This window comes from Variovorax nitratireducens, from assembly GCF_051216545.1.
In the GTDB taxonomy this organism is placed as follows: domain Bacteria; phylum Pseudomonadota; class Gammaproteobacteria; order Burkholderiales; family Burkholderiaceae_C; genus Variovorax.
Genome location: NZ_JBPJZO010000018.1, coordinates 1 through 49,674 on the forward strand (window position 1 = coordinate 1; position 49,674 = coordinate 49,674).

Consider the following 49,674-nt stretch of genomic DNA (forward strand, 5'->3'; position numbering starts at 1 on the left):
GGGCTTCTACAACCGCGTGCGCATGCACACGGCCATCGGATACCTTGCCCCTGTCGAAAGGGAACGCAGCCTCCTGGCTGCGTGACTTGGTGTACGTGGAAACGAGGCAGGGTCAGTTCGATGCTCCTCAGCGTGCGCAGGGCCGTGGCAGTCATCCGAAAATGGCGTGCACTCCTTGATCGCGCAAAAGCTGGTCAATCACGATCAGCTCCTTGGGCGGCTTCGTGCCGCCAGCAGGGACTTCCGCTGCGCCGCACGGCTCAGCTCCATGGGGCACCGCCCTCCCCTGCACTCACCAATGCAATGGTTTGCTGGCCGGTTTCTTTTTTGTCTGCACGTTGGCAGGTAGCTGGCTCTGCGCCAGTTCCTCGTCCCGAATGTGATGACGCACACAACTCGCCTGGGTCGTCAGCCGCTTGTTCGAGATCATGCCGTGCCCTTTGGCGCCTTCGCGCAGCGGCATGACCAGGCCAATCTTCAACTAGCGCCGCCTATTTGCATTGCTCGTGCATCGTCTGCATTCGCTGGCGCATCTCCGGTGTCATGGACTTCATGTGCTCCCGCATCATCGCTTGCTGCTCTGCGGAGGGCTTGCCGCTTATCATCTTCTTGTGCTCCTCGCACATAGCCTGCATGTCCATGGTGCCCATGCCCGAGTGAGCATGGGCGTCTCGCTTCTGAGGGCCGGCGGCGCAGCCGGCCAATACGCCGGCCAGGGCCAGGGGGAGCAAATGTTGAATCAGTTTCATGGAATTTCCTCAAGGATTGGCACTGATGTGCCGAGTCACCCAGTTGCAGACTACGCCGCGGCCGGCGCGACTGCGTTGACATACATCAAGCGGCTACTTGTCGGGCCTTCGCAGCGACCAGCGCTGAAAAACCGGACAAGCACACCAACGCCCAACAGCGTCGGCGAAACGCCGCGCCAGCCTCAGTTCAGTCCACCTTCACCGTGCGCAGTCTCAGTGCGTTGGCAATGACGCTCACCGAGGACAGCGCCATCGCGGCCGCCGCAACCACGGGCGAAAGCAACAGCCCGAAGAACGGGTAGAGCACGCCCGCCGCGAGCGGGATGCCGGCCACGTTGTAGGCAAAGCTCAAGAACAGGTTTTGCCGGATGTTCTTCATGGTCGCTTGCGAGAGCTTGCGCGCGCGGACGATGCCCATGAGGTCTCCTTTCAGGAGAGTGATGCCAGCGCTCTCCATAGCCACATCGGTGCCGGTTCCCATAGCGATGCCTACGTCGGCACTCGAAAGGGCAGGGGCATCGTTTACGCCGTCACCGGCCATGGCCACGACTCGCCCTTCGCTGCGCAGCCGCTGAACGATGGTGGCCTTGTCCTCAGGAAAGATCTCTGCCACCACCTCGTCGATGCCCAGCTCCTTGCCCACTGTTTCGGCAGTCGTCCTGCCATCGCCAGTCAGCATGACGATGCGGATACCGGCATCGCGCAGGCCCTTCAGGGCAGCCGGCGTGGTCTGCTTGATGGGGTCTGCGATGGCCACGAAGCCGGCCAGCTTCCGGTCAAGGGCGACGAAGATAACGGTGGCCGACTTCGCGCGCTGCTGTTCTGCGGCGGCATTCAGGGGCGCGACGTCAATGCCTCGCTCGGCCAGGAACTTGGCACGGACGACACGCTGGGTCTGGAACGGCTGGCGGTGATCGCGATAGAGGCCGAGAAGCAACAGGAGCGCGCTGATTTTTCTTACCTCGCGCAGCCGTCCCTGAAAAGCGAAGTGGTCCGGCGCGCCGCGACGGCGCCGGGCGAGCAGTTGTTCCGCGACGCCGGGTTCGCGGAGTACGCCACGCGCGGTGTGCAGCCGGCAGCGCCCTCGGCTCGCACCGGCATGCAGGTGTTCTCTTGGCAGATCACCAAGGCGCCGTGAGCGCTGCCTGCGGCGTGGCCATGAATTCGCGATGAAGGCGCGCAGATCGACGCCGCACCCGCTCGTCGTAGCCATCGGGTGGTGGGAGTGCAGCACGTTGTCGCCGCAGGTGATCCGCACGGTGCCCGCAGGCTTGTCGCGCAGCTCGGTCAACGCCTCGAGTTCGGTCTCGATCTCGTTGAAGCGGTGGCCGATGGCTTTCAGGATTGAAGGAGCGCTCACAGAACCGTGACGCTTCAGGCGCTCAGCGCATGGGGCCAGAAGAAACTTGCCCACCTCTCGGTCCAGCGCTTCGAGCGCCACCTGGTGGCGCGTTCACTGGATCGAACCCGCGGCCATGCGCACGCCGCTTCCAGAGCGTCAACCCGATCGTGACTCCACAGCCGACGACGGATGCGACAAACGACAGCGCCATCGCCACGTCGCCCAATGCGACGCCGGTGTACAGCGCGCCGAGCAAGTTGTTGGCTGCCCACATCCACCACGTGCACAACGCGATGTCGCGCGCACCGTCGGTGCTTCGCGCGACCGCGACGATCTGCGGCAGGTGGAACAGCGCGCGGATGGCATTCGCGGCAGTGAATGCCAATGCGAGCCACTGATGTGCGAGCTCCATCGAAATGCCTCCTTGCTGGATTCCGTCAATCACACAGGGCGGCCTCGATCACGCTGAAGTCGGCATCCGCAGGCACCACCCGCACGATGCACACTGCCGTTGCGCGGGACGAAGTTGCGATCACGGCCAACCCGGCGGCGTCGGTCTCGCCACCGCCGCCGCCGCTGCACTCGCACAGGCCGACGTCGGTCAACATCAGCGTGAATGCCGTTCGTTGCCCTCGCGTGGAGTGCCTTGTGATCGTCATGACGGTCTCCTTGGATGACAGGAACGGGACATCGGTTGCGGTGCGCTCATCGTGCGACCTGCTGCCCACGCGCGGAAGCCCCATTGCGTGCGACAAGCGCACCGGCGGCAGAAGCGTTTCGCCTCGGCTGTCGCAAATCCTTGCGACAGCGCGACGGTGGACATGCACAAATAGTCCGCTCGCGCGTGCCGCGGGCCGCGCCGCGGGGCTACGCTCGCCGCATGGCCGCCGACCCCTTGCTCGCATCCCGCCAGCCTGGCATGCCGATCACCGTCGCGGTGATCGAGGACGAGCACGAGGTGCGCGCGCGCTTCGAGCTGGCGGTGCGCTCGAACGAACGCCTCAGCCTGGCCTTCAGCGCCGACACCGCGGCCCGCGCGATCGCACTCGCCGCGGTGCGGCCGGCGCAGGTCTACCTGGTCGACCTGGGCCTGCCCGACCGCGACGGCCGCGAGGTGATCCGCTGGATCTGCGCCCAGCAGCCGCAGGCCAGCGTGATGGTGGTGACGGTGTTCGGCGACGACACGCACGTCGTCAGCAGCTTCGAGGCCGGCGCGGTAGGCTACCTGCTGAAGGACACGCCGGCCGACCACATCGCGCGCTGCATCGTCGAGCTGCATGAGGGCGGCTCGCCGATCAGCCCGTCGGTGGCCCGGCATCTGCTGCGCCGCTTCGTCGGCCGCGACGTGGAGCCTCCACCGGCCGCAGCGAGCGTCGTCGACGACCCCTTGAGCGAGCGCGAACGCGAGGTGCTGAAGCTGATCGAGAAGGGCATGACCTACGACGAGGTGGCCGAGGAGCTGCAAATCAGCTGGCACACCGTCACCACCTTCCTACGCAGGGTGTATATCAAGCTGCAGGTCAACTCGCGCGCCAAGGCCGTGCACGAAGCGCGGCAGCGCGGCAGCGCGGCATTCTCTGAAGAGGCTGCACGTGCGGTGGTCGTTGGCTGGACTGTGCTTGGCGACGTGGGCGTGGCTCGCCCCGGCTGCGTTGGCCACGCAGCCGCTGCATGCGCCGACCGGGTTGATCGAACTGCGCGAAGCCGAGCTGCACACCGCCGGCCAGCCGCCGCAGCGCATCGCCCTGCCCTACCGCGTGTACCGGCCGCAGCGCGTGTTCGAGAGCTACCGCATGGAGATGCGCTTCGACGCACCGGCGGCGCTGCTGTCGACACGCGCGATGCTGGCGCTGGACAGCTGGCCCGATGGCGGGCGCATCACGCTCAACGGTGCCGAGGTGGTCGACCTCGCCACCTCCACCGAGACCCGCGTCGTGCGCTACCTGCGGCCGTTTGCCTTCAACCTGCCGCCCAGCGCGCTGCGCGAACGCGGCAACTTGCTGAGCGTCGAGTGGGGCTCGCGCGAAACGCTGGTGCTGGTGCCGCGGCCGTACATCGGCGCGCGCACGCTGATCGAGCCGCTGCTCGAGCGCAAGCTGTTCTGGGAGCACACGCTGGTGCCGGCGTCGACCATCTTCGCGCTGATCGTCGGGCTGATCGCGGGGGCCATCTGGTGGCAGCTTAGAAACCGCCAGCTGCGCCCCGACTACCTGCAGCTGAGCCTGAGCGCGCTCGGCTGGGTGGTCTTCAACACGATGCTGCTGTGGTCGCCGTTGCCGGCCTCCTGGTTCCTCTGGCGGCGTGCCATCGGCATCGTCGGCATCGGCGTGTTCGCGATGGGCATGTGGGTCAGCCTGGCGCGGCTCTCGGGCCGGCCGTCGCCGCGCTTCGAACGGTTGTGCCTGGGCTGGATGGCGCTCGGTCCGGCGCTGCTGATCGGCGGCTTCGCACTCACCGGCGCCACCCACCTGCCGCGCGCCGAGGCGTTGTGGGCGGGGGGTGCCGCGCTGCTGGGCATCGTGCCGCTGTGGGCGCTGCTGCGGCAGGCGCGGCAGCAGCCGGGCGCGCGGGCGATCGCGCTGCTCGGCTTCGTGCTGGTCGGCCTGGCGCTGACGGTGCGCGAAGCCCTGGTCTACATCGTGCGTGATCCGGTCGGCACCGTGCACCTGGGGCTGCAGTTGCTGGCCCCGCTGTGGCTGATCACCGCCTCGGGCATTCTGGTGCAGGACTTCGTCGCCTCGCTGCGCCTGGCCAGCCAGCAGCGCGCCGAGGTCGACCGTCAGTTGGCCGAACGCGAGGCGGAACTGGCGCGGCTGCATGCGCGCGAGCGCGGACTCGCGACGCTGGAAGAGCGCCAACGCATCATGCAGGACATGCACGACGGGCTGGGCTCGCAGCTGGTGTCGTCGCTGGCGCAGGCCGAGCGCGGCTTGATCTCGCCGGCGCAGACGGCCGAACTGCTGCGCGCCTGCATCGACGACCTGCGGCTGGCCATCGACACCTTGACCGGAGCCGACGTCGACCTGGCGCTGACCGCCGGCAACCTGCGCTTTCGCATGGAGCCGCGCCTGCGCGCCGCCGGCCTGCGCGTGCGCTGGGACATGCAAGGCCTGCCCGATGCGCTGAGCCTGCCTGGCACCACCGCGCTGCCGGTGCTGCGTGTGCTGCAGGAAGCGCTGGCGAATGCGGTCAAGCATGCCGGCGCGCAGACCATCCGGGTGCGCCTGACGGCCGACGCGCAAGCGCTGCTGCTGGAGATCGCCGACGACGGCCGCGGCTTCGACCTGCACCGCCACGCGCCCGGCAAGGGCCTGGCGAGCATGCACAAGCGGGCACACGCGCTGGGCGCGTCGCTGCACGTGGACAGCGGTGCAGAGGGCACGCAGGTGAGCCTGCGCGTGCCGATGCCGGTCTGACGGCCCCCACAGATCCTGGATGTCCAGCCAAGGAGTACTGGCCGGCCCTACAGGTAGATCACTGGGAAACGCCACTTGCGGAAGTCCGCCAGGTGATCCTACGATCGCAGTGGCCGGGTGAGCCGCCTGCTCAGCACCTCGTCGAACGGCAATGCAAGCACGCGGTCGTGCTGCGGTACGACGCGGCTGGCCGAATTCGACAAGATCAAGCCTGATTGCCTTCGATCGGCAGAGGTGCTGCCTGGACATTGTTGCGACCAGCCCTCTTGGCTTTTCTTCGATTGACTCACCACTTCGACGGCAACTTTCTGAGCAGAACGATGCGCTCGCGCGAGACTTCGATATAGCCACCCTTGGCCAGGTCGGTCAGCAGCCGGTTGACCATCGCCTTCGAAGCGCCTACGCGCTCTGCGATGCGCTGCTGGCTCAACGGCCCGGGCACCACGCGCAGGCCTTTGTCGTCGACCGCCAAGGCGTCGAAGAGCCCCACGAGCCGGCCGTAGACGTCCACCGAAGCCAGGCGGCCCACCGTGCGCGTAAGGGTGCGCACGCGCTGCACCAGGCGCTGGATCAACTGAAACGCAAGCTCGGGCCGCTGCGCCAGCACACTCTCAGCCTTGGCCCGTGTCACGCGCGTCAGCCGCGCTCGCGTGGTGACCTGCACCGTGGCGGAGCGCAGTTCGCCACTGAGCATCAGCTCGCCGAAGAGCTCACCCGCGTGTAGCGTATTGAGCTCCACCACTCGCCCGCCGTCCCCGGCCACGAACGCGCGCAGCTCGCCTTCGTGGATGAGGTACATGCAGTCGGCAATGTCGCCCTCGGTCACGACCAAGGCACCAGGCTCCCAGGTACGCGTGTCGCCCAGCCGCGCCAACTCGGCCAGGAAGTCGCCGGAATTCTCTGCCCTCGACCCTTCAAACATGCCTGCTCCTAGCTTGCACCTGACGCCGAGACTGTAACGGCACGGCACGGCCCGTCGGTCGCTCTCTTTGGTCGAACGCTCCGAACTCTCGGGCCCTGCGGGCAACGCGCCAGAGACCGCGCAGGTGAGGGCGGGCCGGCACTGTCTTTTAAAACCACGCGAATGTCCACGGAGCCGTTACGCTTGCGCACTGCGCCTGTCAAACCGTCTTGCGGACCCGGAGAACCACTCATGCCAGCGATGAACGTATCCATTCCCACCTTGCCGGATAAATCCGACACGCCGCAATCGAAGGCGCGCGCGTTGCAGCTGTCGCTCGCCCGCACGGCCTACAACTACGTTCGAAGCTACCCGAATCTCGATGCGGTGCCGATGTGCGCGGGCGTGCCGCCTGGCGAGGAGTTCAGCGCCGCCTACAGCGCGCTGGTCGCGCAGACCAGCGCGGAGATCGCCGAGAACTTCGCCGTGAATGCGCGCTGGTTCCTGACGCAGGAGATCGAGAAGGACATAGACAGCATCCAAAACGCCCATTTCTGGCAACTCAGTACCGATTTGCGCCAACTCGAGCAGGATGTTGAAAAGCTGGTCAACGGCATGTTTGCTGCCGCTGCCGAGGCGGTTCAACAAGGACCTACGGCAATTCTGAAGTCGACCTTGTTCGACCTGGTGCGGTCGTCCTTCCTCGAGGCCAAGGAAGAGTCGGACTACGAAAAATTGATCGACACGCTGCCCAAGCCCCAGATGATGGCGATCGAGGAAAAGGATTGGATGCGGGGGAAAGACAAGCGATGCGAGCAGGATTGGTTTTTCGGTTATCTGCAACTGGCCGGCTTCAACACGACCAATTTGCGCCGCGTCGATCATGAAAAGGTGACGGGCAGCAAGGCCCTGCTCTGGAGCGAGCTGAACGCGAAAATGGCGATCGATGATAAGGTGACAGTCTTGAGCCGAGGCGGCACCACCACCTTCTCGCTGGCCAAGATGATCAACGAAGGCAAGATCTACGCCTGCGACTATGCCGCGCTGATCGGCGACGGGAAGCTGGAACCCAAGGAGAGCGAGCTGCACGGCAAGAAGCGCTACCTGCCGTCGCCCATCGCACTGTTCTATTGGAACGAGGCACCGCCCGAGGGCTATCCGCCGGCCTACGGGAAAGGCCAAGCCGGCGTGTTGCAGCCCATTGCGATCCAGTTGGGGCAGACCCCGGACTCTGCCATCTTCAGCCCAAACGATGCCTTTGGTGCGAACGATTCCCATCAACTGAAGTGGAAGATCGCCAAGTACTTCGTCAACGTGGCCTGTGCGATTCAACACGAATCGGTCGCCCATCTCGGGGACTGCCACTTGATCATGGAGGCCGTCGCGGTGGCCACGCACCGCCAATTGGCAAAGGAACACCCGCTGTTCTGTCTGCTTGAACCGCATCTGCGGTTCACCATCAGCATCAACGATGGGGCCGCACACAACCTCATCGTCCCCGGTGGCGTGGTGGCCGCCAACGTCGGCGCCAACATCGCTTGGACGCTGCAGATGGTGAACGAAGCGCGCATGGCCTGGCGCTGGGGCGAGAACAGCCCCGACGAGATCTTTTCCCTGCGCGGCGTACACGAGCTGGCGGCCTACCCGTTTCGCGACGACACGCTGCTGCTGTGGCGGGCCATCAAGGATTTCGTCACAGACTACGTGGCGATCTATTACCCCGACGACCACGCCGTCAGCACCGACCCGGAACTAAAGGCGTGGGTGGACGAGCTTGGCTCCGCCCAGTACGGCAATCTCCCGGGGTTTCCGACGGCGCTGAACACCCGGCCCCAACTGGTTGAAGTCGTCTCGCAGATGATCTACACCGCAGGCCCTCTGCATGCGTCGGTCAACTACGGTCAGTATCCCTTCGCGGGCTTTGCGCCCAGCGTGGCCGCGGCGATCTACAAGGCCGCGCCGACGCGCGACGACCGGATCGACACAGAAGCGCAATATCTGGATTGGCTCCCGCCGCTGGACGTCGCGCTGTACACCCTGTCGTTCGTGTACCTGCTCAGCAGCATCCAGTTCGACGCGCTCGGGCACTACGCCAGCAACCCGCAATATCCGCACTTCGCGCACCGCCCGGCCCAGAAAGCCCTCGAGGCTTTTCAGGCTGCGTTGGCGCAGGCCGAGATCACGATCTACCAGCGCAACCTCGAACGGCCCATTCCCTATCTTTTCCAGTTACCGTCCAGGGTACCCAACAGCATCAGCATCTAGCGGCGGCCGCGCGTCGCTGGCGCGGCCCGAGGGTGCTCAGCGGGCTCCGGGCTGGCATCCCGGTGCCAGCATCTCGGTCGTCGCTTCGACGTCGATCACGCCTTGGCTGTGCATGACGGCCTCTGCAGCGATCACCAGCGCACGGCCTGCCTCGCCGGCCATCAACTGCCCCTGCCTGCGCCGCGCGGCGGCGCTATACAGCTTTAATCCCGTGGCGTCGAAGGTAGTTGTCGCAGCCTGCAGCAACTCTGCCGCCCGAGCCGGTTGCCGCTTTTCGCACGCGAGGCCAGCTTCAAGCACCGCGGCCCAACCGGGCAGGTGGGGCAGGCGGGTATTGTTCAGCTGCCGGGCGGTCGTTCTGGCAATGGCCAGACCTTCGGTGACGTCCGTCGACCGTTGCCGCGCGGCAGCCAGGGCGCAAGCGGCTCGGTAATAACTCATCAAGCCGAACGCAGTCTTCATGCGCAAGAGCTGCGATTTTTCAAGCGCCGACCACTGTTGCGCGGCCAGCAAGACGCCTCGCGCCGGCTGCCCCTCGTAAAGCGCCAGGTTCAGGTCGGCCAAGAGGATCAGGTAGTCCGCCCATTGATAGATGCTTTGAACTTGATAGCTGGCCTTGGCCTGGCCGATCCGCGTGCCCGCGTCGGCGAGACCACGGTGCGCCAGCAAGGCAGGCGCCGCAAAACCGACCACGCCGCAAGCCAGATACTGGTCGCCCCGTCGCAAGGCGTTCTCGACAATGCCAGGCGCCGTGGTCGAGGTCTGGGCATAGTCACCAAGATGATTCGCCGCATTCACGCAGTAGAGTTGGGTGCCGGCCAACTCGAATGGCACCTCCGTGCATTGAGAGCCCAGCCACTCCAGGGCGTCTTGCAGTACCGGCTGGGCTTCGGCAAACCGACCTTCATGAGCCAGCACACAGCCGCGAATTTGGCGCACCCAACCCGTCAATTCGTTCTGCGACACCTCGCTGGCCAACCGCTCGGCTTGCAGCATGATCGGGTCCGTCTTTGCGCGCGTGCCCGGGCCATCGAGGCTGACCATGTAGGCCTCCATGGTCAGGGCCCGCGCAGCATGCGCACGTGAGCCCTTGTTCAGGGCCAGTCGCGCATAGCGGGCCGCCATGTCGACCATCACGAATGCATTGTTGCCGACCGAGCCTTGGACCACCGACCACATCGCGCCCAGCCGGGCTTGATCGCCTGGTTCGGGTGCCGCGGTTGGGTCGATCTTCAGCCCTCTGCACATCAGCAGAAAGCGCGAAGCCAGCGCCGCGACGATTGCTGCCCGTGGTGACCGCGGCATGGACAAGCCGATGGCGGAAAGCACCTCGCCCAACAGAACTCGCGCCTCGTCGGTAAAGCCACTGGTGCTGAGCAAATGCGCCGCTGCGCGCTTGTGTTCGAGCGCTTCCTGCGGCGGAGCACCGATGCTCGCCGCGCGATAAACCTCTGCGGCCTCGCGGCTGTTGCCCATCGATGCCAGCATCGCGGCGAGTTTGACTTGCACATGCCGGAAGCGCGCAGGGTCGGCGCCGATGAGGTCCAGGCACTGTCGATACTGGCGGGAAGCGAACTCGAACGCCAGCGCAGCTGCAAAGACATCGCCCGCCTTCTCGTAGTATTCGCTGGCACGCTGGCTGTCCCCGGCGCCATGAAAGTGCAATGCCAGGTGCTCCGGCTTCGAGTCCTCCTGCACGGACAGCGCTTCGGCCAGGCGGGCGTGTATGCGGCGCAGGGCGTCGGGGGACAAAGCGTCGGCCACGGACTCGCGAATCTTGTCGTGATAGCACTCCAGCACGCGACTGTGCGCACTGACCCTTGCGGTGCGCACGAGCCGCTCGAACAACAAGGCGTCGAGGGCTTCATGCGTCGCATCGGCGGCATCCACGGCCAACTGCGCTGCCATCGGGCGCCCTGCCACTGCCAGCACGTTCAGCACATCGCGCGCTTTCGCAGGCAGCAGGCTGACGTGCCTGTCCACGGTCTGGCCCAGCGTGAGCGCGGTCGGGGCCGCCCCCGTCAGCCGGGCCGAGAGCGCCTGGCGAACCAGTTCACCGACGAAGAAGGGGCTGCCTCGGCCCTCGGCCGCGATCGACGCGGAGTCCGCGGCGCTGGCCGAACCGAGCAGGCGCTGCGCCAACAGCACCGAAACTGCCGGCGGCAACGGGCCCACGTGCAGAGAACGGCACTCCACCCGCGGACTTTTGGCCGCGATATCCAGGATTTGCTGCAACAGCGCGTTGTCCTCGGCGCCTTCGCTGCGGTGCGTCGCCACCCACAGGAACGGGGTCGGCTCCGGCTGGCTTAACAGGTACTCGAAGACGACGATCGAATCGCTGTCGGTCCATTGCAGGTCGTCCACGAAGATGACCAACGGCCGCCGGTCGCGCATCCGTCCGAGCAATTCACTCAACGCAGCGAACGCGCGCAGCCGCAATTCCTGGAGATCGGGAATGACCTTCCTCGGCGCCCGGGCCACGGCGTCGACACGCTCGAGCACGGGGAAGAGGCGGGCCAGGGCGTACATCTCGCGCGGCATCAGATCGCCGGCTTCTTCGCCCGTCAGCCCTTGCAGGTGGCTGCTGAGCTCGTCCATCACGGGGTCGAAGGCCTTGAAAGGCACGCTTTCACGGTCGTAGCAGCGTCCCTCGAGCGCGACCGAGTGTCCATTGGCTCGCACCTGGTCGAGAAACGCGTGCAACAGCGCACTCTTGCCCATGCCCGATTCGCCGCTGACAAACATCACGACCGGACGGCCGGCCAGCATGGACGCATGGGCGGCGTGCAGTGCGGCCATTTCGCTCTCGCGTCCGAGCAGGATGTCAGCCCGGAGCGCCATGCCCGTCAGTGCGGCGTGTGCAGGGCCCGATAGGACCCCAGGGACCACGGGGGCCACCTGGCCTTGCGCGTCTGGCGCGTCCGCCCGCTCAAGGGCTGCCTGCAACTGGGCCGCATCGGGCCGCGCTGCGGGGTCGCGCTGCAGCAGCGCATCGCACAGATTGGCAAGGTCGTGCGGCGCGTCCGCACACAGGCTGTGCACGCGGGGTGCGGCCTGGTGCCGTTTGAGCTCGAGCACGTCGCTGAGCGGCCCTTCGAACGGCAGCCTGCCGGTCAGGGCAATGAACAACATCGAGCCGATCGCGTACAGGTCGCTGGCGGTCGTCGGAGCCACGTTCGCCGCGCTCACGGTTTGCTCGGGTGCCATGTAGCCGGGCGTGCCGCTGAACCCGACGTCGACCCCCGGGCGCCTGGCTGCGCTGGCATGCCAGTCCACGACCAACCCGAAGTCCAGAATTACGACGCGCCCGTCCTTTTGAACGAGGACGTTTGACGATTTCAGGTCCCGGTGTAGCATGCCGGCGCTATGGATCGCCCCCACGCCCTGCAGCAACTGTTTCAGGGCGGCGCGCAACCGCTGCTCATCGAGCCGCCCGTCAGGACGCACCCACTCGTTGAAACGCTCGCCGTCGACGAACTCCATGCTGAAGAACCAGCCCTCGTCGCTGAACAACTCGTGCAGACGGCACAGGTTCGGGTGGTTCATGTCGGCCAGCGAGCGGAACTCGTTCTTCAGCCGGTACACGCTGCCCGAATCGAGCCAACTCAGGGTCTTGATCGCGACGACGCTGCGCCTGAGGTCGTCATAGGCTTCAAACACCACCCCCATGCCGCCCTCGCCGATTTGGCGCAGGATGCTGAATCTGCCGTCAAGCACACTGGTTCCGGGCAGCGGTCGAAAGCCCGAGCCCAACGTCTGCGCCCCGGCGACCGGCGAGGCTTGCTCAAGCATGTCCAGAAACGACCCGCCGCGACCCTCCAAGGTGTCGTCGAGTCGGGATGGCTCAATTTCCTTTTGTGACATGACGCCTTTGCAATCACTATTGAGTGCTAAATCATTATCAATGAACATCAAGACAGTCGGTGACCAGTCACGAGGTTTTGCGACGGATTCGCCTCCGTCGCCATCCTTTGCGAGCGTGCCGTGCACCTGATCCTGGACGCCACTGCCGCAGGTGCCGTCAAGCGCCTGGAGTTCCGCACCGCTGAACCTGTGACGATCGGACGCGCGTCCGGCTGCCAAATCCAGATCGACGCCGACCAGGGCAGCGTGTCTCGGCTGCATGCCCAGCTCGTACCTACCGGGCAAGGCTGGGTGGTGGAGGATCACAGCAAGGTCGGAACCCTGGTGAACGGCATGAAGCTTGGGCATGGACAGCGCTGTGCGCTGCGCATGCACGACGAGTTGCGGGTCGGACCCCTGCGCCTGCGGGTGCTTGAGCTCGGGGGCCAGATCGAGCAGACGCTGGCCACCGAGCTCAGGCTGACGACGGTCGACTTCGCAACGCTGGACCCGCAATTGATCTTGAAGTCGGCGCTGGAACTGCCTCGTTTGTTCGGTGAGGCGCACACTGAAGCCGAGGTGCTGCAGAAGGCTTGCGCCTTTCTGGTCCAGGTGCTGTCACCCGTCGTCAGTTCGGCCTATGTCGTGCAAGCGCATCCCGAGAACATGGAGTTGTCGCGCATGCTCGCGACGTACTCACTGAACGGAGAACGCGCCCCGGTGCTCAGCCGCAGAGTCATCGGCGGCGCGCTCCACCTTGACGGTTCGGTCGCTTTTTTCAACCACGCCACCTCCACCGAAATCGAAGCCACTGTGCACGACACGACGCGCACGGTCGGGGCCTGCCTGATCGAGCGCAGCACCGCCGGTGAGCCCATCGTGATCTATGTCATCGGCGAGCGAAATTTGCCGAACAACAAGACCGACATCGCTGCCGGCTACCTCAGCCTGGTCAGCACGCTCACGCGCCAGCATCTGGTGGGCCAAAGGCAGGCCCATTTGACCCAGTACTTTTCGCCCAAAGTCGTTGATATGCTGATGCGCCCCGGCGGACGCTCGAGCGCCGAAGGCGACCCTCGCATCATGGAGGCCACCAGTCTGATCTTCGATCTTCGGGGTTTCTGCCTTTCCACCGAGGCCGCGGCGACAGACTTGCTTCGATGGCAGAAAGAACTCCGAAGCACGATGGACATCGTCTCGCGGGAAGTCTTTGCTCACGAGGGAACGGTGATCGACTACCAGGGCGATGGGTGTTTCGCCGCTTGGGGGGTGCCGTTCGAGCAACCCGGCCAAGCCCAACTGGCGGTTGACTGCGCGCTGCGGATTCTTGAGCAGTTGAAGACAATCCCTTTGCAGTCCTTGTCATCGCCTTCCGGCCCGGTTTGTGGCATCGCCATTGCCAAGGGGCAGGTGTTGGCCGGTTCGATGACATCGAGCCGACATTTCAAGTACGGGTTGCTGGGCACTTCGGTTAACTGCGCAGCGCGTGTGGAGGCGCTCACCAAACCCGGCCGACTCGACGCGCCGCTGCTCGTCACCGAAGAGGTGGCCAGGCTTCTGGACGTGACACGCACGCCATTTGTTCGGGCAGCCTGCGTGGCCCTGGCAGGCATGGAAACCCTCGTCAATGTCTACGAGGTGCTCCATCCCGCCCGAAGCCTGTCGTCGGCCGTCCATGCAGCGCGCTGGGAAGCCCTTTTGTGCATGCTGGAAGGGGTGCGCCAGGTAGCCGACCTGCAAGAGCTCCAAGCGGCGATTGGCGCGCCCGCGTGGGCAGACGATCCCCGCGTGCGCTGGTTGCAAGCACAGTGCAGACAGTTGGAAGACCCGGCGCAGCTGTCCCGGTGGGACGGCGTCGTGCGCTACGAAAAGTAGCGCAGTTACCTGTGGCCGGACGCCTACCTCGCTACCCCTTCGTTTCGTTGTTAGATAGATGACAAGGCCGTTTGGCGCCGCCCCCTCAACAGGCATGCCGCAGCCAGGGACTGAAGCGAGAAGATCGCAGCGAAATAGGGGCCGGTGGTGCTGCCCAACGACGGCCCTTCGCCAGAACCGCCGACGATCAACCCAGTCAGCAGGGCGGGTGCAAATGCATAAAGCGCCTGTGACAGAGCCACACTCCGCGCCACCACGCGTGGCACATCGGTGGGTGTGAACTCCGCTTGCGCAATCAGCGGCGGCAACGACGTGGCATTGCCGATGCCGAGCCCGAAGAACACGACACCCAGCGTGAAGAGTGCCAAATGCTCGGGCCCGGCAGTCCACATGATGAGCGTGCCGAGTGCCTGCACGGCGTAGCTGGCGGCTGCCGCGCGGCGCCGGTCGTTACGCTCACCCAGCAGCCGCGCCATGATCAAACGGCCTGCCATGCCACAGCCCGTCGCCAGCGCCATGATCCCGCCAGCCAGTCGCACGCCCGTGCTGGGCGCCATCAAGGAGAAGAGTTGAGCGATGAGTCCGATCTGGGCGAACAGACCCAGCGACATCGCGGCCGCGAGTGTCAGGAATCTGCGATCTCTCCAGCGCATCGGGTGAATGGCGGTAGCCGCTCCTGCACGAACTGCGGCGGCCGGGTCGATGGCCCGAACCAGGCCGTCCACAACCTGAGCTTCATTGAAAGGCCTCCTGGCGACTTCACGTGTCGCGATGGACATCACCACGGCAACCATGGCCAGTCCCACCATCATGGCGGCTGCAGGGAAGCCGACGCGGTCGATCAGCACCGCCCAGAGCGGCGAGAAAACCATGCCTCCGACACTGGCGCCGTTGTATGCCTTTGCCAGCGCAAGGGGCCGCCTGTTGGCGAACCAGGGCGCAATGATCGCGTTGATGCCGGCCGCACCCAGCGGAACCCAGCCCCCTCCGGTGAACATGGCGGCGACGAACAGCTGCCACGGCTCGACGGCGGCCGCCCAACCCAGCACGCCGGCGGCCAGCAGACTGGCGCCGGCCAGGGTGGTCGCAGGAATTCCGAAACGCCTGTGAATCCGGGGAAGAAAGGCGACAACGCCGGCACCGAACAGAAAGTGGAAGGTGACCGCGGCAGAGACCAGTGGCAGCGACCATCCGGTGCGAACGAGGACCGCATGCAGGAAGACTGGAGGACCGTAGAACCCTACCCCCCAGCCGAACAGCGCGACAACAAACGCGGCGCGTACGACGGTGTCGCCATGGAAGTGGGAGGATGGCGTCGAAGGCAGGAATGACATGGTGCGGGCAGCAGTAGAGGCGGCGTGTGCCGCGGTGCGCTCGATGCTGCGGCTCGGCCATCTCGGAACACTTCGCTGCGGAACGAAGCGTCTGGGCGGCCGCGTGCCGTACGCTAGATACCCCAAGGTGACACCATGAACACCAACCACATTGCCCGAATCGCATCCCTGGTGGGAGAACCCACGCGCGCAGCGATGCTGCTGCAGTTGATGGACGGGCGCATGCTCACCGCCACGGAACTGGCCAGGGCCGGGAACGTGTCTGCGCAGACGTGCAGCCGGCATCTGGCTCAGATGGTGGCGTCGGGCCTGATGTGCGTGGAGCAGCGAGGACGGCACCGATACCACCGGCTTGCATCCGGCGAGGTCGCCAAGGTCCTGGAGGGCCTCATGCGGATCGCAGGAAATCCACCGGTCCATCGCACGGTCGTGGTGGGCCCGCGTGACGAGGCGATGCGCATGGCCCGCATGTGCTACGACCACATCGCCGGGCGGCTCGGCCTGGCCATCGCCGAGTCGCTGCTGGTTGCGCGGGCGATCGAGTTCGATGGCGACGGAGGCCAGGTCACGGACCGAGCGCCCCAAGTGCTCCAGCAGTGGGGGCTCACGCTGGAGCCGGAGCCACACCATTCGCGTCGCGTCAGACCTTACTGCCGACCCTGCCTGGACTGGAGCGAGCGTAAGGCGCACCTCGCGGGCCGGCTCGGCGCAATGATCTGCACCCACTGCCTCGAGAAGGGATGGCTGACCAGAGCAGCGGGGAGTCGAACGCTGGTGATCTCGCCCGACGGTGCGAGGACGTTCCGTGAGCGCCTCGGTCTGGATGCATGGCGGCGTGTGACGGACGCGGCCTGACAGCGCGTCTCTCCTCAAGGTGTGTTCGCCGGGCGCAACGATGCTTCGCTCAACGCACCTGGTGGCGCTCCTCAAGGTTGCCACTGGGCCGCGTCCGGCGCTGCCATGCGCGGGCCCGGGCCTGATCTAGCGCGTACCTGATTGGGGCGAAGGCCTGCCGCAGACGCGGCCCGGTCGCCAGCGGTCTGCTTGAGCAATCTCATAACGACGCCAGGGCCCGCCGGTCAATATTGAACGTTGGCGCGCCGGGCAGCTCAGGCACCGCGACCATGCCTTCAACGGGCAGCCACCGCAGACCGTTGAACGAGAGCCCACGTGAAGTCCCTACTTGCTTTCGCTGGCCGCCACGGTCCGGCGTTGCTGTTCGCCGGTCCCCTGATCGGGTTGGCTAGGCCCGGTCTCGCGTCGGCGACTCTAGAGATTCCTCTGCTCTTTTTTCGTCCGTTGTTCAACCCAAGGAAACTTTCATGATCACCGCCAAGACCATCCCTTCCGTCGCCAGCTTGGAATTCCTCGACGCCGGCCACGAGACCACACCCCGCGTGCCAGAAGCCTCCACGCTGATGACAGAACTGCGCAAGGCGGTGATCCACGCGACCCAGTGGGTGGCTGGCTCCGACCCCGAACAGGCCCGCGACCGCTTCCTCGGCGAAGCCGCAGATCCGGCCGACTTGGAGCGCCGCAGCGTTGCCTGGGAACGCGCGCAGGAGACGCGCCGCGCGCTGCCGCCGGTGCTCTGAAGTGGCGTTTCGTTTCACGAACTGGCTACCAGCCACGCATGCAACTGTGGTTACCGCACTCCTGCTTGCCTTGGGAATCGGTGCTGCATTCGGGTACGGCATGGCTCCACAGGCGAAGGTTGCAACTCTGCCGCACTCACCTCTCAACTCGACGCCGAAGCGCTCTGCGGCGGCCATGCCCCTGCTTGAAGCGTTGAGACAATCTTCTCTGCTCGGTGATGCGGATGCAAGCCGTGAGCTCACAACGCTGTTGCTGGACAGGTACGACCTCGATGGCGACAACGACGATCTGTTCGAAGCGGTGGTCTGGATCGACCGGGACCTGTACGCAGCGCAGAACGTCACCCTCGTACAGCGAATTTCGTCGCACTACTGCGACCACCGCGTCTTGCAGTGGCATGCGATCTGCCTTCCGGCTGAATAGCCGACGCTGCGCGGTCGAGCGCAGGCAGGGCGGCCGCATCGCCGGTCGTCGGCGCCAACCCCAGGTTATGGCGGTGTGCGGATCGACGGGTGAAAGCTGACTGTCGTTCAAATGCCACCAGTCCACCATGGTCTAAGGTTCCGATGGGAGCCTCAAAGGCCCTCGGCCTCTGCCTGATGCCCATGTGGGCGCGATCACCTCGTCGCGCCCTCCCGACCTCGACGCCGGCATCGCCGGCCTCTGTCTGCTGCCACCTCCGACGAAGGGTCGTTCAAGGCACAGGTCTTTCTTGAGAATCTATTCTCGATAGTATGATGCCAGCCCTTCGCCTCTCCCAATGCACCGCATCCTGCTCCGACTCCTGCTGCTCGCCGTGTTTGTCAACACGGCCATCGGCATGCCCCTGCACGATGCGGAGCATCTGCGGCAGGTCGGGCCGGACATCGCGCAGGAATGGCGCTTGCTGGAGGCAGACGAGGACACCGCGTCCCCCGGGCATGGCGATGAAGTCCAAGGGCTGTGTGCGTGGTGCGTGGCCTGCGCGCAGCAGGTCGGCATGCCGGCAACCGCGCCGGCTCTCCTTGCCGCGTTGGCCGCGCCAGCTGCGCCCCTCGGGCTGCAGCCAGCGGCCGCGTTCTTTCCAGATCCGGGCCGTTGGCCCTTCGCTTCGCGCGATCCCCCTGCACCGACCTGACACCCGCCGCTGAGGCGGGCTGCCGATACCTTCCTCCTGCCGCCCGGTACTTCGCAGACGCCCGGTGGCGTACCAGTTTTCGTGCCTTGCCGCGCCTTCGCAGCGCGGTCAGGCCGTCTTGTCGAGTGCCGTTCATGATCCCCATCTACTTCGCAGGGAACCGGGTTGCCGGGTTCCGCCTGCTTCCGCTTGCCCTGGCCATGGCGCCCCTGTTCGCCGGGCCTGCCATAGCTCAAACCGCTGAAGCTCCGGCCGAGGCCCAGCTGTCCACGATCGAGGTCGTCGGTCGCACCGAGTCCGGCGCCTACCATGCGGAAGAAGCCGCCGGCGCCAAGACCGCCCTGCCGCTGCGCGAGCTGCCGCAGTCGGTGCGCATCGTCACGCGCCAGGCCATCGACGACCTGGGCGCCACCAAGCTGGACGACGTGCTGGACTACGTCGGCGGCGTCTCGCGCCAGAACAGTTTCGGTGGCCTTTGGGACAACATCGCCATCCGTGGCCTGCCCGGCAATGAGAACACCGGCATGGCGACACTGCTCAATGGCTTCTCGTCCAATCGCGGCTTCAATGCCCCGCTCGACCTCGCGGGTGTCGAGCGCATCGAGTTCCTGAAGGGCACCGCCGCCGCGCTCTACGGCAGCAGCGAGCCGGGAGGTACGCTCAATATCGTGTCCAAGCGACCGCTCTGGAAGGCCGCACACTCGGTCGAGGGCTACGGCGGCAGCTACGGTTTGAAGCGGGTTGCCTTCGACAGCACCGGCCCGATCGGCGAGCACTTGGCCTACCGTCTGAACGTCGCAGTGGAAGACCGCGACAGCTTCCGCGACCATGTGGGCGCCAGCCGCCACGTGATCGCGCCGGCTTTCACCTGGAAGCTGGGGCACGACACGGTGCTGGAGTACGCGGGTGAGGTGCTGCGCCACAAGACCCCGCTGGACCGCGGCGTGGTCGCGGTCAACAACCAGCTGGGCGCGATCCCGCGCAGCCGTTTCCTGGGCGAGCCCGCCGACGGCGACGTGACCGTCGAGAACCAAGGCCACCAGTTCATCCTGTCGCACGAATGGAGTTCGACCTGGCGCAGCCGGGTGGGCCTGTCCTATCGCGAGACCTCGGTGAAGGGGTTCTCGACCGAGGCGACGGCCCTGCGCGCCGACAACGCAACGCTCACCCGCCAGCGGCGTTTCCGCGATTTCGACTCCAGCGATACCGCCGTGCAGGCCGAACTGCAAGGCAACGTGAAAACTGGTGCCATCGAGCACGAATTGCTGTTCGGCATGGAGAGCTTCCGCTTCAGCATGGACTCGCTCATGCTGCGCGCCAATCCGACGACCGCGCGGCCGTACGCCATCAACATCTACAACCCGGTCTACGGCCAGGCTCAGCCCACGCCGACGGCCAATACCGACACGCTGGAGAACCAGCGCGGCACTGCGTTCTATTTCCAGGATGCGATCAAGCTCGCCCCCGAATGGCGCCTGGTCGCCGGCGTGCGCGTGGACAGCTATCGCCAGTCGCTGCTGAACCGCCGAACGAACAGCCAGGCCAACCAGGATCCGTCGTCCACCTCGCCACGTGTCGGCCTGAGCTGGCTGCCGACGCCGCAGTGGACTTTCTACGCGAACGCGGGCCGCTCCTTTCGGCCCAACGTCGGCTCCGACTTCGCGGCCAGCGCCTTCGAGCCGGAGAACGGCCGCGCGCTGGAGCTCGGCACCAAATGGGAGAGCGCGGACCAGCGCATCGGAGCCACCGCCGCGCTGTTCGACATCCGCAAGCGCAACGTACTGACGTCCGACCCGGTCAACACCGGCTATTCGGTCTCCGCGGGCGAAATCCGCAGCCGCGGCCTCGAACTCGACTTCGCAGGCCAGGTCACGAAGAACTGGCGCATCAATGCGAGCCTGGTGTTCAACGACGTAAAGATCACGAAGGACAACAGTCTGGAGGTCGGCGGCCGCCTGCTCAACGTGCCCAAGGTCAACGGCAGCGTGCTTGCGGTCTACGAGGATGCTTTCGCCAACGGCCAGCGCTACGGCCTCGGCGGCGGCGTCACGCACGTGGGCAAGCGCCTGGGCCAGGCCCGCACCCAGGCCGAAGCCAACGCAGGCACGCCCGCCTTCGAGCTGCCGGGCTACACCACGGCCAAGCTTGTCGCCTATTGGCGCCTGAACCCTGCGCTGCGGCTGACACTGGATGTCGACAACCTGTTCGACAAGACCTACTACACCAGTTCCTACAGCCGCCTGTGGGTGACGCCGGGAACGGCGCGCACCCTCACCGTCGGCCTGCAGGCCCGGTTCTGAACGCGAACAAATGCCACGCATGCCTCTGACCAACCTTCCACCGCCGCGCGCCGCGGCCCTACCCCCTCCTGCCCTCGAAGCCTGCGGGGTGGTCGCCGGCTATGGTGCGCGCACCATCCTGCACGGGCTGGATCTCACGGTCGAAGCCGGTGAAATCTGCGCGCTGCTGGGTGCCAACGGCGCTGGCAAGACCACCGCGCTGAGCCTGTTCCTGGGCTTCGTGCAGCCACGGAGTGGTCACGTGCGCGTCAACGGCGCCGACCCCGTGGCCGACCCGACGGCCGCGCGGCGCCAGCTGGCGTACATCCCCGAGAACGTGGCGCTCTATGAGCACCTGAGCGCGCGCGAGAACGTTGCCTACCTGCTCCACCTTGCGGGGCAGCCCGCCAGCGCGCAGGTCATCGACGCGGCTCTGGCGTCCGCCGGCCTGGACGCCGCGGCGCACCACCGGCGCGTGTCGGGGTTTTCCAAAGGCATGCGCCAGAAGGTCTCGATCGCGCTCGCGCTCGCGCGCAAGGTGCCCGCGTTGTTGCTCGACGAGCCCACCTCCGGCCTGGATCCGCAGGCCACAGCCGAGTTCAACCGCCTTCTTGGGCTGCTGCGCGCACAGGGGGTGGCCATCCTCATGGTCACGCACGACCTGCTCAGTGCCGCCGACGTGGCCGACCGCATCGGTTTCATCGACGGCGGGCGGTTGATCGAAGAAGTCGCAGCTTCGGGCGCGGAGCGCTTCGACGTGCGTGCGCTGCACCGGCGCTACGCCGGCCAGGAGGTGAGGCGATGAGCGTCGCGTGGCGCATCGCGCGCGAGGAGTGGCGCCTGCTGCGGCGCGACCGCGTGGCGGTGCTGGGCCTGGCGTTGCTGCTGCTGTTGACGGCCGTGGCCACCTTCACGGCCTGGGATCAGCGCCGCACCACGGATGCCGAGCGCGCGCGTCACCAGACGCAGGTGGATCACGAGTTCGAGACCCAGCCCGATCGACACCCGCACCGCATGGTGCACTACGGGCACTTCGTGTTCCGGCCGCTGAACCCGCTGGCCGCCTTCGATTCCGGGGTCGACGCCTACACGGGCCATACGCTCTTCCTCGAAGGACATCGGCAGAACAGCGCCAATTTCGGCGACGTGCGCCAGTCTTCGCTGCTGCTGCGCTTCGGCCAGCTCACGCCGGCCTTCGTGCTTCAGGTGCTGGCTCCGCTGCTGCTCGTCTTCGTGGGCCATGCGGCCTTGGCGCGGGAGCGCGAATCCGGCACGCTGCGCGTGCTGCTCGCCCAAGGCGTTCGACCGCGCCAGATCGTGGCGGGCAAGTTGCTGGCCTTGAGCGGCGTGGCCGCGCTGGTGCTGCTGCCGGCGCTGCTGGCGCTGACCTGGATCGGCGCGGCGACATCAGCCCCAGCCAGCCTGGCCGTCGCGCTGGCGGCGGGCTACGGGCTGTGGCTGCTGATCTGGGTCGTCGGCATCGTCAGTCTGTCGGCATGGTTCGCGCACGGGCGCGGCGCGCTGCTGGCATTGCTGGCGGTCTGGGCGGTCAGTGTCGTGCTCGTGCCGCGCCTGGCGCCGGAACTCATGGCTTCGGCCCTGGTGCTGCCCACGCGCTTCGAGACCGACATCGCGGTGGCGCGCGACCTGGCCGCGCTGGGCGACAGCCACAACCCCGACGACCCCTACTTCGCCGACTTCAGGAAGACGGTGCTCGCACAGTACGGGGTCCCGAAGGTGGAAGACCTTCCCGTCAACTACAAGGGCCTGCTGGGCATGGAGGGCGAGCGGCTGACCAGCGCGCTCTTCGAGCGCTACGCCGACACCAGCTTCGAGCGCCAGGATGCACAGTTGCGCCGCGTCGACGGCTTTGCATTGCTGAGCCCGGTGATCGCGCTGCGCCGCCTGTCCATGGCAGCGGCAGGCACCGACCTGCACAACTACCGCCGCTTCGTGGAGCAGGCCGAGCGCCATCGCTATCGCCTGGTGCAGGCGCTCAACCGGCTGCAGGCCGAAAAGCTCAGCTTCGCGGGCGACCGTTCCAGCCGCGACAGTCGCATCAGCCACGCACACTGGCACGGCGTTGCCGACTTTCGCTACGAAGCCGCACAGCCGATCGACGCGCTGCGCCGTGCGGCACCTGCCGCGGGCGTGCTGCTGCTCTGGCTGACCGCGCTCGCGGGCCTGTTGGTGCCGGCCACGCGCCGGCTGGGGAGGATCACGCGATGAGCTGGCTCGCCCACGAATGGCGCCTCCTGGCGCGCTCAAGGCTGGCTCTGACTGCGCTGGCATTGCTGCTGGTGCTGTCGACCCTGGCCGTGCTTTCGGGCACGCGCGAGGTTGCGCGCCAGCGGCAGACGATTGCGCGTCTGGCCGGGCTGCAGCAGCAGGATCTGGCTGCGCAGGCGCGCAACTACACCCGCGGCGGCGATCCCGGCTCGGCCGCGTACTACACCTTCCACAGCACCTGGGATGCACCGTCTCCCACAGCCTTCCTCGCGCTCGGCCTGCGCGATGCCGCACCCTATGTGCTGCGCGTGCGCGCACTGGCGCTGCAGGCTCAGTTGCACGAGGGCGAGAGTTTCAACCCCGAACTGGCGCTGGCCGGACGCTTCGACTTCGCTTTCGTGCTGGTGTACCTGGCGCCGCTGTTCCTGATCGCACTGTTGTACGACCTGGTTTCGGGCGAACGCCGGGCCGGCCGGCTGGGCACGCTGCGGGCCATGCCCGGCGGCGGCCGGCGCCTGTGGTTGCGCCGCGCGGGCCTGCGCACGGCGCTGGTCTTCGGCGGCCTCGTGCTGCCAGTGCTGGCCGGTGCACTGGCCAGTGGTACCACGATGGCAGCCCTGGCCGCCGCACTGCTGGTCACGGCGGCCTACCTGGCGGTCTGGAGCGGCTTGGCGCTGATCGTGGCGACGCGCAGTGGAAGCTCTGCCGCCAACGCAACGGCACTCATGGGCTGCTGGGCTGTGCTGACCCTCGTCGCGCCCACCATCGCCAACGCCGTGCTTGCGCGCGCCGTGCCGGTGCAACAGGGCGTGGAGCTGATGCTCGCACAGCGCCAGACCGTGCACGGCGCGTGGGATCTGCCGCCGGCGGCCACGATGGATAAATTCTTCCGCACGCACCCCGAATGGCAGCACACCGCGCCACTGCCTTCGGGCTTCCACTGGAAGTGGTACTACGCCTTCCAGCAACTCGGCGACGAGAGCGTGGCATCGCAGGTCGCGGCTTACCGTCGCGGCCTGCTCGCGCGCCAGCGCTGGACTGCGCGACTGGGCTGGCTGCTGCCGGGCGTCGGCGTGCAGTCCGCGCTGCACCGACAGGCCGACACCGACCTGCAGGCGCAGCTGGCCTATCAGGATCGCATCGCCGATTTCCACGCGCGGTTGCGCGCCTTCTACTACCCCTACCTGTTCAACGACGATCGCTTCGGTGCGCAGGACTTCGCCGCCCAGCCACGCTTCATCTCGCCGGCCCGGTCGATGGAGACGCCTGGCGGCCAATTGCTGGGCTTGGTGTTGATGGCCGCGCTGGCCCTTCCGCTGGGTGCTGCCGCAGCCGGTCGGGTGCGCCCGACGGACGGCTGAGTAGCTCCGGCGCCATCCACCTCGACAAGCTCACCATCGAGTTCAAGCCGACAATGCCAAGTCGCATCTATTGGGCGGGCAGGCCGGCGACGCGGGTTGTCCAGGCCCTGCACTGGCTCAAAGGACATGCTGCCGACCGGTAGCGACCGCATCAGAAAGATGCTGGCACGCCTTCTTTGCGATCCGAAACACGGCGACAGCGTCCAGGCTCAGGCCCAGGCCCTGGCGCTGCCAGGCCCGGCGAGTCAAGACTACTTTTTACCGGTGATCGCCTCCTAACCTCGCGCGGCAATCACCGCTGCCAAGGTACGCATCCCCTGCTCGATCTCATCGACCGTCAGACTGGCATATCCCAGAATCAGTCCAGCTGGCCGAGGTTGCACGGGTGATTGCGGCTTGGCAAACAGCGGCGACACCGGGTAGACGCCCACACCCTGGCCGCGGACAGCAGCCACCAGCGAGGGCTCGTCCTGCGGCCGCAGGAAAGGCAGCCAGAGCACCACATGCAGCCCGGCTGCCGTACCGGTGACTCCAGCGTCGCCAGGCAGGTGGCGCGCAATGGCATCAAGCAGCGCCGCACGGCGGCGTTCGTGCTCGCGACGCGTGCGCCGCACGTGACGCTCGTAGGCGCCGCTATCGATCAGGGATGCCAGCACACGCTGTTCCAGAACGGGCGCATGGCGGTCGGCCAGCCGCTTGGCCTGCCGGAACACCGGCACCAGTTCGGGAGGAAGCACCAGGTAGCCGAGTCGAAGTTGCGGCGACAGCACCTTGGAGAAGGTGCCTATGTAGATCACGCGGCCGTCGGTGTCGATCGACTGCAGCGCATCGATCGGGCGCTGGCCATAGCGAAACTCCCCGTCGTAGTCGTCCTCGACGACCCAGGCGCGGTGTCTTCGCGCCCATTGAAGCAGTTCCAGGCGCCGGCCGATGGGCAGCACGCCCCCCAACGGGAACTGGTGCGAAGGCGTCACGTACGCCAGACGGGTGCGACCGTCCCGAGGCAATCTGGCAGTGTCCAGGCCCTGCGCGTCCACCGGGATCGCCAAGAGCTTGGCGCCGGTGGCCTCGAAACAGCGGCGCGCCATCAGGTACCCAGGCTCCTCGAAGACGAAGGCATCGCCGGGATCCAGCAGCAGCCGCGCGCACAGGTCGATGGCTTGCTGGGAGCCGTGCACCACAAGGATCTGTTCGGCGTCGCAGGCGAGACCCCGCGCGCGCCTCAGGTAGCCCTGGAGGGCGCGGCGCAGCGACGCGTCACCTTCGGGTGCCACGTAGTACAGACTGCGTTGATGGCGCAGCAGTTCGGCCCGGTACTCGCGTCGCCAGACCAGCGCCGGAAAGTCACGGGAAGCTACCGCGCCATACAGGAAGTCGATGCGGCACGGTTCTGCAGGAGCAAGTCCTGGCATTTCGATCCCCGCAACGCGGCGGCCGAAACTCGAGAGGGATGGCGCGGCTCTGGCGCGCCGTTTCGTGTCCGAGTCAGACGGCGCAGGCGCCCCCAGCCGACTGGCGACCCGGGCAACGCGCCCGATGGAAGTGACAAGGAAGCCCTCGGCCGCAAGCTGCTCGTAGGCGGCGGTGACGGTGGTGCGCGACACCCCTAGATCGGCCGCCAATGCACGTGTGGACGGCACCCGCGCGCCCGCAGGGAGCGTCCCGTCGGCGATCTGAGAGCGCAGAAGGTCGCAAATGCGGCGTCCGGCCCCATTGACACCGGAACCCTGGCCAAGTGGGGCAGGAAACTGGTTCATGCAAAAGGAATAAAACTGGATCTTCCAATTGTGCCGGTTCCGCGCGAAAGTTCCGGCTGCTCACACCCTTTCAGAACCCCTCGCCTTCCATGTACATCCCCACGCCCTTTGCCGTCACAAGGCCTGAGGATCTGCACCGCATCATGCGCGAGCACCCGCTGGGCGCGCTGGTCACGCAAGGGCCCACGGGCCTGGACGCAGATCACCTCCCGTTCGAGTTCGATCCTGACGTGGGAACGCAAGGATTGCTCTCGGCCCATCTGGCCCGCGCGAACACGCTGTGGCAGCGATGCCCCACAGGAACCCCGGTGATGGTCATCTTTCGCGGTGCCCAGGCCTACATCTCGCCCAACTGGTACCCGAGCAAGCACGAGGCGCACCGCCAGGTGCCGACCTGGAACTACGAGGTGGTGCACGCGCATGGCGTGCTCACCGTGCACGACGACGAGCGCTTCGTGCGCCGCATCATCGCGCGCCTGACGCGGCGGCACGAGGCAACCGAGCCCAGGCCCTGGAAGATGGGCGACTCCGCGCCCGAGTACATCGACAGCATGGTGCGCAACATCGTGGGCATCGAGATCGCCATCACTTCGTTGGTGGGCAAGGCCAAGCTCAGTCAGAACAGGGAAGCGCGCGATCGCCTCAGCGCCGCCGACACTTTGAAGGCGCGCGGACTCGACGATCTGGCCGAAGCGATGCGCAATGCCAGCGAACCGGGTTAGGCCGACACGATCCGATGTACACATCGACCTTCACTTTCGCAAAGGGCCAGTTCGATGACGAGTTCCACGCCGTGGACAGTGTCATCGCCCAGCTTGCCAAATCCATCCCCGGCTACCTCGGCGAAGAGAGTTGGGAGAACCCTGCCACGGGACTCATCTCCAACGTGTACTACTGGGAAACGATGGATTCGCTTCAAGAGCTCATGAAGCACCCGGCACATATCGCCGCTAAGCAGCGGCAAGCGCTTTGGCTCAACGGCTACCAGGTGGTCATCGCACAGGTCATCCGTTCCTATGGCGATGGCCGCATTCCGCACCCGCTCGCTGACGGAACGCAATCAGCACCAGGTGTCCGCTGCGTTTCGGCGGGCAGATAGAAAGTGGCGGAGTCGATCTGATGCGGCGTCTGGATCACCGCTGGAATGGAAAATCTCATATGGCGTGGACGCTTCTGGTTGTTGCTGGTCTTCTTGAAGTGGGTTGGGCCATCGGCCTGAAGTACACCGAAGGATTCACAAAGTTGTGGCCCAGCGTCTTCACGATCGCTGCCATGGTCATCAGCATCGTTCTGCTGGGAGTCGCCATGAAGTCCCTCCCTGTCGGCACCTCCTACGCCATCTGGGTAGGAGTCGGGGCTGTCGGCACAGCAATCCTCGGCATCATCCTGTTCGGAGAACCCGCCACGCCTGGCCGACTGCTGAGCCTTGGGTTCATCGTTGCCGGCATCGTCGGCCTCAAACTGACGAACTCAGCTTAGCCATCTGGTGGAGGCGTACGCATTGGAATCGTACAGTGCCTTCCTCATTTGTCAGGCCATGCATGGCAATACGTTCCTGAACTCACAACTGATCCCACAACTAACACCGCAATCTTCTGGAGGTACTGAGTGGAAAAAAATTCGTCCAAAATCAAGCTGGAATCGTGGCTCGTCACGGCAGGCCGTGCCTCTGAGGCCGGCGCTCCGTTGAACGTGCCGCCGGTTCCGGCTTCGAACTTCATCATCGGCAGCGGGCGCGACTATTCGCGTGATGATGGCACCCCGACCTGGGAAGCACTTGAAGAAGTCGTCGGCGGGCTTGAGTCAGGTAGGGCCATAGCGTTCGCCTCTGGCATGGCGGCCATTGCCGCAGTGTTTGATCAGCTTGCGGCTGGTGCAGTTGTGGTGCTACCCGATGATTGTTATCAAGGTGTTGCAGGCCTAGCGGCAGCGGGCGTTGAAAGAGGGCGTTGGTCCGTGCAGCGCATGGCGTTGGACGATACAGCCGGTTGGATTCGCGCCTGCGGCGCCGCTGACCTGATTTGGCTTGAATCGCCCTCCAACCCCCTGCTGACCGTTGCGGACCTGGAGGCCATCTGCGCAGCTCCGCGCAAGGCCGGGGCGATCCTGGCCGTAGACAACACCTTCGCCACGCCCTTGAATCAGCGGCCGCTTGACTTCGGCGCGACAGTGTCTCTGCAATCGGCAACCAAGTTCATTGGCGGCCACTCCGATTTGCTGGCAGGGGTCGCCACGACAAAAGACGATGCGCTGTGGCACGCCCTCAGGAAGTCCCGCGAGTTGACTGGCGCGACACCGGGAACGCTGGAAGCTTTTCTAGCCATCCGCGGCGCGAGAACGCTCGCGCTTCGCTTGCAACGGGCCCAGCAAACAGCCATGCTGCTTTCGGAGCGGCTTGAGGGGCATCCGCTGATCACCCGTGTCCGGTACCCTGGCTTGCCTTCACATCCGACGCATGCCACTGCCAAGCGTGTGCTCAAGGGCTTCGGAACCATCATCTCGTTCGATATGCGGGGCGGTGCTGACTTTGCTGACAGTGTCTGCGGAAAAGTCACGCTCATCCGCCATGCCACCAGTCTTGGCGCAGTGGAGTCGACCATGGAAAGAAGAGCTGCGATCCCTGGTCAGGGGCACCTTCCGCCTTCGCTTCTACGACTCAGTGTTGGTATCGAGGACGCCGACGATCTCTGGGCCGACCTCGACTCGGCGATACGTTCTGCTGCACCATGACTCTGGTTGATGTCCCAGGAAGTGGTGTAAATCCCTTCGTTTACTCGCTGCGCGGCAAGGCGCGTAGGGAGTAGCCCGAAGCGGCTTGCCGCGCAGCGGCCGCCGATGCAGCCCGAGCGCAATGGAGGTCGGTCGCCGACCAGCCCCGAGACGAGTTCCCCCAAGCTCGGCGCCCTGATGGACGACGCGCAGAACGCCGAGTGGTCACTCAACCGGCGCTACAAGGTCTGCAAGCTAACTCAGCCTTCTCCGGGCCTGTGGATCTACACCACGGAATGGGACGCAACTGAGGCGCCCGCCTCCGCAAGGAATGATCACCTCATGCCGCCCTCTGGGCAGCAGCCCGCTCGCGTTGTTCGCTTGCACGAAAAATCTCGGGCGCCGACAACGGCAAGGGGCCGCCACTCGCGTGGCTGCCTTACGATTCGCATCCATCCGCAATCCGACCATGCACCTCCATCTCGACGAAGAGATCACCTTCCGCAAGCTCGAAATCCTGCTGGCCTTCATGGAGACTGGCAATCTTGCCCGTGCGGCGGAAATGCTCGACATCAGCGCGGTCAGCGTGCACCGCGCGCTGCATTCGCTGGAAACCGGGCTGCGCTGCGCGCTTTTCCGGCACGAAGGCCGCAACCTGCACCCGACCGAAGCCGCCCATGCGCTGGCGGAGGTTGCGCGCGAGGTGCTTCGCACGATGTCCGAGGGCATCCGCGCGACGCGGGAGGTCGCCGGCTATTCGGCCGACCGAATTCGCATCGGTTCACTCTATTCCCTGACGAGTCGCACGGTGCCGCAGCTGATCATGGGAATGAAGTTGCGCAAACCGGATCTGCATACCGAACTCGTGCTCGGTTCCAACGCCCACCTGCTGCAGAAGCTGCGGGACGGCGCGATCGACGCCGCGCTCATGGCGATCCCCGACGATGTTTCCGACGTTGAATCGGAGCCACTGTTCGAGGACGACATCCAGTTCGCTGCGCCAGTGGGCTCCGCCTACTCGGCGCAAAAGGAAATCGACTTGAGCAGTTGCGCCGGCGAACGCTTCGTGAGCCTGAGCGAAGGATTCGTCACCTACCGAGGTTTTGTCGAGGCGTTTCGCATTGCCGGCTTCACGCCCAACGTCGTGATGAAGACCGACGACATCTTCTCCCTGATGAACCTGGTCAGCGGCGGCGTCGGCTACACGCTGCTGCCGGGGCGAGTGCGTGGCGTCATGCCGCAAAAGGTGCAGTTGATCCCGTTGCAGCCCCGGTACCTCATGCGCCAGGTCATCGCGCTCAATTTTCTGCGCACACGCGAGCGCGATCCCAACCTGCTTGCACTGCTCTCGGTGTGCCGCTTGGCGAGAGCCGAACTCGGCTAAGCATTCGACATTTGCTTGATTGGGGTTAACCCTCGATCGTTTCACAAGGCGTAAAGGTCGACGACGCCGCTTCATTGATCGTCCCGGAGGGGGTGCGTACCGTACGCATCCAGACGCACGGTGCCATGTGCGTCGTCCCCAAAACACCGGAGACGCAATGATGAGTTCACACTGGATTTCGATCTACGCACTGGTCGGCATGTTCGTGCTTGCAACGGTGCTGCCAATCAACATGGGCGTGATTGCCTTCGTCGGTGCGTTCCTGGTCGGCACGCTGGTGGCCGGCATGAACGCCAAGGCGATCATGGGTGGCTTTCCCGCCGACTTGTTCCTCACCCTGGTCGGTATCACCTACCTGTTTGCGCTGGCGCAGAACAACGGCACCATCGACTGGCTCGTCAAACTGGCCGTGCGCGCCGTGCGCGGTCGCATCGCCGCCATTCCGTGGATCATGTTCTTCATCGCCGCGCTGCTCACTTCGGTGGGTGCGGTCAGCCCCGCGGCGGTGGCCATCATCGCGCCGATCGCGCTCGGCTTTGCCGCCAAGTACGGCATCAATCCGCTGCTCATGGGGTTGATGGTCGTGCATGGCGCGCAAGGGGGCGGCTTCTCGCCGATCAGCATCTACGGCGGCATCACCAACAAGATCGTCGCCAAGGCCGGCCTGCCCCTCAACGAGATCGCAACCATGATGGCCAGCCTCGGGATCAATCTTTCCGTGTCGCTGCTGCTGTTCTTCCTTATGGGCGGCATGAAGCTGATGCGCCAGAAAGCGAACGTCGACGGCAGTGCGCCGGTCGTGCGGCGCGTGGCGCATGGCCAAAGCGGCCCCCAGGTCTATGGCGACGCCGAAGGCGAATCGTTTTCCGAAGAACGGCGTACGGCGGGCGGGGCAGCGAACTCGTTGATGGACGCAACGCCTGCCGAAGCCGCGAATCCAGGCTCGCGCTCCTATCAGATCGCGACCGTGGCCGGGCTGCTGGCGCTGGCTGTGTTGACCTTGTTCTTCAAGCTGGACATCGGCTTCGTCTCGATCACCATCGGGCTTGTGTTGACGCTGATGGCGCCGAATCTGCAAAAGCGGGCCCTCGGCCAAGTCTCGTGGCCGGAGATCATGCTGATCGTGGGTGTCAGCACCTACGTGGGCGTGATGGAGAAGATGGGCACGATCGATTTCGTCGGCCACAGCGTGGCCGGGCTCACCTCGCCCATGGTCGCCGCGTTGCTGCTGTGCTTTGTCGGCGCGGTGGTCTCGGCCTTCGCCTCGTCGACCGCGGTGCTCGGCTCGCTGATCCCGCTGGCGGTGCCGTTCCTGCAGGGTGATACCGGCGTCAGTGCGATCGGCTTCATTGCGGCGATGGCCGTTTCCTCGACCATCGTCGACGTCAGCCCGTTCTCGACCAATGGGGCACTGGTGCTTGCCAACGCCAAGGGCGTGGATCGCGATGTGTTCTTCCGGCAACTGATGGTGTACGGCGCCATCGTGACCCTGGTGGCCCCCGTGGTGGTGTGGCTGCTGTTCGTGGTGCTGTGAAGCGCTCGGCTGTTTCGACTGAACTTCAACCTCCTCAACTTCCCATGAACTCCTGCTCCTGGACCACCAAGGCCGACGACCGCGCCGCCCGGTTGGCGCGCGCGGCCGGCGCACTCGGGACGCGGCTCGCCGGCAAGCGTGTCGATGCCGAAGCAATCGCCACGCTGCTCGAAGCGGTGCTCTCGCCCGGCGACCGTGTCTGCCTGGAAGGCAACAACCAGAAGCAGGCCGATTTCCTGGCGCGAGCGCTGGTGCAGGTGGATCCGCAGCGGGTTCATGGTCTGCACATGGTGCAGTCAGTGCTGGCACTTCCAGAGCATCTGGACGTCTTCGAGAATGGCGTGGCCGCCCGGCTGGACTTCAGCTTTTCGGGGCCGCAGGGCGCGCGGCTGGCCAAGCTCGTGTCGGCCGGGCGCATCGAGATCGGGGCGATTCACACGTACCTCGAACTGTTCGCGCGCTATTTCGTCGACCTGACACCCAAGGTCGCGCTGGTCGCCGCGCAGGCAGCCGACGCTGAAGGCAATCTCTACACCGGGCCCAACACCGAAGACACGCCGGCCATCGTCGAAGCCACGGCGTTCTCGAGTGGCATCGTGATCGCGCAGGTCAACGAACTGGTCGACGGCAAGACCACCACCCTGCCCCGCGTCGACATCCCGGCCGACTGGGTGAGCTTCGTGGTAAAGGCGCCGCGCCCGAATTTCATCGAACCGCTGTTCACGCGCGATCCCGCGCAGATCAGCGAGGTCCAGGTGCTGATGGCGATGATGGCGATCAAAGGCATCTACGCCGAGTACGGCGTGCAGCGTCTGAACCACGGCATCGGCTTCGACACTGCGGCGATCGAGTTGCTGCTGCCGACCTATGCCGAGTCGCTCGGCCTCAAAGGGAAGATCGGCAAGCACTGGGCCTTGAACCCCCATCCGGCACTGATCCCGGCGATCGAGGCGGGCTGGGTTGAGTCCGTGCACTCCTTCGGCTCCGAACTGGGCATGGAGAACTACATCCGCGCGCGCTCCGACGTGTTCTTCACCGGCCCGGACGGCAACTTGCGCAGCAACCGGGCGTTCTGCCAGGCGGCGGGCCATTACGCCTGCGACATGTTCATCGGCTCGACCTTGCAGATCGACCTCGATGGCAACAGCTCGACCGCAACGCTGGGCCGCATCGCCGGCTTCGGCGGTGCGCCCAACATGGGCGCCGATGCGCGCGGCCGCCGCCACGCCAGCCCGGCTTGGCTCAAGGCGGGGCGCGAGGCACGGGCGGGGCGCACGGGTGCAGCCGGCACGCCGCGCGGGCAGAAGCTGGTCGTGCAGATGGTCGAGACCTTCCGCGAGCACATGCAACCGGCTTTTGTCGACAGGCTCGATGCCTGGACGCTGCAAGAGCAGGCCGGCATGGCCCTGCCGCCGATCATGATCTACGGCGACGACGTGTCGCACATCCTCACCGAGGAAGGCATCGCCAACCTGCTGCTGTGCCGCAGCGACGCGGAGCGCGAGCAGGCCATCCGTGGCGTGGCCGGGTACACCGCGGTCGGTTTGGCGCGCGACAAGCGCGCGGTCGAGAACCTGCGCGACCGCGGTGTAATCCGCCGGCCGCAGGATCTGGGCATCGACCCGCGCCAGGCCACGCGCAATCTGCTGGCCGCACGCAGCATGCGCGACCTGGTGCGCGCCTCCGGCGGGTTGTACCAGCCGCCCGAGCGCTTCAGAAACTGGTAGCAGGAGATTCAACGATGAGCGACGTTCCCGCAGGACTCGAAACCCTGGACTTTTCCTTTTCCGGCGGCCACGCGATCGGCGCTTTTGCGCCCGTGCTGGTTGGCGTCGTCGGCTCAGGCAACCTCGAGGTGCTGCTCGAGCCGGCCGATGGCAATGAATGCGCGGTGCGTGTCGAGACTTCGGCGCGCGGCTTCCAGCCGATCTGGCAGGCCGTGATGAACGACTTCCATGCCCGCCACTCGCTGGCCGGCGTGCGCGTTTCGATCAACGACATGGGCGCCACGCCCGCGGTGGTGAGCCTGCGGCTCGACCAGGCGTTGGCTGAGATCGGCGGAGGTCAGCCATGATCAGCTATGCCGAATGCTCGGCGCGCGAGCGGCTGGCCCTGCTGCTCGATCCTGGCAGTTTTCACGAGTGGCTGCCTCCCAGCGAGCGGGTCACCAGCCCGCACCTGGCGCAGCTCGGCGTGCCTTCTGCTTTCGATGATGGGGTGGCGGTCGGCCGTGCAATGCTCGATGGCCACAGCGTGTTCGTGGCCGCGCAGGAAGGTGCGTTCATGGGCGGCGGTGTCGGCGAAGTGCATGGCGCCAAGCTGGTCGGCCTGCTGCAGCGCGCGCTGCGCGACCGCCCGGCGGCGGTGCTGCTGATGGCCGAATCGGGCGGCGTGCGATTGCACGAGGCCAACGCCGGGCTCATTGCTGTCTCGGAAGTGATGCGCGCCGTGCTTGACGTGCGGGCCGCCCACATCCCGGTGCTTGTGCTGATCGGCGGCGCCAACGGCTGCTTCGGCGGCATGGGCATCGTGGCGCGCTGCGCCGACTACATCGTGATGAGCGATGTCGCTCGACTGGCGATGTCGGGGCCAGAGGTGATCGAAGCGTCTCACGGCGTGGAAGAATTCGACTCGCGTGACCGTGCGCTGGTCTGGCGCACGACCGGTGGCAAGCATCGTTGGCTGACGGGGGACTGCGACGCGCTGATCGAAGACGACGTCGCGGAATTCCGCGCGGCGGCTGTCGCGGCGATCGATGCATCGAAGCCAGTGACCCTGGCGGCGCTGGAGAAGGAGCACGCGCTGCTCACCGAGCGCCTGCACGCACTGCCGGCCGAGACCGCCGGCCGCGACGAAGCCACGCTGCTCTGGAGCGCACTCGGCATCGCCGATGCGCAGCAGGTTCCAGAGCTTTCGGTGGAAGCCGTCCGCGCGCTGCGCAGCATTTAACCCAGGAGCATCACATGCAGTGGAGTTCTCTTGCCACCCAGCTCTTTGGTCCCTTTCACGGCCTGCGCGCAGTGGACGATTTTCTGCAGGGCGAAGCGATGTTCGAGGGCGAGCCGCTCACGGTCATCGGCACTACCAATCATGCACCGATCGGGGTTCGGCTCGCGCTGGCGCAGGCCCGTGTCGTCCTGGACACCATCACGCAACACCCGGGCCGCCCGATCCTGCTGTTGATCGACACCCAGGGCCAACAACTGCGCCGGCGCGACGAACTGCTTGGCATCAACCGGGCGATGGCGCATCTGGGCGCAAGCATCGACCTGGCGCGGCGCCGCGGTCATCGCGTGATCGGTCTGGTGTACGACCAGGCACTGTCGGGCGGCTTCCTCACCTCGGGGTTGATTGCGGATGCCTGCTATGCGCTGCCGGATGCCGAGATCCGGGTGATGCGCATTCCGGCCATGGCGCGCGTGACCAAATTGCCGGAAGACAAGCTCACCGCGCTGTCGCTGTCCAACCCGGTGTTCGCGCCGGGTGTGCAGAACTACGTGGCCATGGGGGGCATCCGTGCGCTCTGGCAGAGCGACCTGCAGGCCTGCCTGCGCGAGGCGTTGACCCCTACGCCAACCGAAGACCGACGCGCCCGGGATGGGGCCGAACGAGGCGGACGCCAACTCGCCGCCGCGGTGGTGCAACGCGTGCTGGACGCCGCCTGAACGCCTGGTGAACGTGCATGACCGCCATGGTTTCCCTGCGTCGCCATCAACTCGCCCGGCTCTCCAAGAGTGGCTGGGCCGCCGTCCTGCGCCATCCTTGGGATGAGCAGGCGCGCGACTGCCTGGCGCATTGGGCGTTGCATCAACTGCCGCTGGTGGTGACGCGCCAGCCGGCCCATTCGGCCGCCAATGGATGGATTGCACTGGGCTTGCCGACACCAGCGCGCTGGGACAGACGCCGGCTTGCACTGCACGTGCCGCGCGCGGCGGTGCATTGCATTGACGAGTTCCCGCGTCTTGCCGAGGTACAGGCGCTGCTACGACCATCGGCGCGAGACGCGGCGCGCGAACTGCTGGCCGGACTCCGCGCATGCCATGCGACGGCACGTGTGTTCGGCAGCTACGGCTGGCAAGCGATCAGCGCCCTCGATCACGTCCGGGCGGGCTCCGACCTCGATCTGTCGGTCGTCGTCGAGGGGGTGGCACATGCGGATGCCGCAGCTCGTTGCCTCCAGTCCTTCGGTGCGGCACGACCTCGGCTGGACGGCGAACTCATATTCGGCGACGGCGCAGCGGTCGCGTGGCGCGAGTGGATCGAGTGGCGTGCCGGACGCGCGCGGGCGGTGATGGTCAAGCGATTGGACGGCGTGACCCTGCAGCGCGATACCGCATGGTGCGAGCATGCCGGGCTGGTGGAGATAGCCGCGTGAGGAGCTCTGCGCTTTCGCTGACACCGGACTCACGGCTCACCCCAGCGGCGCTCGGCCGCGCCGCCACGCTCGCGCTGTATGACGAACTATCGCTGGCGCCCAAGCCGGGGCTGGTGACGTTGATCGACTGCGGCAGCCACGACGACATGGACGCGCACACCTTCATGCGCAGCCTGTTCTCCTTGCGCCGCTACTTCACCCAGATCGCCGATGCCGGATTCGGCGGTGCAGATTTCGCCACACTCGAGCGGTATGGCATGGCGGCGGAGGCACGCATGCTCGCGGCCACGGGCGGCGTGAACACGCATCGCGGCGCGATCTTCATGCTCGGCCTGTTGTGCGCCGCGGCGGGCGCCGCGCTGCGAGAGGGCGACAGCGCATCGCATCCATACCAACTGCGTGATGCGTTGCACCGGCATTGGGGCGATGCGCTTGCCAGGCGCAGCCAACGCCCGCCCACCCTGCCCGGCGGCATCGCCGCACGGCGGCACGGCCTGCGCAGCGCGTCCGAAGAGGCATCGCTCGCATTTCCGGTGCTGTTCGAGACCGCGCTGCCCGCGCTGACGACGGGCCTGGCCCACGGCCTGACGCCCCACCAGGCCAGACTCGACACCTTGTTCCACGTCATGGCCGTTCTGGACGACAGCAATCTCGCGCATCGAGGCGGCCTCGCGGGCTTGCACTACGCCCAGCGCACTGCACGTCAGTTTCTGCATCGAGGAGGCATCGCGCGGCCCGGTGGCCTTCAGGAGGCACAAGCCATTGCGGACGATTTCGTGCGGCGGCGCCTGTCGCCCGGCGGCGCGGCAGACACGCTCGCCGCAGCGTGTTGGCTCCGGCGCGTGTGTCCAATCTCATGACCTTCGCGCTGCTTTTTTCTGGCCAAGGCACTCAGCATCCTGCGATGCTGCCCTGGTTGACGGACGATGGCGCCGTGCGTGACATGTGCGCGCGACTTGGCGTTGACGACTGGCGCCATGCACTCGCGAATCCGGGGTGGGCCGAACGGAACGACAACGCGCAGACGCTGCTGACCGGCCTTGCCTTGGCAGCCTGGGGGCAGCTGGCGCCCCTCCTCGCACCGCCAGCCGCCGTGGCGGGCTACAGCGTGGGCGAACTGGCCGCATTCAGTGCGGCCGGCGTGATCGATCCCGCCACGGCTGCGGCGCTTGCACCCCAGCGAGCCGCGGCCATGAACCATTGCGCCGCTCGTACGCCCGGCGGCCTGCTGGCCGTCAGCGGTCTGCATGAACAGAAGCTCGAACAACTGGGCGTCGAAGCCGGTCTTGCACTCGCCATCCGCAATGGCCCCGGAAGCGTGATCTTCGGCGGCCCGATGGCCGCGTTGGAAGATGCCGAACGCATTGCCGCCGCCGCGGGCGCGCAGTTCACGCGCTTGCGGGTCAAAGTCGCATCCCACACACCCTGGATGCGCGAGGCAGCAGAGAGCTTCTCGCGGACGCTTGCTGAAGTACCGTTTCACGCGCCTCAGGTCGTGCTGTTCAGCAATGCGGCGGATCGCATCCGGGATGCATCGTCTGCCCGGGATGCGCTGTCCGCGCAGGTCGCCCAAACGGTTCGCTGGGACGAATGCATGGAAAACGTCGTGGCGCGACAGGTAGGTTGCGTGCTGGAGGTGGGACCGGGCCAGGCGCTGACGCGCATGTGGAATCAGCGCTACCCCACCGTTCCGGCTCGCGCTTGCGACGACTTCCGCAGCGCCGCATCGATTGCAGCCTGGCTCAACAGCCATGCGGATCGATGAAGCCGGGCAAACCATTTGACGTCTTGAATCAAGCAACAGGAGATCCACGTGAACAGCAATGCAGCAACGACCCATCCGTATCCAGTCCCGGACATGAAGGATGCCCATGTGTCCGGCATGAGCGCCTACGACAAGCTGGTGGCGGAGGCGGAGGCAGACTACAGCGGCTATTGGTCGCGCCTTGCGCGCGAGTTCGTGAGCTGGCAAACCCCGTTCAGCAAAGGGCTCGACGACAGCCAGGCACCATTCTTCAAGTGGTTCGAGGATGGCAAGCTGAACGTTTCCTACAACTGCCTGGATCGTCAGGTCGAGCGTGGGCTGGGCGACAAGACCGCGATCGTCTTCGAAGCCGACGATGGGCAGGTGACGCGGGTGGGCTATCGCGAATTGCTTGCCCGCACGTGCCGCACGGCCAATGCGCTGAAGGCGCTCGGCGTGAGGAAAGGCGATCGCGTCGTCATCTACATGTCGATGAGCATCGAGGGCGTGGTCGCGATGCAGGCCTGTGCACGCATCGGCGCCACGCATTCCGTTGTGTTCGGTGGCTTCTCGGCGCAAAGCTTGCGCGACCGCATCCAGGATGCCGGCGCAGTGATGGTCATCACGGCCGACGAGCAGGTGCGCGGCGGCAAGCACCTGCCGCTCAAGGCGATCGTCGACGATGCCATTGTGCTGGGCGGCTGCGAGAGCGTGAAGAACGTCGTCGTCTACCGGCGCACCGGCGGGCCGATTGGCTGGATCTCGTCGCGCGACCGCTGGCTCCACGAGCAGACGCAAGACCAGGCAGAGACCTGCGAACCCGAATGGGTGGGCGCCGAGCATCCCCTGTTCGTGCTCTACACCTCCGGATCGACCGGCAAGCCGAAGGGCGTGCAGCATTCCAGCGGCGGCTACCTGCTGCATGCGGTGCTGACCACGAAGTGGACCTTCGATCTAAAGCCGGATGACGTGTTCTGGTGCACCGCCGACATCGGCTGGGTCACGGGTCACACCTACATCACCTATGGCCCACTCGCGCTGGGCGCGACCGAGGTGGTGTTCGAGGGTGTGCCGACCTATCCGGACGCGGGCCGCTTCTGGAAGATGATCCAGGATCACAAGGTCAGCGTGTTCTACACCGCACCGACGGCGATCCGCTCGTTGATCAAGGCGGCCGAGGCCAACGAAACCGTGCACCCGAAGCGCTACGACCTATCGAGCCTGCGCATTCTGGGCTCGGTCGGCGAGCCGATCAACCCGGCGGCATGGGAGTGGTTCCACCAGCATGTCGGCAGCGGCCGCTGCCCCATCGTGGACACCTTCTGGCAGACGGAGACCGGCGGGCACATGATCACGCCGCTCCCGGGCGCCACGCCGCTGGTGCCGGGCTCCTGTACCCTCCCCTTCCCCGGCATCGCGGCGGCCATTGTTGACGAGACGGGCACCGACGTGCCGAACGGCCAAGGCGGCATTCTGGTGGTCAAGAAGCCCTGGCCCAGCATGATCCGCACGATCTGGGGTGACCCGGAACGTTTCAAGGCGAGCTACTACCCGCCGGAACTCAAGGGCTTCTACCTTGCGGGAGATGGTGCAATCCGCGATGCGAAGACCGGCTATTTCACGATCACCGGGCGCATCGACGATGTGCTCAACGTCTCTGGCCACCGCATGGGGACGATGGAGATCGAGTCCGCACTGGTGTCGTGCACCGATCTCGTGGCCGAAGCCGCGGTGGTCGGCCGTCCCGACGAAACCACCGGCGAGGCGATCTGTGCCTTCGTCGTCCTGAAGCGCAGTCGCCCCACGGGGGATGAAGCGAAGAAGATCGCAAATGAGTTGCGCAACTGGGTTGCCAGGGAGATCGGCCCGATCGCAAAGCCGAAGGACATCCGCTTCGGCGACAACCTGCCCAAGACGCGCAGCGGCAAGATCATGCGCCGCCTGCTGCGATCGGTTGCCAAGGGCGAGGCCATCACGCAGGACACCTCGACGCTGGAGAACCCGGCCATCCTGGAACAGCTGGCAGAGAAGAACTGACTGACCTGCAGAACCTGGAGCATTCATGGCCTTCAACAAAGTATCCCCAGGTAAAAAAGTCCCGGATGAATTCAACGTGGTCATCGAGATCCCGATGAATGCCGACCCGATCAAGTACGAGGTGGACAAGGAGTCCGGCGCGATCTTCGTCGACCGCTTCATGACGACGGCCATGTACTACCCGGCCAACTACGGCTACGTGCCGCAAACCCTGAGCGGCGACGGCGATCCGGTCGACGTGCTGGTGATCGCGCCGTACCCGCTGCTGCCCGGCGTAGTCGTGCCATGCCGCCCGCTCGGCATCCTGATGATGGAAGACGAAGCCGGCGTCGACGGCAAGGTGCTGGCCGTTCCCACCACCAAGGTGCTGCCGATCTACAGCCACTGGAAGTCGATCGACGACGTGAATCCGATGCGCCTGAAGGCCATCAGCCACTTCTTCGAGCACTACAAGGATCTGGAAGAAGGCAAATGGGTCAGGGTGCTCGGCTGGGAAGGCATCGACGCCGCCAAGAAGGAAGTGCTGGACGGGATCGCATTAGGAGTTCAAACCAAGGCGGGGGCATCATGAGACTTGTCCTCTTGGGCGCCCCCGGGGCAGGCAAAGGCACGCAAGCCACTTTCCTGTGCAAGAAGTACGGCATCCCGCAGATCTCGACGGGTGACATGCTGCGCGCCGCCGTCAAGGCCGGCACGCCGCTGGGCCTGGAGGCCAAGGCCATCATGGAATCGGGTGCGCTCGTGAGCGACGACCTGATCATCAATCTGGTGAAAGAGCGCATTGCGCTGCCCGACTGCACCAACGGTTTTCTGTTCGACGGATTTCCCCGCACCATTCCGCAGGCCGATGCGATGAAGGCGGCGGGCGTCAAGATCGACTACGTGCTCGAGATCGACGTGCCGTTCTCCGACATCATCGAGCGCATGGGTGGCCGCCGCTCGCACCCGGCATCCGGGCGCACCTATCACGTCAAGTTCAACCCGTCGAAAGTCGAAGGCATCGACGACGTCACGGGTGAACCGCTGATCCAGCGCGACGACGACAAGGAAGACACCGTGCGCAAGCGGCTCGAGGTGTACGGCCAGCAAACGCGTCCGCTGGTTGGCTACTACTCGGCCTGGGCCGGGCAGGATGCGGCCGCTGCACCGAAGTACCGCGCGATCAGCGGCGTCGGCAGCGTCGACCAGACCATGTCCTTGGTGCAGGCGGCGCTTGGCGACTGACTGTGCAGCACCAACTCCTCAACTCATACGCCATGCACTTGCGTCATAACTGCCGCCGCTCGGAGTTCCGCGGCCAAGGCAGGCTGTCCATTTTGATGGCGATCCGCCAACGCATTCAACTCGTCGGCGGTTCGAACACTGGCAAGCCGGCCGATGGCCTTCCAGAAAGCGGCGAGTTGGTGCCGCGCGCCGCGCACTGTCGCCGGGGCTGCATCGAGACTGCCCTGCGCGGAGGCGATCCTGCGTGAGGCGCACGACCATGTTTCCCGGTGCTGCTTTATCGAAATGAACCACGAGGAAACCGCATGCACGCCGCCCCCCACTCGTCCGTTGCACAGGCCGCCTTCGAGCTACGCTTCCCCTCTCTCAGTGGCACGGGCCCCGACCTGACATTTCCCTGCGATGCCGGCGGCTCGGTGCAAATGGACAGCTTGAGCGCGCGCGCGCTGCACAACTACCTTCTTGCGCGCGCACTGATGGGCCGTGACTATGGGTGGCCCAGCGTGCAGGCGTCGTGCCAAGTGAAAACCTGAAGCGTGTTGGCTGGAAGACGCGCCTGTTCTTGCTGCTGAATGCTCGCGGCCAACGGTGCCGGTTGCATTAGCTTGGATGCGCGTGTGTCATCACGATTTCTTGCGAGCGACTGATGGGTAGAAACGCAACGCACGCGACGAACACATCCTGAGGTAGCTGCAGCACGGGGACAATGAGTGCGGCGGCTCTGCTGCGTCTCTGGCTCGCCCCGCACCTCAATCTCGGCGGCAATCCTTACTCCAAGTCCCACATGAATACCCGCACAAAGAGAACCGGCCTCCCGAGGAGGCCGGGGCGGCTCACCGAGGCGGGGCTCGGCGATCTGCGTCGGGCAGTTAATCCCCCTCAAGCCGATCCCGCCGCATGGCACGCCAGAGCGCGAGATCGTAGGAAATCTTGAGAAGCCCGCATGCGATGAGCGGCAACGAGATCCATCCGGCTGCGAACAGTGCGCCGCTGAGCGTCGGGCTGATGGCCGCGGCCAGGCTCCGCGGCACGGCGGTGAAGCTCGCTGCAGCGCTGCGTTCCGCCGGCGTCACGACCGCCATCACATAAGCCGTTCGCGTGGGCACATCCATCGACGACAGTGCGCTGCGAACCATCAGCAGGCCCAGCGCGACCGGCAGGCTCGGAGCCAGCGCAGCCAGCACCAGGCAGACGTTGGCCGGCAGGTGCGTGAAGACCATGGTGTTGAGCAACCCGATGCGCCGGGCGACCCGCGGTGCAGCGAGCTGCGACGCCGCGCTGAGCAGGCCGGTGAAGAAGAAGAACACGCCAGCCTGGCTCAGCGAGAATCCGAATCGCTCCAGCAGCCACAGTGACATCAGGGCGTTGACCGTCAGCCCGCCGGCAAACGCGTCGACGCTGAAGAGTGCTGCCAATCGCACCACGACGCGGCGCGAAGGTCCCAGGGGCGCTGGCGCGACAGGCGCGCTGTCCGCGTTGTCGGCGCCAGCGTGGGCTGGCAGTTTCCGGTAAAGCCAAAAGACGAACAGCCCGATCGCCGCGTAGACCACGAACATCCCGCGCAACGCGTCGAGCCGCGCGAACTCGCTGTGCCGAACCAGCCAGTCCGGCACCGCGGCAGCCAGCGCACCCAGCGCTGCACACAGGGCGCCCAGGAGGCTGTAGCGTGCGAACAGGGCGATTCGGGCGTGCCCCTGCGCTGCAGCAGCCAGACGGGCGTGCTCCAGGGGAAGGAACACGCTGACATCACCTGAGCTCGGATTGAGCGTACCGACCAGCGCCACGACCAACAGCGGCCAAAACGATGACAGACTAGAGAAGCCCAGCCCGTGGCGGCCATCAGCAAGGCGGCGCCGCGCAGCAGCCGTGCGCCAGAGAAGCGATATCCCCACGCGCCGACCGCGAGTGTGGCCGCCGCCGAGCCCAGCATCGTCGCTGTGCTCACGATGCCCACTTCCAGCGTGCCCAGTCCGATCGACAGTAGATGGGCTGGCAGCAGTACGGCCATGTAGCCATCGCCAAAGGCGCGTAGCGCTCTGGCGGCCAGCAGGGGCAGCGCACTGGCGTCAACACCTGGCGGCAACAGGCGTGCGAATCCACGGGGCGGCTGAGGCAAAGGATCTGCATTCATTGTTCGTCCTGAACTGGCTTTACTTCTCGCAATGGCGAAGCCAACGATGCCATGGTCACTGGATTCGCAGCAAGCTGGCGGCGCTCGCGAATGGGGAAGTTAGGCCAGGTGGAATCATTGGCTGTCCCAACTCGTCAAAGCCGGCAAGGCCAGCTAGCTGTCCTTCGGCGGTACCCGAACCTTCATGGCGCAGGCGCGGCGAAGTCCCGCCGCTGCCTGCCGGCGATCCGCCGGCATACCGAGGCCCCACCATGATCGGAGACGACTATGTCATGCGGGCGAACTCGAAGGGCAACGTGATCCTCCACCAGGCCAAGATCGTGGTCTGCCCACCCGACCAGCTACTGACCATTGGCGCCTGCGATCTGTCCTGACCCCTGCTACGAGCATAAGGTCGGACTTTAGTGCGTGCGCTACAGGCCCTCTGGACGTGCGCCCTCCGGCATGGATCACATGGTTGGCGTGCCGATGTCGAATGAGATCGATCAGCGCGCATATTTCGCGTGATCAGGCTCGAGTCGATGCAACAGGCCTAGATGTGATGCGCCGGAAGGGGCGACCGCACCAGCGAGGTCAGGCCCACGGTCGGTTTCTTGCGGGCCCCTTGAAGCCGCGAGAACAGGTGCCGTCGAGCGCCTCGACTTCTGCACCGCTGAACCTGTGACTATCGGGCGCTCGTCCGGCTGCCAGATCCAGATCGACGCCGACCAGGGCAGCGTGGTCTTGAAGTCGGCGCTGGAACTGCCTCGTTTGTTCGGTGAGGCGCACACCGGAGCCGAGGTGGTGCAGAAGGCTTGCGCCTTTCTGGTCCAAGTGCTCTCACCCGTCGTCAGTTCGGCCTATGTCGTGCAAGCGCGTCCCGAGAACATATGCATATGCGCCACCGTCCAGCACACTGCCTGATGCCCGAACCTTGATTTGCGCGGCCCTTGCGCATTCAGGCCATGCGCCCTACCCTTTCGATCCACCTGCCGAACGCATTCATCTGGTCGGTGACGAACTTTCGCGTCGTGTCGTCCGTGCACGCGCCCTTTTCGTCGAACTTGGCGGCAGCATTGCCGATGAACACCTCGGGCTTGACCAGAGGCATGGCGTTGAGGAACAACATCACTTTGCGCAGGTCGTACTGCACGCGAGCGCCTCCCAATGGACCAGGGGAGGCAGACACGATCGCAACAGGCTTCTCGTTGAACGGCTGATCTTCGCCCCGGCTCACCCAATCGATCAAGTTCTTCAATCCGCCAGGAATGCTGAAGTTGTATTCCGGCGTGGCGATCAGCACGCCGTCGGCCGCCCGGATTCGCTCGCGCAACGTGGCGACCGACGAGGGCATGCCACGCGCCAGTTCGTCGGCGTCGAAGATCGGAACCGCACGCCAGTCCAGTTCGTCGATGGTCATGCCTTGAGGCATCACTTCTCGCGCGAGTCTGATGACGAGGCGGTTGAGCGACGAATCGCGCAAGCTGCCGCACAGAGCGACGATGTCCAGCTTTTTCATTTTCTTGTCCAGATGGATGACGTCACTCGAGCGTGATGTCGTTGTCCTTGACGACCTTCGCCCAGCGCTTCGACTCGGCGCCGATGACCTGTGCGAAATCCGCAGACGAGCCCCCGACGGGGATCAGACCCAGGTCGGACAGGTAGCGCTTGTATTCGTCGGATTCGGCGATCCGGCGAGACGCACCACCGAGCAGGTCGATCACGGCCTGCGGCGTTCCCTTGAGCGCGAACACGCCGTGCCACGAGTCACCTTCGAAGCCGGGAAACACTTCGGCCACCGTCGGCACCTGCGGAAGCGACTCGAGCCTGCGCGGACTCGATACCGCCAGAGGACGAACCTTGCCGCTCTTGATGTGTTGCAGCACGTCGGCGATGGGAGAAAAGGCCGTATCGACCCGGCCACCGATCAGGTCGGTCAGTCCGCCGTCCTTGTAGGGCACGTGATTGAGTTTCAGTCCCGCGCTGTTCGCAAAGTAGGCCATCGACATGTGCGGCACCGTCCCGACACCGTACGACGCGTAGCTGACCTGGCCTGGCCGCGCCTTGGAGTCCTTGATCAGGTCCGCCATAGTTTTGTAGGGGGACTGGACGGGCACCGATATCACAAGCGGGATCGACAGCATTCGAGTCACCGGCACCAGGTCCTGCGCCTGATAGGGCATCTTCTTGTAGACGAACGGATTGATGGTGACGGTGCCACTGGCCGTGTAGAGCAGGGTGTAGCCGTCCGCCGGTGCGGCAACTGCAGCCTGGGTGCCAACGATGGTCGATGCGCCGGCCCGGTTCTCCACCACGACGGGTTGTTGCAATTGCTTGGAAATGCGGTCGCCCCAATAGCGGGCCATCACGTCGGGCGCCGTGCCCGCCGGAAATGGAACGACCAGGCGGATCGGCTTGCTGGGATATCGATCCTGCGCGTGATTGGTTGTGGCGACAGCCGCGAGCAGCGCGAAAAGAACCAGCGGGCGTTTGAATGGAGGGCTCGGTGCGATAGACATGTTGGTCGTGCTCGTTTCTTTCCGGTCAGGCCGGCCAGGTTGAAGGAAGGGAACCTTGCGCGCCGCTGTTGGGCATTGGCGCGCGGTTCCCGGTCGTCTCGCGGATCGCGATCTCGCCACGGCCTGGGCCGCGGCGGGAGGGCTGCCGCTTTTTCAGTGAGTCATCCCGGAGCGCAGATCCGCCGTCCTGGGCGGTGCTCCATCAAAGGCGGCCTGCAGAAGTTCGCGCAATGCGGCGCGTTCCAGCGGGCGCGGGTTCCAGTAGGGGTTGGCGCTTGCGAGATCGGCAGCGCGATCGAGATCGGACTCCTCCATTCCGAGATCGCGCAACGCCATCCGTTCACCCATGCCAAGCGCCAGGTCATAGACGCCGCGAGCCGCGTCGCTTGCGTTCAGCGCGCGCGCAATGCGCCGCATCGCTTGCGGAACGAAAGGCGCGTTGTAGGCCAGCGCGTGTGGCAGCACGGCGGTATGCGTCTGGGCATGCGGAAGATTGAAACTGCCGCCCAGTGTGTGACACAGCTTGTGATGAAGCGCCATCCCGACGTTGCCCAGGACGGTGCCGCACATCCAGGCACCGTAGAGCGCTGCGCTTCGCGCCTGCCGATCCCGTGGGTCGACAGCAATCGCAGGAAGCGCCGACGCCATGGACCGTATGCCTTCTTCCGCCAACAGGCTCGTGACCGGATTGGCGTTCTGCGCGTACAAGCCCTCGGCCGCATGCGCGATGGCGTTGATGCCGCTGGTGATCGACAGGGCGGCCGGCAGGCTCAGCGTCAGGGCCGGGTCGTAGAGCACCGTCTTCGGCAACACGCGCCTGTCGGTGCCGGTGCGCTTGATGCCGCCCTCGGTGATGCCGAAGACGGGCGTCATCTCGCTGCCGGCGTACGTCGTCGGCACGGCCAGGATCGCAAGGTCGCTTTCCAGCGCAATGGCTTTGCCCAGCCCGATGGTGGACCCTCCGCCCACTGCCACGGCGCAATCGGCGCGGCACCTGCGTGCCAGGTCGCGCCCTTCCCGGGCCACCTCGATGGGCACGTGCATGACGGCTCGGTCGAACAAGCCGACGGCGCTGCGGCCGAGACGGGCGACGATGGATTCGCCCATTTCACGCTGCTCCGGTGTGCACAGCACCAGGGCGCGCTGCGCGCCCATGGCCGCTAATTCACGTTCGAGGTGCTGAAGGCTGCCAACGCCGAAGACGACGCGCGTGGCGCTGGCCTCGTAGACGAAGTCTGCTGAATCTTGCATTTCGTCCTCGCTATTCTTCGACAACGTAGTCGACCAGATGCCGGGACGTGCGCAGCGTCCCGAGCTCTCTTCGCACCCTCAGATGCTCTGGATGGGTGGCATAGGCGTCCAGCGCGGCTTGCGATTCAAAGTCGCTGACCAGCACGACGTCGCATGCGTCGTCGGCCGCACTGATGTCGATGCCCACTTCGAGACGGCGCATTCCCGGTATGCGTCCGCGCAGGCCTTCGAAGCCTCGCTTGACCTGCTCGCGCGCGAAAGCGCTATCGCTCACCCGCCACATGACAATGTGCCGGATCATTTGCCGACTCCGCCTTGCGGTTGAGATGGGTTGAGCACGAAGTCGAAATCGAGGGTGTAGAAGGTTGCGTCGCTGACGGCGCCGTCCGGAGTCGGACCGGGCGGATGCTCCATCCAGTCGGCGATCAGCGACCGCCGGACGCCAAACACGGCGTCAGAGTCGAGATACTGGTCTCCGCTTCGGAACACGTGCGTGATCAGGCGCTCGTAGCGGGGGGCAGTGATCATGAAATGCAGGTGCGCGGGGCGCCACGGATGGCGCCCCAGCGCCTCCAGCATGCGCCCGACCGGCCCGTCATGGGGGATTGGATAGGCCTCGGCGCGGATCGACTTGAAGTGGAAATTTCCGTCGCTGTCCGTGTGTAGCGTGCCGCGCGCGCGGTGTCCGTGATCGCCCGCGTACTGCACGTCGTACTTGCCGTTGGCATCGGCCTGCCAGACCTGCAACTCGGCATGTGGCACCGGCCGGCCGTCCAGCCCGACGACGCGCCCGCGCACGAAGCAAGCGTCGCCGCGCGCTCCGTTCGACACGTCCTCGCCCAGCGAATACACCGGAGAGCCTTCGACATGAAAAGGCCCGAAAACCGTGGCCTCCGTGCAGGCGAGCGGCTTGGGGTTGTTGAGCGCCGTCACCAGCATCGACAAGCCCAGCGTGTCCGACAGCAGGATGAACTCCTGCCGCTTGTCGTCCGTGATATGGCCTACGTCGGTCAGGAACTGGATGCCGGCGAACCACTCCTCTTCGGTCAGCTTGATGTCGCGGGCGAACGCGTGCAGGTGCTGTACCAGGCTCGTCATCACCTCGCGCAGGCGAGCATCGTGCGCGCCGGTGTGGCGTGCGAGTACTGCTTGCGTGATGGTGTTCTCGTCGAGGTCGCGCATGAATTTGTCTCCTGTGTCTGGACTGGACTATGGAGCTACGTGCGTCTCGCGTGAAGTACGCTAGGTGGAAAACTCTTTTGCTGGCGTAACCGGTGATCCGGCGGCCCTGGGCTCGATCTCGCGTCAGCGCCGCTCCCACGTCAGTGGCAGCGCCGGAGGTCGCCTGGTCCCACGCCATGGCTACCTGCCCTGGTCTTGAGCGCGGTGCTGCGCTCGGCTCTCGCGTAGCTGATCGGTCGTCAGCGTCTGCCGTCGACGTCGCCCCTGGCATCGTCGCGCCGGACCACTTCGACGCTGGTCCACTTGCGCTCATATTCCATGTGCTTGAAGTGTTCCACCAGGAAGTCGATGAAGGTGCGCACCTTTGCCGACAAGTGGTGCCTGCTCTGGAATGCGATGTTGATGTGCAGCCGCGGCAGATCCCACTGGTCGAGCACTGGCACCAGACGACCGGCCACGAGGTCGTCGTAGACGATGTATTTGGGCTGCACCAGAATGCCGAGTCCGTCGAGCGCTGCTGCGCGCAGCACCTGTCCGTCATTGGCTTCGAGCAACCCTTTCACCTTGATCGTTCGCTCTTCCCCGTCGCGCGTGAAATTCAGTTGATCGGGGTTAAGGCTGTAGCTGTAGATCAGGAGGTCATGAGCAGCCAGGTCATCGATGGTCGCGGGCGTCCCGCGGCGGTCCAGGTAGCCCGGCGAAGCGGCCAGCACTCGGCGCGTCTCGGCAAGACTGCGAATCGTGATGCTCGAGTCGGCCTCGTACTCCCGCGTGCGAATCGCAACGTCGATGTCGTTGTCGATCAAGTCGTAGTAGCGGTTTGCAGTCACTACTTGCACGGTAATGTCGGGATAACGCCCGGTGTAGGCACGCACCAGCGGCGCGATGTGCAGCATCGAGAAAGACAGCGAGGCTGTCACACGTAAAGTGCCTGTTGGATTCAACGCCGATGAATTAACCGCTGCTTCGGCATCGCGCAAGTCCGCAAGGATGCTCTTGCAGCGGACGAGGTGATTCTTGCCCAACTCCGTCAGCCACATTCGGCGAGTGTTGCGCTGCAGCAGTCGCGCCCCAAGCCGCGTTTCCAGCGACGCCAAATGCCTGCTTGCAGCGGCGTTTGACAGGGCCATCGCCTCAGCTGCGCGCGACAGGCTATTGAGTTCGGCGACACGGACGAACAACTCGATCTCGGTCCAGCGGTCCATCGGTCTCCTTTCACCGGGATTGCGATTCTCTCTCGAAGGCGACCGTATGGACTACGGCGAATTTCGCATCATTGGCCCTGATTGGGGCCAAAGTGGATGCCCATCAAGTAGGTTCGTCGGGAATACAACGAGTTGCCGGAATTGGCGGGCAACGACATGATGGCACGGGGAACGATGAAGCGCGTCGGCGCTCACCAACAGCACCGCTGTCGGCTCCGGTGACCCTGCCTCGATTTCACGTACAGCAAGAAAGTTGGAAACTTGAGCTGTATGGAGAATCGAAATGCGAGATAGCAAGCTGCCGAAACGGCAGTACACGGACGAATTCAAGGTCGA

General features: G+C 65.5%; 45 protein-coding genes and 2 pseudogenes. 31 read left to right on the forward strand and 16 right to left on the reverse strand.

What is annotated here, in order from left to right; genetic code table 11:
- Positions 1 to 292 precede the first annotated feature (292 nt).
- The 5 genes from ACSFA8_RS26085 to ACSFA8_RS26105 form a co-directional block, all read right to left on the reverse strand.
- A complete protein-coding gene (locus ACSFA8_RS26085; RefSeq protein ID WP_435482360.1) occupies positions 293 to 481 on the reverse strand; it encodes a hypothetical protein in 189 nt (62 codons plus the stop codon).
- Positions 482 to 491: 10 nt separating this feature from the next.
- Positions 492 to 749, reverse strand: a complete 258-nt coding sequence (locus ACSFA8_RS26090; protein ID WP_435481179.1) for a hypothetical protein — start codon at positions 747 to 749, stop codon at positions 492 to 494.
- 187 nt (positions 750 to 936) lie between these two features.
- Positions 937 to 1,962: an HAD-IC family P-type ATPase gene (locus tag ACSFA8_RS26095; RefSeq protein ID WP_435482400.1), complete on the reverse strand. Its 1,026-nt coding sequence runs from the start codon at positions 1,960 to 1,962 to the stop codon at positions 937 to 939.
- 169 nt (positions 1,963 to 2,131) lie between these two features.
- Complete coding sequence (locus ACSFA8_RS26100; RefSeq protein ID WP_435482361.1) at positions 2,132 to 2,503, reverse strand: hypothetical protein; 372 nt, start codon at positions 2,501 to 2,503, stop codon at positions 2,132 to 2,134.
- A 25-nt stretch (positions 2,504 to 2,528) separates the two neighbouring features.
- On the reverse strand, positions 2,529 to 2,750 hold the full coding sequence (locus ACSFA8_RS26105) for a hypothetical protein (RefSeq protein WP_435482362.1): 222 nt from the start codon (positions 2,748 to 2,750) through the stop codon (positions 2,529 to 2,531).
- Between the two features lie 260 nt (positions 2,751 to 3,010).
- Here ACSFA8_RS26105 and ACSFA8_RS26110 point away from each other — a divergent pair.
- Positions 3,011 to 3,583, forward strand: a pseudogene (locus tag ACSFA8_RS26110) (response regulator); the annotation flags it as partial.
- A 127-nt stretch (positions 3,584 to 3,710) separates the two neighbouring features.
- Positions 3,711 to 5,507 carry a sensor histidine kinase gene (locus ACSFA8_RS26115; RefSeq protein ID WP_435482363.1) on the forward strand — a complete coding sequence of 599 codons (1,797 nt, stop codon included), beginning with the start codon at positions 3,711 to 3,713 and terminating at the stop codon, positions 5,505 to 5,507.
- A 286-nt stretch (positions 5,508 to 5,793) separates the two neighbouring features.
- Here the strand turns inward: ACSFA8_RS26115 and ACSFA8_RS26120 are convergent, their stop codons facing one another.
- Complete coding sequence (locus ACSFA8_RS26120; RefSeq protein ID WP_435482364.1) at positions 5,794 to 6,429, reverse strand: Crp/Fnr family transcriptional regulator; 636 nt, start codon at positions 6,427 to 6,429, stop codon at positions 5,794 to 5,796.
- 183 nt (positions 6,430 to 6,612) lie between these two features.
- Between ACSFA8_RS26120 and ACSFA8_RS26125 the strand changes: the two genes are divergently transcribed.
- Positions 6,613 to 8,673: a lipoxygenase family protein gene (locus tag ACSFA8_RS26125; protein WP_435482365.1), complete on the forward strand. Its 2,061-nt coding sequence runs from the start codon at positions 6,613 to 6,615 to the stop codon at positions 8,671 to 8,673.
- Between the two features lie 36 nt (positions 8,674 to 8,709).
- On the opposite strand, the gene ACSFA8_RS26130 is transcribed toward ACSFA8_RS26125, so the two are convergent.
- Complete coding sequence (locus ACSFA8_RS26130; protein ID WP_435482366.1) at positions 8,710 to 12,537, reverse strand: serine/threonine-protein kinase; 3,828 nt, start codon at positions 12,535 to 12,537, stop codon at positions 8,710 to 8,712.
- A gap of 120 nt (positions 12,538 to 12,657) precedes the next feature.
- Here ACSFA8_RS26130 and ACSFA8_RS26135 point away from each other — a divergent pair, with 120 nt between their 5' ends.
- Positions 12,658 to 14,391, forward strand: a complete 1,734-nt coding sequence (locus ACSFA8_RS26135; RefSeq protein ID WP_435482367.1) for an FHA domain-containing protein — start codon at positions 12,658 to 12,660, stop codon at positions 14,389 to 14,391.
- Positions 14,392 to 14,441: 50 nt separating this feature from the next.
- On the opposite strand, the gene ACSFA8_RS26140 is transcribed toward ACSFA8_RS26135, so the two are convergent.
- Positions 14,442 to 15,725 (reverse strand): MFS transporter, encoded by a 1,284-nt coding sequence (locus tag ACSFA8_RS26140; RefSeq protein WP_435482368.1) that lies wholly within the window; start codon positions 15,723 to 15,725, stop codon positions 14,442 to 14,444.
- A gap of 135 nt (positions 15,726 to 15,860) precedes the next feature.
- Here ACSFA8_RS26140 and ACSFA8_RS26145 point away from each other — a divergent pair, with 135 nt between their 5' ends.
- The 9 genes from ACSFA8_RS26145 (at position 15,861) to ACSFA8_RS26185 (ending at position 24,586) form a co-directional block, all read left to right on the forward strand.
- Complete coding sequence (locus ACSFA8_RS26145; protein ID WP_435482369.1) at positions 15,861 to 16,580, forward strand: ArsR/SmtB family transcription factor; 720 nt, start codon at positions 15,861 to 15,863, stop codon at positions 16,578 to 16,580.
- 467 nt (positions 16,581 to 17,047) lie between these two features.
- Positions 17,048 to 17,320 (forward strand): hypothetical protein, encoded by a 273-nt coding sequence (locus tag ACSFA8_RS26150; RefSeq protein ID WP_435482370.1) that lies wholly within the window; start codon positions 17,048 to 17,050, stop codon positions 17,318 to 17,320.
- Position 17,321: 1 nt separating this feature from the next.
- Entirely contained in the window at positions 17,322 to 17,744 is a 423-nt protein-coding gene (locus ACSFA8_RS26155) for a glycoside hydrolase family 18 protein (protein WP_435482371.1), read from the forward strand.
- A 337-nt stretch (positions 17,745 to 18,081) separates the two neighbouring features.
- Positions 18,082 to 18,438, forward strand: coding sequence for a hypothetical protein (locus tag ACSFA8_RS26160; RefSeq protein WP_435482372.1), 357 nt, complete (start codon positions 18,082 to 18,084; stop codon positions 18,436 to 18,438).
- 134 nt (positions 18,439 to 18,572) lie between these two features.
- A complete protein-coding gene (locus ACSFA8_RS26165; RefSeq protein ID WP_435482373.1) occupies positions 18,573 to 20,738 on the forward strand; it encodes a TonB-dependent siderophore receptor in 2,166 nt (721 codons plus the stop codon).
- 19 nt (positions 20,739 to 20,757) lie between these two features.
- Complete coding sequence (locus ACSFA8_RS26170; RefSeq protein WP_435482374.1) at positions 20,758 to 21,522, forward strand: ABC transporter ATP-binding protein; 765 nt, start codon at positions 20,758 to 20,760, stop codon at positions 21,520 to 21,522.
- Positions 21,519 to 22,946, forward strand: a complete 1,428-nt coding sequence (locus ACSFA8_RS26175) for an ABC transporter permease (protein WP_435482375.1) — start codon at positions 21,519 to 21,521, stop codon at positions 22,944 to 22,946. Before ACSFA8_RS26170 ends, ACSFA8_RS26175 begins: the two co-directional genes overlap by 4 nt.
- A complete protein-coding gene (locus tag ACSFA8_RS26180; protein ID WP_435482376.1) occupies positions 22,943 to 24,307 on the forward strand; it encodes a DUF3526 domain-containing protein in 1,365 nt (454 codons plus the stop codon). Before ACSFA8_RS26175 ends, ACSFA8_RS26180 begins: the two co-directional genes overlap by 4 nt.
- 126 nt (positions 24,308 to 24,433) lie before the next feature.
- Complete coding sequence (locus ACSFA8_RS26185) at positions 24,434 to 24,586, forward strand: hypothetical protein (protein ID WP_435482377.1); 153 nt, start codon at positions 24,434 to 24,436, stop codon at positions 24,584 to 24,586.
- On the opposite strand, the gene pdxR is transcribed toward ACSFA8_RS26185, so the two are convergent.
- Positions 24,583 to 26,064 (reverse strand): MocR-like pyridoxine biosynthesis transcription factor PdxR, encoded by a 1,482-nt coding sequence (gene pdxR / locus ACSFA8_RS26190; RefSeq protein ID WP_435482378.1) that lies wholly within the window; start codon positions 26,062 to 26,064, stop codon positions 24,583 to 24,585. The two genes, ACSFA8_RS26185 and pdxR, sit on opposite strands and share 4 nt — an antisense overlap.
- Positions 26,065 to 26,153: 89 nt before the next feature.
- On the opposite strand from pdxR, the gene ACSFA8_RS26195 reads away from it, so the two are divergent.
- The 17 genes from ACSFA8_RS26195 to ACSFA8_RS26275 all read left to right on the forward strand — a co-directional run bounded on the left by ACSFA8_RS26195 (position 26,154) and on the right by ACSFA8_RS26275 (position 41,604).
- A complete protein-coding gene (locus ACSFA8_RS26195; RefSeq protein WP_435482379.1) occupies positions 26,154 to 26,786 on the forward strand; it encodes an FMN-binding negative transcriptional regulator in 633 nt (210 codons plus the stop codon).
- Positions 26,787 to 26,800: 14 nt separating this feature from the next.
- On the forward strand, positions 26,801 to 27,163 hold the full coding sequence (locus ACSFA8_RS26200; RefSeq protein WP_435482380.1) for an antibiotic biosynthesis monooxygenase family protein: 363 nt from the start codon (positions 26,801 to 26,803) through the stop codon (positions 27,161 to 27,163).
- 59 nt (positions 27,164 to 27,222) lie between these two features.
- Entirely contained in the window at positions 27,223 to 27,543 is a 321-nt protein-coding gene (gene sugE / locus ACSFA8_RS26205) for a quaternary ammonium compound efflux SMR transporter SugE (protein WP_435482401.1), read from the forward strand.
- A gap of 129 nt (positions 27,544 to 27,672) precedes the next feature.
- A complete protein-coding gene (locus ACSFA8_RS26210; protein ID WP_435482381.1) occupies positions 27,673 to 28,794 on the forward strand; it encodes a trans-sulfuration enzyme family protein in 1,122 nt (373 codons plus the stop codon).
- Between the two features lie 448 nt (positions 28,795 to 29,242).
- Positions 29,243 to 30,157: a LysR family transcriptional regulator gene (locus ACSFA8_RS26215; protein WP_435482382.1), complete on the forward strand. Its 915-nt coding sequence runs from the start codon at positions 29,243 to 29,245 to the stop codon at positions 30,155 to 30,157.
- Between the two features lie 160 nt (positions 30,158 to 30,317).
- The gene (locus tag ACSFA8_RS26220) at positions 30,318 to 31,691 is read left to right on the forward strand and encodes an SLC13 family permease (protein ID WP_435482402.1); all 1,374 of its coding nucleotides are present in this window, start codon (positions 30,318 to 30,320) and stop codon (positions 31,689 to 31,691) included.
- Positions 31,692 to 31,735: 44 nt separating this feature from the next.
- Positions 31,736 to 33,418, forward strand: a complete 1,683-nt coding sequence (mdcA, locus tag ACSFA8_RS26225; RefSeq protein WP_435482383.1) for a malonate decarboxylase subunit alpha — start codon at positions 31,736 to 31,738, stop codon at positions 33,416 to 33,418.
- 14 nt (positions 33,419 to 33,432) lie between these two features.
- Positions 33,433 to 33,765 (forward strand): malonate decarboxylase acyl carrier protein, encoded by a 333-nt coding sequence (gene mdcC, locus ACSFA8_RS26230; RefSeq protein WP_435482384.1) that lies wholly within the window; start codon positions 33,433 to 33,435, stop codon positions 33,763 to 33,765.
- Complete coding sequence (locus ACSFA8_RS26235; protein WP_435482385.1) at positions 33,762 to 34,640, forward strand: biotin-independent malonate decarboxylase subunit beta; 879 nt, start codon at positions 33,762 to 33,764, stop codon at positions 34,638 to 34,640. Before mdcC ends, ACSFA8_RS26235 begins: the two co-directional genes overlap by 4 nt.
- A 14-nt stretch (positions 34,641 to 34,654) precedes the next feature.
- The gene (locus ACSFA8_RS26240) at positions 34,655 to 35,356 is read left to right on the forward strand and encodes a biotin-independent malonate decarboxylase subunit gamma (RefSeq protein ID WP_435482386.1); all 702 of its coding nucleotides are present in this window, start codon (positions 34,655 to 34,657) and stop codon (positions 35,354 to 35,356) included.
- Between the two features lie 17 nt (positions 35,357 to 35,373).
- Positions 35,374 to 36,066: a malonate decarboxylase holo-[acyl-carrier-protein] synthase gene (gene mdcG / locus ACSFA8_RS26245; protein ID WP_435482387.1), complete on the forward strand. Its 693-nt coding sequence runs from the start codon at positions 35,374 to 35,376 to the stop codon at positions 36,064 to 36,066.
- Complete coding sequence (gene mdcB / locus ACSFA8_RS26250) at positions 36,063 to 36,926, forward strand: triphosphoribosyl-dephospho-CoA synthase MdcB (RefSeq protein ID WP_435482388.1); 864 nt, start codon at positions 36,063 to 36,065, stop codon at positions 36,924 to 36,926. Before mdcG ends, mdcB begins: the two co-directional genes overlap by 4 nt.
- Complete coding sequence (locus tag ACSFA8_RS26255) at positions 36,923 to 37,831, forward strand: acyltransferase domain-containing protein (protein WP_435482389.1); 909 nt, start codon at positions 36,923 to 36,925, stop codon at positions 37,829 to 37,831. Before mdcB ends, ACSFA8_RS26255 begins: the two co-directional genes overlap by 4 nt.
- Before the next feature lie 93 nt (positions 37,832 to 37,924).
- Positions 37,925 to 39,847: an acetate--CoA ligase gene (acs, locus tag ACSFA8_RS26260; protein ID WP_435482403.1), complete on the forward strand. Its 1,923-nt coding sequence runs from the start codon at positions 37,925 to 37,927 to the stop codon at positions 39,845 to 39,847.
- 25 nt (positions 39,848 to 39,872) lie between these two features.
- Entirely contained in the window at positions 39,873 to 40,418 is a 546-nt protein-coding gene (gene ppa / locus ACSFA8_RS26265; protein WP_435482390.1) for an inorganic diphosphatase, read from the forward strand.
- Positions 40,415 to 41,071 carry an adenylate kinase gene (gene adk, locus ACSFA8_RS26270; protein ID WP_435482391.1) on the forward strand — a complete coding sequence of 219 codons (657 nt, stop codon included), beginning with the start codon at positions 40,415 to 40,417 and terminating at the stop codon, positions 41,069 to 41,071. Before ppa ends, adk begins: the two co-directional genes overlap by 4 nt.
- A gap of 305 nt (positions 41,072 to 41,376) precedes the next feature.
- Positions 41,377 to 41,604: a hypothetical protein gene (locus tag ACSFA8_RS26275; protein WP_435482392.1), complete on the forward strand. Its 228-nt coding sequence runs from the start codon at positions 41,377 to 41,379 to the stop codon at positions 41,602 to 41,604.
- A gap of 336 nt (positions 41,605 to 41,940) precedes the next feature.
- Here the strand turns inward: ACSFA8_RS26275 and ACSFA8_RS26280 are convergent.
- Positions 41,941 to 43,202, reverse strand: a pseudogene (locus ACSFA8_RS26280) (MFS transporter).
- A gap of 251 nt (positions 43,203 to 43,453) precedes the next feature.
- On the opposite strand from ACSFA8_RS26280, the gene ACSFA8_RS26285 reads away from it, so the two are divergent.
- Positions 43,454 to 43,576, forward strand: coding sequence for a hypothetical protein (locus ACSFA8_RS26285; RefSeq protein WP_435482393.1), 123 nt, complete (start codon positions 43,454 to 43,456; stop codon positions 43,574 to 43,576).
- 563 nt (positions 43,577 to 44,139) lie between these two features.
- On the opposite strand, the gene ACSFA8_RS26290 is transcribed toward ACSFA8_RS26285, so the two are convergent.
- The 6 genes from ACSFA8_RS26290 to ACSFA8_RS26315 form a co-directional block, all read right to left on the reverse strand.
- A complete protein-coding gene (locus ACSFA8_RS26290) occupies positions 44,140 to 44,700 on the reverse strand; it encodes an NADPH-dependent FMN reductase (RefSeq protein WP_435482394.1) in 561 nt (186 codons plus the stop codon).
- A 22-nt stretch (positions 44,701 to 44,722) separates the two neighbouring features.
- Entirely contained in the window at positions 44,723 to 45,700 is a 978-nt protein-coding gene (locus ACSFA8_RS26295) for a Bug family tripartite tricarboxylate transporter substrate binding protein (protein WP_435482395.1), read from the reverse strand.
- Between the two features lie 153 nt (positions 45,701 to 45,853).
- The gene (locus tag ACSFA8_RS26300) at positions 45,854 to 46,951 is read right to left on the reverse strand and encodes a maleylacetate reductase (protein ID WP_435482396.1); all 1,098 of its coding nucleotides are present in this window, start codon (positions 46,949 to 46,951) and stop codon (positions 45,854 to 45,856) included.
- A gap of 10 nt (positions 46,952 to 46,961) precedes the next feature.
- On the reverse strand, positions 46,962 to 47,252 hold the full coding sequence (locus ACSFA8_RS26305; RefSeq protein WP_435482397.1) for a Dabb family protein: 291 nt from the start codon (positions 47,250 to 47,252) through the stop codon (positions 46,962 to 46,964).
- Positions 47,249 to 48,133: an intradiol ring-cleavage dioxygenase gene (locus ACSFA8_RS26310; RefSeq protein ID WP_435482398.1), complete on the reverse strand. Its 885-nt coding sequence runs from the start codon at positions 48,131 to 48,133 to the stop codon at positions 47,249 to 47,251. Before ACSFA8_RS26310 ends, ACSFA8_RS26305 begins: the two co-directional genes overlap by 4 nt.
- Positions 48,134 to 48,372: 239 nt before the next feature.
- Positions 48,373 to 49,338 carry a LysR family transcriptional regulator gene (locus tag ACSFA8_RS26315; protein ID WP_435482399.1) on the reverse strand — a complete coding sequence of 322 codons (966 nt, stop codon included), beginning with the start codon at positions 49,336 to 49,338 and terminating at the stop codon, positions 48,373 to 48,375.
- Between the last annotated feature and the right edge of the window lie 336 nt (positions 49,339 to 49,674).

Coding starts and splice junctions, on each gene's coding strand:
- ACSFA8_RS26310 (WP_435482398.1), bottom strand. CDS start 48,133: ATGCGCGACCTCGACGAGAACACCATCACGCAAGCAGTACTCGCACGC.
- ACSFA8_RS26240 (WP_435482386.1), top strand. CDS start 34,655: ATGCAGTGGAGTTCTCTTGCCACCCAGCTCTTTGGTCCCTTTCACGGC.
- ACSFA8_RS26120 (WP_435482364.1), bottom strand. CDS start 6,429: ATGTTTGAAGGGTCGAGGGCAGAGAATTCCGGCGACTTCCTGGCCGAG.
- ACSFA8_RS26175 (WP_435482375.1), top strand. CDS start 21,519: ATGAGCGTCGCGTGGCGCATCGCGCGCGAGGAGTGGCGCCTGCTGCGG.
- ACSFA8_RS26200 (WP_435482380.1), top strand. CDS start 26,801: ATGTACACATCGACCTTCACTTTCGCAAAGGGCCAGTTCGATGACGAG.
- adk (WP_435482391.1), top strand. CDS start 40,415: ATGAGACTTGTCCTCTTGGGCGCCCCCGGGGCAGGCAAAGGCACGCAA.
- ACSFA8_RS26300 (WP_435482396.1), bottom strand. CDS start 46,951: ATGCAAGATTCAGCAGACTTCGTCTACGAGGCCAGCGCCACGCGCGTC.
- ACSFA8_RS26100 (WP_435482361.1), bottom strand. CDS start 2,503: ATGGAGCTCGCACATCAGTGGCTCGCATTGGCATTCACTGCCGCGAAT.
- ACSFA8_RS26275 (WP_435482392.1), top strand. CDS start 41,377: ATGCACGCCGCCCCCCACTCGTCCGTTGCACAGGCCGCCTTCGAGCTA.
- ACSFA8_RS26170 (WP_435482374.1), top strand. CDS start 20,758: ATGCCTCTGACCAACCTTCCACCGCCGCGCGCCGCGGCCCTACCCCCT.
- ACSFA8_RS26195 (WP_435482379.1), top strand. CDS start 26,154: ATGTACATCCCCACGCCCTTTGCCGTCACAAGGCCTGAGGATCTGCAC.
- ACSFA8_RS26295 (WP_435482395.1), bottom strand. CDS start 45,700: ATGTCTATCGCACCGAGCCCTCCATTCAAACGCCCGCTGGTTCTTTTC.
- pdxR (WP_435482378.1), bottom strand. CDS start 26,064: ATGAACCAGTTTCCTGCCCCACTTGGCCAGGGTTCCGGTGTCAATGGG.
- ACSFA8_RS26160 (WP_435482372.1), top strand. CDS start 18,082: ATGCACCGCATCCTGCTCCGACTCCTGCTGCTCGCCGTGTTTGTCAAC.
- ACSFA8_RS26105 (WP_435482362.1), bottom strand. CDS start 2,750: ATGACGATCACAAGGCACTCCACGCGAGGGCAACGAACGGCATTCACG.
- ACSFA8_RS26315 (WP_435482399.1), bottom strand. CDS start 49,338: ATGGACCGCTGGACCGAGATCGAGTTGTTCGTCCGTGTCGCCGAACTC.
- ACSFA8_RS26140 (WP_435482368.1), bottom strand. CDS start 15,725: ATGTCATTCCTGCCTTCGACGCCATCCTCCCACTTCCATGGCGACACC.
- ACSFA8_RS26220 (WP_435482402.1), top strand. CDS start 30,318: ATGAGTTCACACTGGATTTCGATCTACGCACTGGTCGGCATGTTCGTG.
- ACSFA8_RS26090 (WP_435481179.1), bottom strand. CDS start 749: ATGAAACTGATTCAACATTTGCTCCCCCTGGCCCTGGCCGGCGTATTG.
- ACSFA8_RS26145 (WP_435482369.1), top strand. CDS start 15,861: ATGAACACCAACCACATTGCCCGAATCGCATCCCTGGTGGGAGAACCC.
- ACSFA8_RS26285 (WP_435482393.1), top strand. CDS start 43,454: ATGATCGGAGACGACTATGTCATGCGGGCGAACTCGAAGGGCAACGTG.
- ACSFA8_RS26215 (WP_435482382.1), top strand. CDS start 29,243: ATGCACCTCCATCTCGACGAAGAGATCACCTTCCGCAAGCTCGAAATC.
- ACSFA8_RS26130 (WP_435482366.1), bottom strand. CDS start 12,537: ATGTCACAAAAGGAAATTGAGCCATCCCGACTCGACGACACCTTGGAG.
- mdcC (WP_435482384.1), top strand. CDS start 33,433: ATGAGCGACGTTCCCGCAGGACTCGAAACCCTGGACTTTTCCTTTTCC.
- ACSFA8_RS26235 (WP_435482385.1), top strand. CDS start 33,762: ATGATCAGCTATGCCGAATGCTCGGCGCGCGAGCGGCTGGCCCTGCTG.
- ACSFA8_RS26185 (WP_435482377.1), top strand. CDS start 24,434: ATGCTGCCGACCGGTAGCGACCGCATCAGAAAGATGCTGGCACGCCTT.
- ACSFA8_RS26180 (WP_435482376.1), top strand. CDS start 22,943: ATGAGCTGGCTCGCCCACGAATGGCGCCTCCTGGCGCGCTCAAGGCTG.
- mdcG (WP_435482387.1), top strand. CDS start 35,374: ATGACCGCCATGGTTTCCCTGCGTCGCCATCAACTCGCCCGGCTCTCC.
- ACSFA8_RS26305 (WP_435482397.1), bottom strand. CDS start 47,252: ATGATCCGGCACATTGTCATGTGGCGGGTGAGCGATAGCGCTTTCGCG.
- mdcA (WP_435482383.1), top strand. CDS start 31,736: ATGAACTCCTGCTCCTGGACCACCAAGGCCGACGACCGCGCCGCCCGG.
- ACSFA8_RS26255 (WP_435482389.1), top strand. CDS start 36,923: ATGACCTTCGCGCTGCTTTTTTCTGGCCAAGGCACTCAGCATCCTGCG.
- ppa (WP_435482390.1), top strand. CDS start 39,873: ATGGCCTTCAACAAAGTATCCCCAGGTAAAAAAGTCCCGGATGAATTC.
- ACSFA8_RS26165 (WP_435482373.1), top strand. CDS start 18,573: ATGATCCCCATCTACTTCGCAGGGAACCGGGTTGCCGGGTTCCGCCTG.
- ACSFA8_RS26150 (WP_435482370.1), top strand. CDS start 17,048: ATGATCACCGCCAAGACCATCCCTTCCGTCGCCAGCTTGGAATTCCTC.
- ACSFA8_RS26095 (WP_435482400.1), bottom strand. CDS start 1,962: ATGGCTACGACGAGCGGGTGCGGCGTCGATCTGCGCGCCTTCATCGCG.
- ACSFA8_RS26290 (WP_435482394.1), bottom strand. CDS start 44,700: ATGAAAAAGCTGGACATCGTCGCTCTGTGCGGCAGCTTGCGCGATTCG.
- sugE (WP_435482401.1), top strand. CDS start 27,223: ATGGCGTGGACGCTTCTGGTTGTTGCTGGTCTTCTTGAAGTGGGTTGG.
- acs (WP_435482403.1), top strand. CDS start 37,925: ATGAAGGATGCCCATGTGTCCGGCATGAGCGCCTACGACAAGCTGGTG.